Source organism: Lewinella sp. W8 (assembly GCF_004375085.3).
Lineage (GTDB): Bacteria > Bacteroidota > Bacteroidia > Chitinophagales > Saprospiraceae > Neolewinella.
In genome coordinates, this window is sequence record NZ_SNAQ03000003.1 from 288,356 (window position 1) to 346,026 (window position 57,671).

The 57,671-nt window shown below is 55.6% G+C and carries 33 protein-coding genes (1 of these 33 cut by a window edge); 7 read left to right on the forward strand and 26 right to left on the reverse strand.

The window, feature by feature from the left end:
- The 5 genes from E1J53_RS05480 to E1J53_RS05500 form a co-directional block, all read right to left on the reverse strand.
- Positions 1-48: the 5' portion of a heavy metal-binding domain-containing protein gene (locus tag E1J53_RS05480; RefSeq protein WP_134271940.1), read on the reverse strand. The gene continues 222 nt to the left of window position 1, outside the view; 48 of the gene's 270 nt are visible here — the first part of the coding sequence; the start codon lies at positions 46-48; its stop codon lies off the left edge, out of view.
- Positions 49-192: 144 nt separating this feature from the next.
- Positions 193-2,007 carry an efflux RND transporter periplasmic adaptor subunit gene (locus E1J53_RS05485; RefSeq protein ID WP_134271941.1) on the reverse strand — a complete coding sequence of 605 codons (1,815 nt, stop codon included), beginning with the start codon at positions 2,005-2,007 and terminating at the stop codon, positions 193-195.
- Between the two features lie 2 nt (positions 2,008-2,009).
- Positions 2,010-3,326 (reverse strand): TolC family protein, encoded by a 1,317-nt coding sequence (locus E1J53_RS05490; RefSeq protein ID WP_134271942.1) that lies wholly within the window; start codon positions 3,324-3,326, stop codon positions 2,010-2,012.
- Entirely contained in the window at positions 3,323-7,057 is a 3,735-nt protein-coding gene (locus tag E1J53_RS05495; RefSeq protein WP_134272042.1) for an efflux RND transporter permease subunit, read from the reverse strand. Before E1J53_RS05495 ends, E1J53_RS05490 begins: the two co-directional genes overlap by 4 nt.
- Before the next feature lie 75 nt (positions 7,058-7,132).
- A complete protein-coding gene (locus tag E1J53_RS05500; RefSeq protein WP_134271943.1) occupies positions 7,133-7,561 on the reverse strand; it encodes a hypothetical protein in 429 nt (142 codons plus the stop codon).
- Positions 7,562-7,854: 293 nt separating this feature from the next.
- Here E1J53_RS05500 and E1J53_RS05505 point away from each other — a divergent pair, with 293 nt between their 5' ends.
- Positions 7,855-8,133, forward strand: coding sequence for a cytochrome-c peroxidase (locus tag E1J53_RS05505; RefSeq protein WP_216650010.1), 279 nt, complete (start codon positions 7,855-7,857; stop codon positions 8,131-8,133).
- Between the two features lie 63 nt (positions 8,134-8,196).
- Complete coding sequence (locus tag E1J53_RS05510; protein ID WP_134271944.1) at positions 8,197-9,219, forward strand: zincin-like metallopeptidase domain-containing protein; 1,023 nt, start codon at positions 8,197-8,199, stop codon at positions 9,217-9,219.
- Between the two features lie 146 nt (positions 9,220-9,365).
- Here E1J53_RS05510 and E1J53_RS24235 read toward each other — a convergent pair whose 3' ends face one another.
- The 6 genes from E1J53_RS24235 to E1J53_RS05540 form a co-directional block, all read right to left on the reverse strand.
- Positions 9,366-10,244: a hypothetical protein gene (locus tag E1J53_RS24235; RefSeq protein WP_253930596.1), complete on the reverse strand. Its 879-nt coding sequence runs from the start codon at positions 10,242-10,244 to the stop codon at positions 9,366-9,368.
- Between the two features lie 100 nt (positions 10,245-10,344).
- On the reverse strand, positions 10,345-13,644 hold the full coding sequence (locus E1J53_RS05520) for a hypothetical protein (protein ID WP_134271946.1): 3,300 nt from the start codon (positions 13,642-13,644) through the stop codon (positions 10,345-10,347).
- 18 nt (positions 13,645-13,662) lie between these two features.
- Positions 13,663-16,884: a hypothetical protein gene (locus E1J53_RS05525; protein ID WP_134271947.1), complete on the reverse strand. Its 3,222-nt coding sequence runs from the start codon at positions 16,882-16,884 to the stop codon at positions 13,663-13,665.
- A gap of 3 nt (positions 16,885-16,887) precedes the next feature.
- On the reverse strand, positions 16,888-24,702 hold the full coding sequence (locus E1J53_RS05530) for a hypothetical protein (RefSeq protein ID WP_134271948.1): 7,815 nt from the start codon (positions 24,700-24,702) through the stop codon (positions 16,888-16,890).
- A gap of 198 nt (positions 24,703-24,900) precedes the next feature.
- Positions 24,901-26,073: a mannonate dehydratase gene (uxuA, locus tag E1J53_RS05535; protein ID WP_134271949.1), complete on the reverse strand. Its 1,173-nt coding sequence runs from the start codon at positions 26,071-26,073 to the stop codon at positions 24,901-24,903.
- Positions 26,074-26,085: 12 nt separating this feature from the next.
- Positions 26,086-26,910, reverse strand: coding sequence for an SDR family oxidoreductase (locus tag E1J53_RS05540; RefSeq protein WP_134271950.1), 825 nt, complete (start codon positions 26,908-26,910; stop codon positions 26,086-26,088).
- Between the two features lie 275 nt (positions 26,911-27,185).
- On the opposite strand from E1J53_RS05540, the gene E1J53_RS05545 reads away from it, so the two are divergent.
- A complete protein-coding gene (locus E1J53_RS05545) occupies positions 27,186-29,306 on the forward strand; it encodes an alpha-glucuronidase family glycosyl hydrolase (RefSeq protein WP_134271951.1) in 2,121 nt (706 codons plus the stop codon).
- A 115-nt stretch (positions 29,307-29,421) separates the two neighbouring features.
- On the opposite strand, the gene E1J53_RS05550 is transcribed toward E1J53_RS05545, so the two are convergent.
- The 13 genes from E1J53_RS05550 to E1J53_RS05610 all read right to left on the reverse strand — a co-directional run bounded on the left by E1J53_RS05550 (position 29,422) and on the right by E1J53_RS05610 (position 48,684).
- Positions 29,422-30,450: a glycoside hydrolase family 43 protein gene (locus E1J53_RS05550; protein WP_134271952.1), complete on the reverse strand. Its 1,029-nt coding sequence runs from the start codon at positions 30,448-30,450 to the stop codon at positions 29,422-29,424.
- Between the two features lie 40 nt (positions 30,451-30,490).
- Positions 30,491-31,963: an MFS transporter gene (locus E1J53_RS05555; protein ID WP_134271953.1), complete on the reverse strand. Its 1,473-nt coding sequence runs from the start codon at positions 31,961-31,963 to the stop codon at positions 30,491-30,493.
- Positions 31,964-31,993: 30 nt separating this feature from the next.
- The gene (locus tag E1J53_RS05560) at positions 31,994-33,136 is read right to left on the reverse strand and encodes an endo-1,4-beta-xylanase (RefSeq protein WP_134271954.1); all 1,143 of its coding nucleotides are present in this window, start codon (positions 33,134-33,136) and stop codon (positions 31,994-31,996) included.
- A 92-nt stretch (positions 33,137-33,228) separates the two neighbouring features.
- Entirely contained in the window at positions 33,229-34,698 is a 1,470-nt protein-coding gene (locus E1J53_RS05565) for an alpha/beta hydrolase family protein (protein ID WP_368671732.1), read from the reverse strand.
- Between the two features lie 137 nt (positions 34,699-34,835).
- Entirely contained in the window at positions 34,836-37,502 is a 2,667-nt protein-coding gene (locus tag E1J53_RS05570; protein ID WP_134271955.1) for a sialate O-acetylesterase, read from the reverse strand.
- Positions 37,503-37,632: 130 nt separating this feature from the next.
- Positions 37,633-39,318, reverse strand: coding sequence for a glycoside hydrolase family 43 protein (locus tag E1J53_RS05575; RefSeq protein ID WP_134271956.1), 1,686 nt, complete (start codon positions 39,316-39,318; stop codon positions 37,633-37,635).
- A gap of 182 nt (positions 39,319-39,500) precedes the next feature.
- Complete coding sequence (locus E1J53_RS05580) at positions 39,501-41,048, reverse strand: glycoside hydrolase 43 family protein (RefSeq protein WP_134271957.1); 1,548 nt, start codon at positions 41,046-41,048, stop codon at positions 39,501-39,503.
- Between the two features lie 4 nt (positions 41,049-41,052).
- Entirely contained in the window at positions 41,053-42,255 is a 1,203-nt protein-coding gene (locus E1J53_RS05585; RefSeq protein ID WP_134271958.1) for an aldose epimerase family protein, read from the reverse strand.
- A gap of 44 nt (positions 42,256-42,299) precedes the next feature.
- Positions 42,300-44,054 (reverse strand): sodium:solute symporter, encoded by a 1,755-nt coding sequence (locus tag E1J53_RS05590; RefSeq protein ID WP_134271959.1) that lies wholly within the window; start codon positions 44,052-44,054, stop codon positions 42,300-42,302.
- A 32-nt stretch (positions 44,055-44,086) separates the two neighbouring features.
- Positions 44,087-45,547 (reverse strand): L-arabinose isomerase, encoded by a 1,461-nt coding sequence (gene araA / locus E1J53_RS05595; RefSeq protein ID WP_134271960.1) that lies wholly within the window; start codon positions 45,545-45,547, stop codon positions 44,087-44,089.
- A gap of 27 nt (positions 45,548-45,574) precedes the next feature.
- Entirely contained in the window at positions 45,575-46,273 is a 699-nt protein-coding gene (locus E1J53_RS05600) for an L-ribulose-5-phosphate 4-epimerase (protein WP_134271961.1), read from the reverse strand.
- Between the two features lie 92 nt (positions 46,274-46,365).
- Positions 46,366-47,985, reverse strand: coding sequence for a ribulokinase (locus E1J53_RS05605; RefSeq protein ID WP_134271962.1), 1,620 nt, complete (start codon positions 47,983-47,985; stop codon positions 46,366-46,368).
- Positions 47,986-47,991: 6 nt separating this feature from the next.
- On the reverse strand, positions 47,992-48,684 hold the full coding sequence (locus E1J53_RS05610) for an NUDIX domain-containing protein (protein ID WP_134271963.1): 693 nt from the start codon (positions 48,682-48,684) through the stop codon (positions 47,992-47,994).
- Between the two features lie 149 nt (positions 48,685-48,833).
- On the opposite strand from E1J53_RS05610, the gene E1J53_RS05615 reads away from it, so the two are divergent.
- Entirely contained in the window at positions 48,834-50,390 is a 1,557-nt protein-coding gene (locus E1J53_RS05615) for an alpha-N-arabinofuranosidase (protein ID WP_134271964.1), read from the forward strand.
- A 103-nt stretch (positions 50,391-50,493) separates the two neighbouring features.
- Positions 50,494-52,392, forward strand: a complete 1,899-nt coding sequence (locus E1J53_RS05620) for a glycoside hydrolase family 127 protein (protein ID WP_216650012.1) — start codon at positions 50,494-50,496, stop codon at positions 52,390-52,392.
- A gap of 17 nt (positions 52,393-52,409) precedes the next feature.
- Here E1J53_RS05620 and E1J53_RS05625 read toward each other — a convergent pair whose 3' ends face one another.
- Both E1J53_RS05625 and E1J53_RS05630 read right to left on the reverse strand, forming a co-directional pair.
- Positions 52,410-53,141 carry a LytTR family DNA-binding domain-containing protein gene (locus E1J53_RS05625; RefSeq protein ID WP_134271966.1) on the reverse strand — a complete coding sequence of 244 codons (732 nt, stop codon included), beginning with the start codon at positions 53,139-53,141 and terminating at the stop codon, positions 52,410-52,412.
- On the reverse strand, positions 53,138-54,244 hold the full coding sequence (locus E1J53_RS05630; RefSeq protein WP_134271967.1) for a sensor histidine kinase: 1,107 nt from the start codon (positions 54,242-54,244) through the stop codon (positions 53,138-53,140). Before E1J53_RS05630 ends, E1J53_RS05625 begins: the two co-directional genes overlap by 4 nt.
- Positions 54,245-54,457: 213 nt before the next feature.
- On the opposite strand from E1J53_RS05630, the gene E1J53_RS05635 reads away from it, so the two are divergent.
- Both E1J53_RS05635 and E1J53_RS05640 read left to right on the forward strand, forming a co-directional pair.
- Positions 54,458-57,061: a TonB-dependent receptor gene (locus tag E1J53_RS05635; RefSeq protein WP_173021376.1), complete on the forward strand. Its 2,604-nt coding sequence runs from the start codon at positions 54,458-54,460 to the stop codon at positions 57,059-57,061.
- A gap of 64 nt (positions 57,062-57,125) precedes the next feature.
- Positions 57,126-57,644 carry a PepSY domain-containing protein gene (locus E1J53_RS05640; RefSeq protein ID WP_134271969.1) on the forward strand — a complete coding sequence of 173 codons (519 nt, stop codon included), beginning with the start codon at positions 57,126-57,128 and terminating at the stop codon, positions 57,642-57,644.
- The last annotated feature ends 27 nt before the right edge of the window (positions 57,645-57,671 follow it).

Here is a 57,671-nt window from a genome sequence, read left to right on the forward strand (position 1 = left end):
GAAAGACAGGACCAGCATCAGGGCGGTCATTGATTTGAAAAATCGCATGGTTGAGTAGATTTTGGAGCAGTACTCCGGGTAAATGGTTGGTTGTGATCGTCTTTTCCTCAACGGGCACTGTGCGCTGCTCATCCGATACATCTTTTGGCCTGGTGTAGCCGGACAAAAGTTCATCGGATGCGTCAGCGCACTTTATAGTTCCTCGGTCACGCTCCCGCACTTCAGCATCTTGTCGCCGAAATAAGGGTTGCGAATCTGTTCTTCATTACTAAGCCAGTTGGCGCCGGCATTATCAAAAGCCATCGGGCAGTGTTGGACGTAATATTTGCCGTCTACGCCGAAAGCCGTCAAAGCATTAATCAGTGCTTGGGAGAGAAAGCCAAACTGCGCTCGCTGGGCTTCCACCTCATCCTTTTTCAGCAGCGTATTAGCGTGGGCTTCCATCGCTTCCATTTGCTTCATCCAGTAAACGTGTGCATCGCCTTTTACCTGCATCATGTCGACCTTGGCCAACATTTCTCTCAATGATGCCAGCAGCGTTTCGTCCGCCAGTTCGGTAGCGACCATCCGGTCTTTCAGCGGAAGGTAGGCTTCAACAACTTTACCCAACTGCGCTCGAAAAGCTTCCGGTGTATCCTCCCGGTAATCAGGAACCTCCTCCGCTACCGGCGCGTCAGATTCCTGTCCTTGGATGAGCACATCCCGGTTCATCATACTAGCCTTATTGTTGAGCTGTGCCGAGGCGTCGATCTGAAAGGCCCCATTGACGACCACCCGGTCGCCAGCAGCCAGGCCCGAAGTAATTCGGTACCCCTCCCCTACTCGCTCACCAACGATAATTTCCCGAAACTCATAGGTAGGTACTTCCATGTCAGGCAACTCCACATAAGCGACGGAGCGCTCGCCCGTCCAAAGCACGGAGGAACGAGGAACAATCAGTTCATCGCCACCTGCCACGTCTCCCCTCTCCCGAGGAGAGGGGCCGGGGGAGAGGGAAACCGTCCCCTCGATAAACATCTCCGGCTTCAACCGTCCCAGGCGGTTGTTCACCTCCGCTCGCACAGCGGCTGTCCGCGTCTTCGGATCGATAACCGGATCTATGAAGGTCACCCGTCCATCATAAATTTCTCCTGGCTGAGAGGCAACGGAAAAGGAAACCTTATCCCCTACCCTAATCTGTGCTAAATCCTGCTCATAAGCATCAAACAGCGCCCAAAGATTACTCAGGTTTGTGTAAGTATATAGCGCCCCACCAGCCTTGACGTACTCGCCAACCTCGGCCTTTGTTTCCAATATAGTCCCACTTCGGTCTGCATAGATTGGGAAAATATTGATGACTTTACTGGTTTTTTCGAGCTCGCCAATCTGCTCATCGGTCACCTCTAGGTTGCGCAGCTTAGCACGAGCAGCAGCCATCAACTCCGGATTAACGTCAACATATTTCTTAGCTTGCAACAACTCCTCTTGAGCAACTACCAAATCAGGAGAATACACCATAGCAATCCGTTGACCGGCTCGAACTTGCTCTCCCGCAAAAGAAACGAACAGTCGCTCGACCCGCCCACCAAACTCCGAAACCTCGACGGCGGCAGTTCGCGCGTCCGGTGCAAGACGTCCAGTAAGCTTAATCCCTGCTCCCCCAACACCTTTTGCACCTGCGTCCGCGCCCTCATCCACCAGCGCATCACCAACAATAACTGTCCGCACCCGTGCCATCGCCACTGCTGCCTCCGTCATTGTTAGCACCGCCGGATCGGCTGAATTCCCAGATTCCAACGGGATAAGATCCATGCCGCAAAGCGGACAAGCGCCTGGGCCATCTTGCCGAATCTGCGGGTGCATTGAGCACGTCCAGATCTCAGCTTCGTCAACGCCTTCGTCCATTGTTGCGTGGTCATGATCAGCGTGTTCATCCATTGCTTCGGCCTCGCCACCAAACAGGAAATAGCCGGCTAACAGCCCCAGGACTACTGCCACTACCAGGTAAATTATCGTTCTAATATTCATCTTTATTGATTTATGAGGTAGCGATCAATTACCGCTCGTTGTGTAAGAATGATCGTTTGTGCCAGCACTGTTTTCGTGCGGTACCCGATCAGTTGGTTTTCCAATCGCAGTAGTTCATCAAAAGCCCGTTTGCCGTTAGTGAACTCACTCCTGGCAATCGATATAGTAGCATCAATCACCTGCGATTGTTCCCGTAGGAAGTACAGCTCATTGGCTGCGTTATCAATGGTGTTCAGAGCACGCCTGATCTCCGCGCGAAATTCGTTTTCTGTGGATTCCCTCCGGGCGTCCAGCGCAAGAATCCGGACTTCCTCTTCCTGGCGTTTGGCGGAGAATTTGCGTTTACTTAAAGGGATGGTCACCATAGCTCGGGGCAGAATCACATCACGGCCGTTACGCAGAGGGTCCAGATCGTCCCGGCGACCGGTCGCGATATAATCAACGCCGACGCCAAAGTCGGGCCGCTGGTCCAGATCCGTTAGTTCAATAGCGGCTCGATTAGCCTTCTGCTGCAATCCATAAATACGCAATCCAGGGTGGTTGCTCAGGTCAGGATCGTCGGCCGCAAGATCTGGGGCAAAATCCAAGGTCTCCGCTACTCGTTCCGCAATAGCTACCCGGGCATCGACCTGAGTCTCTGCTGGGCGGTCCAGTAGCTCGTTGATCGTCACCATTTCCTGTTGGCCCAGGTAAATGAGCTCTTCTAATTGCCGCTCAATTTGTTGACGTTGCAACTGTATACGGTAGACGTCCACCGAGCTTCCCTTCCCATTCTCAATTCGACTCAAGGCCAAACGGTCAAGACTGGTGTATAACGCGAGACTTTCACGGAGTACGACTGCGCGGGCTTCTAAACCTGCCAGACTGTAATAGGCCCGCTCCAACTTGTAGATCAGCATCAGCTGACGGGCAGCTACCTTTTCTAATAGTGGTCGGGCACGGGCATCCGCCGTAGCGGCCATCGCCGCTAGCTTCCCTGGCCAGGGCAACATTTGCGTTGCGCCGATCCGAAATTGCTGCGGTCCGGTCCGGGTTTCCACCGGCAGGACAAAAACACCAGCACCAATTTCCAAGTCAGGTAATTGATTCTGCTGAGCACCAATCTTCATCGCTGCTTCGTAATCAAGTAATAAGGCCCTTAGCTCAGGGTTCTCCTGGCGTAATTCTGTCTTCAGGCTGTCCAGACTTTGAGCACTGACGCGGGGACAGAAGAAGAGTAGAAGCAGCAGGGTAAGAGGCACCTTTGCTTTGAGCATTCTCATCGGATGCATACTTATTGCTGACGCAGCCACAAGTAGGTTAATCATTAACTTCCTCATGAGTTACTGAATTTCTGATTCCATTTCAATTTGATTTCTTCGCGCATACACCACAATACCGGCACCGTAAACATCGTCACCACCTGTAGCGCCATACCCCCAAAACTGGGTATAGCCATCGGCAGCATGATATCTGCTCCCCGGCCCGTAGCAGTGAGTACAGGCAGTAATGCCAGCAGCGTTGTAGCTGTTGTCATCATTGCCGGTCTCACCCGCCTTAGCCCACCTTCAATAACCGCTTCTCTGATCTCAGAAACTGTTTCAGGAGTATTCCTCACAAAGCTGTCCCGCAGAAAGGTGGCCACCAACACCCCATCATCCGTCGCAATGCCGAATAAAGCCAGGAAGCCGACCCAAACGGCCACGCTCAGGTTAATCGTGCGCATCTGAAACAGGTCCCGCAGGTTCTCGCCGAAGAAACTAAAATTCATAAAGTCAGGGTCAGCGTAGCCGCCAAGTAACAGGAAGCCTCCAGAGAAGGCCACGAATACGCCGCTGAATACCATCAGGGCTGTTGTTATCGACTTAAACTGAAAATATAGAATCAAGAAGATCAGCCCAAGGGCGATTGGCACCACCAGGCTCAGTCGTTCATTAGCCCGGACCTGTTGTTCGTAGTTGCCGGCGAAACGGTAACTCACACCGGCCGGAATATCCAACTCTCCCGACTCCGTAAGCCCATCCAGGTAAGCCGTTGCGTTTTCGACTACCTCTACTTCGGAAAAACCATCTAGCCGATCGAAGAGCACATAACCCACTAAGAAACCGTCTTCAGACTTAATCGACTGCGGTCCTTGCTCGTAGCGGATATCGATCAATTCCCCTAGTTTGATCTGACCGCTGCGCGTCGGAACAAGAATGTTTTTAATAGCTTCCGGATCATCCCGTAACTCTCGCGGATAGCGCAGACGGACCGCGTAGCGTTCCCGGCCTTCCACCGTAGTGGTCATCTTCATCCCTCCAACCGTAGCCATGATCTGTTGTTGAACGTCCGTTACATTCAGCCCGTAGCGAGCAATTATTTCCCGCTTCACATCCAGTAGTAAATATGGCTTGCCAACAATGCGATCAGCAAAGACTGCGGCGTCTTTCACCCCATCGATATTTTTCAGCTCCCGTTCTAGTTCCAAGCCAAAAGCCTCGATGGTCGCCAGATCGGGTCCACGTACCTTAATTCCCATCGGTGCCCGCATACCGGTTTGCAACATCACCAACCGAGTTTCAATCGGCTGAAGCTTGGGCGCAGAGGTTACGCCTGGCAACTGAGCTGCACTAACGATATGACCCCAAATATCGTCAGGAGATTTAATGTGATCGCGCCATTGACGAAAGTACAGACCGTTTTCATCAGGAATCAGGTCTTCTACCGAGGCTTCTGTTGCTTGGTTAGCTGGCAGAGTGGTTCCGTTCTTCAACACAAACTCTCCTTTCTCATTTACCTTATATCGTAGCCGGTGCCCATCCTCATCCGTTGCGTATTCCGTCTTGTACAATATCATATTTTCGTACATCGAAAGCGGCGCGGGGTCCAGTGGGCTATTCACACGGCCCGCTTTACCGACAATCATCTCTACCTCGGGGATAGTTGTTATTGCCATATCTAGATTACGAACGTTTCGGAGGTTTTCCTCAATGCCGGCGTGCGGCATACTAGTTGGCATGAGCAAGAAAGCCCCCTCCCCAAGCGCGGGCATGAATTCTTCTCCAATACTACGGTACGACTGAAAACCAGTAAAGATCAATAGTCCGATTACAACCAGAAACAGGACCTTAATCTTCAGCAAAAAGCCCAGTAATTTCGTGTAGAAATGAATCACCAGCCAGAAAAAGCCCAGTAAACTACCAGCTACTACTACAACAAAAAGGAAGTTCGTAACCTGACTCTTATTAACTCCAAGTGGAAGCCAGTAACCAGCAAGTAGCCAAGCAAGTACCAGCGCGATGGAGACATTGATCAGCGTTTGCAATCCTTGCTCTTTCCAAAGGTTCTTCACACCTGCAGATTCACCTTCTTTTGTCAAAGCAGACATAGCAATTCCAAGCACGCCTGCCAGAATCGTAACTAATCCTAGCCACCAAGCTACGACAAACCAGGCAGCAATACCCATCCCGATCAGGATACTATTACCAATGATTTTTACCCGGTTACTATCCCGATCCCAGCCCAAAACTACATGGGCTAATGCGGGTATAAATGCTAGTGCAACAACGATCGCAGCAATCAGAGCAAAGGTCTTCGTAAACGCCAGCGGACGGAACAGCTTGCCTTCTGCCGCCTCCATTGTAAAAACCGGTAGAAAGCTAATAATCGTTGTCGCCACCGCCGTCAGCACCGCCGATCCCACCTCTACAGTCGCTTCGTAAATACTCTCCAACCTACTCTCCCCTTCTGGCGGATCATTCAGCCGGTAAACCATACTCTCTGTCAGGACAATCCCCATATCCACCATCGTCCCGATTGCGATGGCGATACCTGAGAGGGCCACAATATTGGCATCCACCCCAAAGTAGCGCATCGCGATGAAACACATCAACACCGCCACCGGAAGCGTACCCGCCACGAGTAAAGAAGACTTCAGATTGAACAACAGTAAGATTACCACGATGGCCGTGATCAGAATCTCTAACGTCAACGCTTCTTCCAGTGTCCCAATGGTTTCCCGAATCAATTGTGAACGATCATAGAAAGGAACAATGGTCACTTGGCTCATCGTACCATCTTCTAATTCCCGTCTCGGCAAACCCGGCGCCAACTCTGCAATCTTAGCCTTTACATTATTGATCACCTCCAATGGGTTAGCCCCATAGCGCGCCACCACTACCCCACCAACTGCCTCTGCTCCCGATTTGTCCAGGACACCTCGCCGGGCAGCCGGTCCAATCGTTACCCGCGCCACATCCCGGAGGTAAACAGGAACATTGTTTTGCTCGCTGACGACGGCGAGCTCAAGGTCATCAAGATTTTGAAGGTACCCCAACCCGCGGACAAAATACTCAGCCAAATTTATCTCTAACGTCGCCGCCCCCACATCAAGGTTGGAACCCTTAACGGCTGCCATCACTTGACCGAGTGTAATACCGTACACCCGCATTTTCTCAGGGTCCACATCTACTTGGTACTCTTTCACGAAGCCGCCAATGCTGGCTACTTCACTGACGCCGCCAGCCGCACTAAGACCGTAACGGACATAAAAGTCTTGTATACTCCTTAGTTCATCCAGGTCCCAGCCTCCAACGGGAGTACCGTCCGGTGCGCGGCCTTCCAACGTATACCAATAGACCTGCCCCAATGCCGTAGCATCAGGGCCGAGCGTAGGTGTGGCGTCCTCCGGCAACAACCCAGCTGGTAGGGAGTTCAACTTCTCAAGTATCCGGCTGCGTGACCAGTAGAATTCTACATCCTCCTCAAAAATCAGATAGATGCTTGAAAAGCCAAACATGGAATTGGAGCGGACCGATTTGACACCGGGAATACCCAATAACGACGACGTCAGCGGATAAGTAATTTGATCCTCCACGTCCTGCGGCGACTGTCCCATCCATTGGGTAAAGACAATCTGCTGGTTCTCCCCGATATCGGGGATGGCATCTACGGCCACAGGGTCTCGGGGTAGGCCAGAAATATTAAATTCAAAAGGTGCAGTGGCCAGACCCCAGCCCACGAAGAGCAGTAGCAACAGCCAAACCACCAGCTTATTCTCCAGGAAAAAGCGCACAAAAACGTTAATCATAAAACGATACTTGACAAAAATCACAGAAGCCCCGGTCAGCGGTGGCTGGCGGGAGAATAAAATTGTCAAGTAGAATTAAATGCGGAATACCTGGAACTCACGCACCGAGTCCAGTATCAAGGGAGGTGGGCGATAGTTCTCAAAGTTCGTGTTTTTGCGCGGCCGCGGATGCGGAGGTAGATAGTTAAAGAGCTGTGGGGGGAAGTCCGGTAGTACTGCTACGATGGCAGGCAGCGCCTCCACTACAGTTTGTTCCTGATCGTCGATCTGCACCAACTCGTGCTCGTCGTCACAGCACCCTTTCTTCTTACTGTCGTTCTCCTCTTCCACTGGCGCGGGGTGGAAAGGGCAATGCGCTTTCTTCTGCTCTTTATGGCACTTCTCCGCCTCGCCAAAGATGGCCACGGACTTCAACTCCCCCATACATAAATGACGGCTTACCGTCACACCAGCGGAGCCGAAGAGGACAAGAGAAGCCAATAATATGTGGAGAAGTTTGTGCAAACGTTTGTGATTTACATGTTCAAAGATACGGGCATTTGGCGGACATAGTTGGGTCGAGCATAATATAGACACTCCCTGCACAATTTCGTAAGCATTAAGGCTTTTAGTTGTCGTAATTTTGTAGTCGCGAAAATTAGAATTTTTATAGGTTAAATCATAATCCTGGTTGTATAGCAATCTATAAGATATCCCTCCCCGATTTAAGTTGTGTTCCTATTCTGATTAGGTTACCGGTAACGCGAAAGCCCATGCTCAAGGGCAAGCCATTTTAAAGCAACAATCATAATCTACTAATGTACACACCTTTTTATCAGAAGCTACTCCCATCACTCCTGTTTTTAGTCGCCATGACCGGATGCCTGCGTGATGAAGCAATCTCCAGTGTTGATACGGAACTGGAACGTACGTTAATCCGTCTAAGTGATATTGGCACGCTGAATGATTATATATTACCTGACGGTAGCAACCTGGCGGGCATCCCCGCCGGCATTGGCAACCCACTTACACTCGAAAAAGTAGAACTAGGCAAATTACTTTTTTTCGAAACTGCGCTTGGTCGCGACGCCCTTTAAGTTTGGGTATAGTTAGGGGTGAAGCCGAAAGGAGTTCTTTCGCCGTTCCTGAAAATCATTGTCATGCCACAACATCTAAAACGATCCTCCGATAGCCGTGTCCAGAAGTCCAACCTTCTGGTTGACGCCAGGTACAAACTCAACATGTGGGAAACCCGCATCTTCATCAAGATGATCATGATGATCGATCACACCGACGAAGACAATAAGGAGTACCATATATACCCACGTGACATTATTAACGATTTTCAGCTGTTTACCGATAAGTCGGCCTACCGGTACATCCGTGAAGCCGCCGACTCGCTGCGTAACCGCTCCATCACCTTTCCGGAGACGACCGAGAACGGAGATGTCTACGAGGTCAACACCAGCATCCTGACGGTTACCAAGAAGAAGATCAAAGGTAAACCGGACGCTTTTATTAAGGTTAAGTTCGCTGCGGAACTAAAGCCTTACTATAAGGACGCTGACGGGAAGACCTTAAAACCACAACAAGCGGAGGCCTTTAGCAAGGCGGGAAAGGTTGTTCAGGTAATACCGATGCCTCGTACTTTTCACCTGTTCAACGTGGCGGACATCGATGGTATCGATTTCGAGTTTCCGGAGATCAAAGAGAACCCTAATAGTCCCATTCAGCAGTGCGACGATTTCGTGGCCACTTTCCACCAAGCTCCCGAGGTGCTCCATGATAACCTCGATGAAGCCTTCTACAGCGTCACCTACGACCGCATTAACATGCCACCACTACCGCGTTTTCACGCGCCGGAAGCCTACTATAAAACGCTCTTCCACGAGATGACCCATGCTACCGGTAGCGCCGGACGGCTGAAACGTCCCGGCATCACCCTTCCCCAGGAGCAGCGGCGTCCCGGCTCTGCTCCTTACGCCCTGGAGGAACTTACCGCCGAACTAGGGGCTGCCTATCTTTGCCAGATCGCTGGTATCAGCAGTCAGCCACTGGAAGAAAACGCGGCGGCTTATCTCGAGGGCTATCTCACGCATCTGCGGAAGGATAAGAAGTTCTTGTTTCAGGCGGCTTCGGCGGTGCAGAAGGCGGTAGATTTCTTGCTCAAGGAAAAAGACTAGCGAAATATTTTAGTAAATTTGTTTCATCTTAAAGGCACAATAAACAATTCTAATTGGGTCGGATCCGACCCAATTAGAATTCAAGAATCAAGATCATCATGAAGCGTATACCCATAGGTGAGAGCCATATCCGCATCGACGAAGAGTCAGGATTCTTGTGCATCACGGACATGGCCGGTGTTATTGGTAATCCTCACGATAATATCAAAAACTGGATGCGATTGGGTAGCACTATCGAATTCTTCCAGGTGGAGCGTGGTTGTCGCCGAATAATTATGGATACTGCAGTCCCCACGAAAGGTACATTCTTGCAAATTCAGGTAATCACCGGTCTTGTTGTTTCTGAGCTCAAACCCGTTATGGAAATTGGCCATGATATACAGGCTTTCTTCTCCATTCAGTAATTGACAATCTGATAATAAAAAACGGCCGAAAAAATCGTTGATGTCGATGTCTAATCCCTGTTCTGTTGTCGATTGAACAATGGAGAAAGGCGACTTAAAGTGGTTGCCATGGAGCCTAAGTGTCCCTTTGAATAGGCAATTGTCAAACATGTCCACATTTTCATTGAAACGACAGTTCGTGACGAGAATCTGCTTTTTAAACTCGCAGCTCACTAAACAAACTTCATCGAAGAAACGAACGGCTTCCATCTCTACCTCATCCACAAATACGCAGTCGAACATTAGGAGCAACTTGCGAAAAACGTAGCGTTCAAACAGGCAGGCATAATCTGGGTGTCCGGGTTGATCCTCCAACTCAAGACCAGTAATAATGAAATTCTGCAGCATGATCTCCTCGCGGCGCGGATCATCATTTAGGTAGCTCAACAGCGTAACAAAGCTCTCAAAGCAGGCATGATTTCTCTTCCAGTCAATGTCCTTACTGTGAAACAAACAAAGGCCTTCTTCATCGTGTGGTAAAACGAAATCATCGTCGTTTCCGGAAGGATCGAGGGCCGCAATGTAGGCAGGCCAAGAGCAGGTTTTCTCATCTCCCTTGACGCTATATACCTGTTTGCACAAAATGAACTAAGCTTTAGCTGCAACAAGATAGGGTAACCTCGTCTTTCTAATGTTCTTCGTACCTCCGCTAGCGCACCGAAAGCTACGGTAAGACTGCCAACTACACATCATGAAACACCGTCGTACTCCCCGACCCCTGCGACAACAACCAACTCACCAGCGTTGCAATGCCCGCCGAGTAGGTCTGCCCCTCGGGGTTCCAGATGTTCTCGTCCATGGTGGGTTCAGTGTAGGCAATGTGGGGATCTTTTCCGTCCCAGAGCCGCTCAATGAGGCCATAGCCGTCGGCCCGGAGCATCTCCCGGATGAGGGTGAAGGCCGCCCGGCCGTCCCGGAGCCGGGCCTGATTGCTGCCCGCCAGGGTGGTCTTGTTGGAGCGTTCCAGCTGGAGGCGCTGCTGCAGCAGCGCCACGCGGTGATCCCGGATGGCGGTCACCTTCCCCCCTACCCGATCAAAACCCGTGAGCGCCACGTCGGTGCCGCCGTCAAAGGTCAGCCCCCGCCGGCGCATGGTCGTGGAACCGGTCAGCATCCACTGGTCGTCGATGATGACCGTCTGCGTGTTCAGTCCGCTCGGCCGACCGGGAAAGCCCATCGGATGAAAGACCACCGTACGGTCGTCCCGCAGCAAGGGAGTAGTCGTGCTGCTCCCCGAGGTTGTCGCTACGAATAATTTAAACCGCTCCGCGATTTCCTTTTTCCGCAACGGATGGTAGCGCCGGTCGTATTCCGGCACTTTGGGCACGCAGATCATCAGCTTCAGCGCCGGGACCTCGTTCATCCGGTCCTGAATCATCTTGAGTACATCCCGGGAATACTCATTGCCCGCGGTGCCGTAGCGCACCGGTCCCAGGGCGGGCGTTTCCAGGTAGATGAAGTTACGGGCGGATTGGATACCCTCTTCCAGCGCCCACAGGCTATCCCGCCGACCGTAACAGGCCGTGGACAGTTCCCGCAGGACCTCGCTGTACAGGCGTTCCCGTTGACTCTCCGACAGTGCATTACCGTCTTTCTGTTGTTCCAACCAGTTCACCACTTCGGTTCGCAACCGCGTTACCCCGGTGCCCAGTACCCCCGGCAGAGACCCTACGTTGAGGCTGTTTACCCAGGCTTTTAACTGATCGACGAGAGCGTCAAAGGAGGTGGGAATGCTGTTGATGTTACCGTCCACCAGACTCTTCAGCAGGGCCAGTTCGGGGGTTTCGGCGTTGGGACTGATGGTCTGTAACACAACCGAAGCAAAGGGCCCGGCGTCGGCGGTCTGGTCGGTGCCGATGGCCAGGGCCGTAGGTTCAGCGGGCTCGCCCCAGTTGGTGTCGTCGACCAGGATGGGCAGTCGGGTGTAGAAACTCTCCGTACGCCGCAGCGCGTGGCGGGCCAGGGTGTAGGCCAGGCGCCCGTGTTGGGTGTAGAGCCCGGTACTCTGCGTTTCCCGGCTCCCCGGACTGCCGGGGGCACCCCGGCGGGGTTCGGCCGTGTGCAGGCTTCGGTCCACGCGACTGCCGCTAATCAGCCCCCGCCAGTTCGTTCCCCGGCGGCTTCCGGCGAGTATCTCCCGACGGAGCATCAACGGCAAGCGCGGAGCATCCCGACCGATGGGATTGGTCTCCCCCATGGCCTGCAGCGCCGCATTGAGCAAATCCTCCGCCGAAGGAGAAGCGGGAAGGTTGACGGTCGGACCCGGCAGTCCCACCAGTCCGGCGTGTCCAATTCCCCGGCGCGCGACGTCCCGGAGCCCGTTGTCTACCGGCGTAGTGGTGTCGGCCACGGCGGTGGTGGAGATGGGAAGTTGTACGTTGCCGTAAATCCGACGGGTCCCGTTGCGCAGGACCACCACCAGGTCTACGTTAAGTTGCGGTTCCACGGCGGCCACGAAATTGCCGGGCGTGACTTCCAGACCCAGCGGATCCTCCAGGCGCAGCACCAGCAGTCCGTTGTAGGTTCGTCCGCTCAGGGCGGCGACTTCCGTTCCTACGGTGCCACCGGCACCGTCGCCCCGCTCTTCAGTAAAGTCGGTGCCCAACCTCCGGTGATACGCCCGTACGGCGGCCCCCACGGGCAATCCCGTCAGCGTCAGCAGCACGTTCACGTCCACCGGTTGCCCTTCGTCGATGAAGGCGGCGGTGGAATGTTCGATCAGCTCCGCCCGCAAGTTGGGGGGCAGGCTATCTTCCATGGTGGCCGTCAGGCCACCGGGCAGCGCGGGAAAATCGGGCCATTGGGTCGTCGCCAAATCCGGCGGTAGCGTGAAATCTTCTTCGATGGTCTCCCCCACCAGCAGGGCGTCGTCGGGACTTCCCTCCACGATCGCACTCAATCCCCCCATCACGTCATTACCGGAGGAAAGCAGCTGTATGTGGTCGTGTAGGCGGATGATCGGCTTGGGCTCAATTTTACTGCCGTTGAAGGCCGCATCCGGCGTACCGGTGAGGTAGGTGGTCAGGTCCAGCACCTCTAGCGTGAAGAAGTCGTGCTTCAGGGTAACGCCCCCGGGGAGGGCGGGCAGCCGCACCCGGTTGCTCAGCCGTCCGTAAGCGGCCGCACCGACCATCAGGAGCCGTGCCTGAGCGTCCGGGAAATCGCCACTGTTACCCGTGCCCGCCTTGCGGTTGATCTCCCGTAGAATGGTGGTATCCGTGCCGCTGAAGGCCGCGGCCGGAAAGATGCCCTGGGCGGTGAATGCGCCCGTACTCTCCAGGTTTTCCATCAGGTTCGTACCGTCGTATGGGGTCCCGTTCCGACGCACAAGCCGTACCAGAAAGCTACCGTTTGTCTCCAGGTCATTGATGGCCGTAAGCTGGTCGGGCGCACTATCGTCGGCCAGCAATACCTCGTGTTCTCCGGCCAAAGCCAGGAGGGCCGAAGCCACGCTGAGCGGGTCGATGGGATGGCCCTGCTCGTCGTAGATGGTCAGGTTGCCCGACATGCCGATGTCCTCCCCTACGTCAATTTGCCCGCCCAGTTGGGAGCCCGGAAAGCTCCCCTCGATGAAAAAGTAGTTGGGTACCGAACGCAGGCTTTCTCCCCGCTCGCGGCGGGGATTGTGGGTGGTGTTATCCTCCAGGAGGTTTGCGTACAGCCGACGGAGCCTTAGGTAGGCCCCCGGGTCCAGTTGGAGCACCAGGCCCTCCTGGGTCACCGCCGTGCCACCGGGTTGCATCAGGCTGACGGGCAGATTGTAGGGGGTACCACCGCCAACCTTGTGTACCAGCCCCCCAAAGGGTGCCAGCCAGTTAGCGCTGCTTTGCAGTTGCATGTTCTGGCGACTGTAAGTGATTTGTCCGCTGATGTCCGCCTGTGCCACGTCAACCCACCGCCGGCTGAAGCGTGGGAACGTCAGGCCGAAGGGTTGCAGCTGAAAATTATCGAGTCCTTGCCGGATGAGGGTTTCGCCTAGCATAATGAAGCACTTGGGATTTTAGGAAAAGTCGATCAAAAGGCTGGTACTACGCCCCAGAGGGTCGGTAAGCCGGACGGCGAGTTGCTCATAGTCTTCGTGTACGCGAAGGAAAATGCTGTCCCGCTCCGGAAAAACGCCAACTTCTATGTCATCGGCGGGGTCGAAGGGGGCCGGGTGTCTGCCGCTGAATCGGCGGTCCATAACGGGTAGCTCACTCAGTTTTGCCGAGAAGATGGTCCGCATCTTGGGTGGTGCATTGGGCGAGGTCGCAGGTGCCAACAGTTCTAGTTGGGCAAACTTACCCTGAACCGTCTGGAAGGGAGCATCCGTTTCCAGCGTAGCGGTGTGGCAGTCCCAGCGCTTTAAGCTTCGCTGCCGACTGAGTTGCAGGGCCGGTGGGTTCATGGGGGGGAAGTAGGCTTCCACCGTGGGGGATCCCGTAGAGATCGATTGCCACAAGCCTTCAGGGCGGTCTTCCGGGCCCACCGCAACGGCCTGGTAGTAATAGGGCTCCCAGCTCGGGGAAGCTACGGGGTCGAGTAGCTTTTTCCCCGGAGAGGTGCTGCCGTCAAGGTTGGTCAGCTGGTAAGACTGCCACTCCGGGGCGGTTTCCGGGTAAACCGGTAGCCCCTTCATCTGCACCACATTGGAGGCGATCCGCTTTCGCACCCGGTAAAGCTTGAAGCCCGCGGGCTCCGGCCCGGCACCATCAAGCACCACCACTTCCATTCCGGGTACGCCCTTTTGTTGGGGCCTTACCCGGAGTACGGGTGGTCCCGGAACCTTCTGCTGGGGAACGGCGAAGAAGACGACGTTTGAGCGTTCGGACTCCACGTTGGCGGACGTCATGGCACTAACCCGATAGAGGAAAAGGACTTCACTCGCGCCCGGTAAATTAACCTGAACGGAGGTGGTGCGCAGGGGGTCGCGGTTGAGCCGTACGAAGGCCCTCAGGCTATCGCGATCGTTGTTGGGGTCGTTGAGCGCATCCCGTAATTCGGTGGCTCGTTCCACCAGGGAGTCGTTCGGGTCCTGGGGTAGCCCCAGGGTAGTACGTATGGCCGTTTCCGAGGCCTCCCACACCACGTAGCCCACCGCGCGAGTTACTGCGGGCCAACTCAGGGTGCCCCGGGCCACCTTTGTGGCGTCCGGTAGGCTTGTCCAGTTGATCGTGGCGGGCAGATTTAATTTTACTGGAGGGCGGGGGTCATCCATGCGGTCGCTGACCGGAGCGGTCCAACCGGACCACACGGCCGTTCCGGCCCGCACGGCATCCTGCGCTCGCGCCCTCGCCACGTAGGCTATGCGCGAAAGATTATTGGCCGGCGGCGGTGCGGGATTGTCCAACGGACCCGGAAAACTGGCCACCACATTATCCACGGTCACCCGGTAACGCCGGATGTTGGGATCCGGAGAGGAGCCGCTCGGCGCGAGCTCGACCACCGACTGATTGCTACCGCTTACCTGTGGCACTCCGCTACCGGAGAAGGTAATGCGGACGACCGGATCGTTGCCGTTGGCCGCCGTGAGGGCCAACCGGTCCGTAAAATTCGGCAGGGCCGTCTCCCGGTCGGCCGGATAAAACCCACCGGCAATTTCGATGGCTTCCGGACTGCGTTCGGTCCAGTCCCAGCTCACGTCAAGGAGCAGCCGGGTGGCCACCTGACTGGAGTTACCGTTGGGCAGGGCCGGATCGTGTTCCAGCTTTACGGAAATCATCCCCGGTGGCTGGGTGGACAGGCCCTCGGCCAGATAATTGGTTTTTCCGTAACCGGACCACCGACCAAAAATGTCTCTTGCCGCCAGGTAATAGCTGCGATTTTCACTTCCGGCCAACGGTATCGGTGCGTTGGGCAGGACGTAGGCAATGCGTTGCTCCACGGCATTTTCTGCGGTGGGTACGTTCAGGATTGCGGGTTGATAACTGGAGTTCCCCAGCCCTCGGTTCGTGTTGAGGACCTTCATCTGCCCTCCGGACGCCTGAAAGAGCCCGTAACTCACGGGGAATGCCGGTGCCCGGCAACTTATCTCGACTGCCTCCGTGCTGTTACCGTCCCGGGTAAGCGGGCGATTCTGGTGGAGGCGTTGGGATCGTACCTGCAGCGGGGTGGCCGGCCGGTCCACGTGTTCGGCCAGGGCGGCGTATTCCTGTTTGATCGTAAACTGCTCGGGTAAGCCCGGGAAATTCGGTTTGATGGTGAAGGTATTGGTCACCATGTAGAAATAGTCCAGCCGTTCCTGGTTGACGCCGGAGTAGTCATAGGTACCGTACCCCAGGGCAATGCCGACGTAGTGGTCCATGAGTGCGGCCAGGAGCGTCGTGCTCACCACGGGGATGAGGGCCGTTCCGGGGTCAATGTTTCCCGGATATCCTTCCTGCCGTAGCCCGTCCACCACCATCTGACTGAGGTAGGCCGGTTGCCGTTGCTGCGGGTCGGGGGAAGCATCATCACATTGTTCCAGGCATTTGCGAATGTGGGGAAGAATTCCTCCCTGGAATTGCTCCAGGTCAAAGAGGAAGTCCGCAGCCGGTGGCGGAAGCCAGTCCGTCGCGCTAACCCCGGGGTCGGTGGAAGGTGGCAGGGGCTCCTGGAGGTACCCCGCCAGTCCGAGCAGGGCCTCGTGAAACTGCCGCGGCGCCATGGGCGCTGCAACCATGCCCTGGGGAGAAGTGTCGTAGGCCGACGGATCAATACTTCCGGGATCCAGGGGTAGGCCCACCCTTTGCATCAGCTCCCAGTTGGGGGAGTTGATCAGCGCCGTTTGGTAGTAGACCCTGATTTCCCGCACCACTCCCCTACCCGTAAAGCTATAGGCGGAGGTGAAGGGATGGTTGAAAAAGTAGGTGCCCGAAAGCGTAAGCAATTTGGTGGCTCCCGGAATCGGGATGCCCTGGGGCCCCAGCGGCGTGACGCTCAGGGTCTGGCCACTGGACAGATCAACGCTGATCAATCCGTGGTAAACGTACCCTCCGGGATTGTTGACGGTGAGTTGTCCGTCAACCTGCCGTCGGTTAGTGATGACCTTTTGGTAGTTGAACTTGTTGCGGTGCCTCCAGAGCAAAAAGGGCTGGCGGGGAAGGCCGAAATTGGCTTCGTGGGTCCAGCGCATCATATTGATGCCCTTGGGGATGTTCCGCCCCCGGGCGATCCGGGTAGCCCGGTCGCTGGTAGGCTTGGGGTCAAAAGGCTCCAGGGGGCGACTAAACAACCGAAATGAAGGATGTGCGATTCTTGCCATGATTTATTCCTCCCAGGGAGCTTTTGCGTTAAGGGTAATGGTGATCAGGGGTTCCTGCTTATTGGTCAGCCCGTAGAAACCGTTACCGGGCTGCTGGATGTTGAGCGTCAGATCACTTGATCCGCTACTGGGTAAGCTGGTCGGGTCAAGCAATACCAGGCAACGGGTGCCACTGGTCGACCGTACGAAGTAGTCTACGTGGTTCGAGCCGCTGGCTTCCAGTAATTCCAGGGATGCTTCCCTTCCGGTTTCCCAAATCTGGAAAGCGGGGTCGATTACGTTTCCGGCGCCGTCCTGCACCGACTTCTTCTCCGGTTTTACCCGGTCTTTCCACATGGGTTCTGCCGCATCAATAAGGATGGCCCGCGGTCGGAACCCGGCACCAGCGACTTCCCACAACTGCCAGATGCCGGTTTTGTTGGCCCCGGCCTGCGGGGTCATTCCGGCGGCCGTCAGTACGGATTCCAGCATGGCATCGTCAATGAAGGCCACGTCTGGTCGGGAGGACTGACTGCCCGCAGCCGGTAGTCCCGCAAGCGGTTGCGTCAGGGCCATGGAGTGGACGGGAAGCGTATTGATGGACTGGGCGAAATCCGCCAAATCCGCAAACTGACTGGTTTTGAAGGCACGCCGGAAGGGAGGAACAACGGACGCTCCATCCGCTGGCGGTGGAGTGGGCAGTACCTCGATGTCGAAGGTGTAAGGCGTGCTTGGTTGCAGCTGGAACGGAGCTTCGTAGAGTCCGTGTTCGTTGATCATCACCGAGCCACTGGCGCAGGGCAAAATACCCGCCGCAATCAGGTTTTCTACTGCTTCGCGGTACGGAGTGAGTACTTCGGCAGCCTGCCCCGCCAGCGCGGTGATGGCATCCGGACTTCCGTTTACGGCCCCCCCGTCTGCCTTACGAATTACGCCCCGCAACTGCTTGCCGTAGGCCTGGTACATTTCCAGCGTACCCCGGTCATTGAAGATCACCTTCAGCGGATCGTTGAAGAAGTGGTATTCTTCGTCCATTTCGGGGGTGGTGCCCAAAACGTAGGGTTTCAGTTCCGGTGGCGGCACGTTATCGGTACGGAAAGAGAACTCTTGGGTGATGGTCTCTTCGTGGTCGTGGGGAATACCTTTGGCACTAACCGATTCTACCTTCGCCTTGTACTTGGCAATCAGGTGATAAACGCGGTTGGGTTTAAGTAAGGGACGGTCCGATTCCCCGTGGCCGAGGTAACCTTCCAGCGTATCCAACTGGGTTTGCTGCACGGCTTCAATGTGGGCGACCTGTTCGGCTTCGCTGAGGTGTAAACGTTCCACCGCCGCCAGATACATCGGCGGTACGTTAGGCGAAACCTTCGTGGTTACAAACCTTACCCGAACGCATTTCTCGGGGTTTTTCGGCTTGAAGGTGAAAACATGTTTTTCGTAAGCCTTGAAAAAATCCGAATGCAGGAAACGGGTGATTTCGATGACCTTGTTTCTCCAGGGCAGTACGGGGTCGAGCCAGTCGGAGGGGAAATCCGATGCGCTACTGACGGGACTACCCAGAAAAGTTCGTAGCGGAGCTTCGTGCAGGACTTTGCCCTCTTCATCCAGTTCTTGCACCATGATGTGATTCTGGAATTTGATGAAAACGGCGATGTAGAAGTGGAGGTATTCTACGGCTCCCGTTTCCAGGTCGAGCAGGCACTCCAGGGGATTTTGCAGCAGGTATTCCTGAAGGATTTTGGCTAGCTCCTGGTTTTGCTCCAGCAGGGCGTCGCCGGTGCGGTCGTGCTGGCGTAGGGGGTAAGGGAATTGCAATGCCCGGTAGCAATGTGGCATTTTCTCCAGTCCCTTGTTACAGTTCCGGTAGTAACACAATTGGGTGATCACGCCCTTTACCTTTCGGAAGGAAACCACGAGGGTATAGATGCCTTCGGCCTCGATGGTCAGCACGGCGGTTCCCATCCCGGAGGTCAAAAGCTCGCCTTCTTTCCCGGTGATGCGTTCACCCTTGGCGTTCAGGGCCGCCAAATCATAGGTTCCTTCCCCACGGAAAACTACCCGGAGGTCGATGCGGCACACCGACTCTTTAAACTGGATGCTGAGTTTGCCGAATTCAACGCCCCTGGTGTTACCGAAATCAATGATGCGGGCATCCTTAATGGACACGCCTTCGTGTTCGATGGTATCGCGTGAGCCGGGTAAGAAAATGTCGGGGTTAAGTCTGCCCGGGAATCGAATCGTGGGCCCGGGGTTGACCATAACCATTCCCGGGTCGAGGGTTGGTGTCGACCTGATCTCGCGAAGAATGGCGGGGTCAATTACGGGACCTCTGGGATCGATGGAAATTCTGTTCGGTGGTGGCTGGGTGGGCAGTTCCGGTTTAAGGATTGCTTCCAGGCGCTCCCGCGGCGTAAGTGTAGTTTCGTCAACGGGACGGAAAACGTTTTCCCGAAGTCGTCGCAGGCTGCGATCGCGCTTCACGACCAGCTCATCCTGCCAGTCCAGTAGTGGATGACGATCCGATTTTTCGGTGAAGTCAATACAGGTTTTTTCGGGCTTCTGGCCGTCCACCACCATCCGGTGGGAATAATCAATTTCTTCGGTGTATCGTCCTGGAGGAACGGGAATCCCCACAACCCTGGCGTCGGCTTTGCTGGCCAGGCCGTAGGCCTCCAGGGTGTTTTGCCAGGCGTCGGAGCCTCCCTGGGGCTCCCGGATGATCAGTTGGTCGTCGGGTTCACCCTCCCGCAGACTGTCGTCGGGATCTGGCTTGACGCAGCCCGTCAGGGTCCACCCGGAAGGTGAGGGCCCCAGCGGCTGGCCGCAGAAATGGAAGAATACGCTGGCCGGAGGTGCTGGTTTTTTACAAAGATTCTCCCACTGGACCTCAATTCGGCGGTTAAGTTCACTGCTTCTTTCGAGTGCGCGCGCGGCGGTCGTGGGTACCCGGGAGAATAGGGCCAGATCCACCGATTTATGGGCTTCGTTATTGAGTCCGCTACCGCTGTCTTCCTTGCGCCAGGTTGCCGGCACGGGATCCGGGTCATTGTAGGCGGAGCCATTTTGCTCGATCAGCGAAAGTTCGAGGAGCTCATATCTGATTTTGGTTTCTTCACTCAGCCGGACCCACCCCCCCGGCCGGAGGTCCGGGCTGGTCCCCAGCGGCTCGGTAAAGGTGGTAGTACCGGAAGTAACCGGAGAAGCGTAGAACTGAATGACGGGCACCGTGTCGATGGGTACCACGGGCAGGTCGGTCGTAACCCGGCCCTCGGCGGCGTTGCCGAGGCTGGCGTCAATCGGCCGGTCACCACCCTGCCCGGAAAGCAGTACCGGGGCGTAACTCTGCAGATACACGCCATTGATCAGGGGAGGCGCTTGCACCTTCCTGACGCCACGTTCAATGGTGATGTCGATGCAGGCGCTGACGCTGAAGAAGAAGAAGTCCACCTTACCGCACACCTCACCGTGGATGTAGATATAGAACGGATCATTGTTCAGTCGGGTAATCTCTACGTCCAGGGTTCCACTGGCGCCGATACTGATGATGAATAGACGAAGTTCTCCCCGGAAAAACATGCTGCCCACCAGAATGAAGGGAGAAAAAGAAAGTCCGACGTGGAAACCGGCTCCAATTTCGAGGTACAATCGTGCGGGGCGGGACCCAAAAAGTAGGGAGGCTTCCATACCCAGGGCGATGGCCACTCCCTGAAGCGTTTTATTCAAAATTGGCGCGCTACTTGGCACGTAGGGCAGCTGTCCGGGGAAGGTCAGCTCATGGCCCTGAATCATGAAGTAAGCACTACCCCGCACCATATTCAGGATGTTGGCGGAAACCGGAACGGCGTAGGTGCCGAGCCAGAAGTGCCAGTGGCTGGGGTCATCGAGTTTAAATAGGATCTCGATGGGGATTTTAAGTTGTAGCACTTCCTCAATCTCAAAGTCGATCAGGACGCCAATGGTGATCTTCTGCTGCTCAAAATCCAGATCGATCACGGCAATAATGCCGGTGGTTAGCTGAGCGGCATCACTGTCGACCCCTTCGGGCTTTACGCTGATGAATTTCATCTTCACCATGATGAGAATGCGCGGCCCGGGTAATTCGAGCACGAACATTCCCTGGAAATTGGCCGTAAAGCCAGTGTCCATGGTGCCAAGAATAACGCCGACCCCGAAGGACCAACGGTCAAAGCTAGGCCCCCAGAGCGCCTGCCCGCCAGCATTGCGGAGTTGCGTCGGATCTCCGTCGGCCTTGACGAGCCAGCGCAGGGCCGGCCCAATCGGGTCGGCGGCCTGGGCGGGGTCCTCCAGTCGGCGGTAATGCATGGCGAAGAGCCCCATGATTCCGTAGAGACCCAGTCCCGAAGCCCCCAAGACAATGGGAGAGGGGAATTCAACGCGTAGGCCGACAAAAACGCCAACCCCTTCCCTGCCGGTGTTATTGTCCCGCAGGCTGGTAACGCCGACGCTTCCGGCGATGCGCAGTTTAACGGGCACGATGGTCAGATCTAATCCCCCCTCAATGCCCTTGGCCGTGATGGTGGACCCATCGGGTTGGGTGACCGGGCCATCGACGATGTTCACAAAACCATTACCCACCAGGGTGCCGGGAATATTGACCTTTACCCCACTGGGCATGATCTGGACGTTTCCGTCGCCGTCCAGTGGGATTTTTATCTTGAACTTGTCCACCGTAATCACCCCGAGATCGGCCTTGATCGACAGATCGATTTCCAGCGTCAGGGGGTTAAATCGCGCCAGACGCGCAGCCGTCACACCGAAAAGGTTTCCGAGGGGTGCGGGTAAGCTGAAGAGGCTGGGGTCGGTGAGGTTAAGGTCGTATCCCTTACTGGGGTCAAAGATTGGGGTGTAGTCCAGCCCCCCCGTAGTGGAATGGTGGTGGAGCTGGAAACCAATGGCTTTGTAGCGAACCTTGAGGGGCGGAGCCGTCGCGTTGGCTACGTTGCGGTCTGCGCCGATGCCGATGCTGGGGACCACCAGGTCAAATTCGACCCCGTAGTCAAACATGATTGCGACCTGAATGGAATTGGGGCCGGGAGCACCGGGCTCGCTGAATTTCACCATTAATTCGCCGCCATAAAGGACAACCCTTCGGGTCCGGACGATGCCTAACGCGCCGATGGCAACCGGCACGGCCAGGCTCGCTCCCAGACCAAGCCAGGCACCTGCGTCCTCGCTATTATCTGCCGTGTTTACGGCGGCGGCGTTGATGATTGGCGCAAAGATCATCAGCGCTCCAAAAATGTTTTTGAAGGCATCCGACTGTGGTCCCGTACCGTTTTGCAGGTGCACCAGGCCGTCGGTGTCTCCGGGGTCCGACCCGAGGGCCAGCCCTACGCCGTATTCGCTGGTGGCCGTATTATAGGTGTAGAGCACCTTGAAGTCCACTACCCCATCCTCGTTGTTCTGGTTACCGTTGCCGTTGCGTAAAGCCAGCGCTCCAGCACTATTGCCCGACGCCGTCCGGAGTTGTTGCTCCATCGCCGTTTCGAAGTCCACCTTACCGTTCAGTTCGAGCAATACCATGGTGTTGCGCTCGAAGCGCACCCGAAAGCCCAGGCGGCGGATCACCGTCGGCATTTCGTTGGGCGGGGGATTGCCGGTTCTTTCGGGAGTCGGTGGCGGAACGACGGTTGGGGGTGTCGGTGGAGTGCCCCGGCCGATGGTCGCCTGAATATTGATCGCCGTAGTAGCGGTGAAGGATCCGGTGATCCGGAAGGCCTGGAAGGTGCGTGTTGGCCCATTGGCGCTACCGCTGCCGGCGTAATTTTGGTTGCTATTGGCCTGTACGGTGTGGGTGGGGGTACTGATGCCCATCAGACTGGCCAGCTTGGTGAGCAGGGCGGCGCCAACCGCCGCCCGGTTTTCACTTAGTTTCTGGTCGTGGCTAAGGTTGGTTCGGTAACTGGCGAAACCATCTACCTGTGTAGTACCCGTCAGGTTCCCCAGGTGCGGCAGCCAGGCGTTAAATCGGGCTAGCTGGCTGACGAACTGCGGATCTCCACTGGCTGGACTGGCGGGTAAATTCAATCTCGGGCGCAGGGGGTCGGAGTTATCCAGGGTCAGCGCGTTAACGTCCGCCCGGTAGTTGGCCAGTTCGGCGGCGGTGTAGGGCTTATCGATGGTGAAGGTGACTTCCAGACTGGCGGCGGGGGGCGAGGTCGCAGGTGCCACGAAGGCCACGTTGTAGCTGGCGCCCTGGGGTAAGGAGAAGCTTAAATCCCGATCCTGGTTGGTAATCTGCTTGGTCAGATCCGGTAGTCCACCACCCCGGGAGATGGTCAGGTCGCCGGCGCGGTTGCCGGCCACCGTGAGCCGTTCAACCAAGCCGCTCCGGGCGGGAACGTGATCCAGCCGGTGCTGGGCGGTAAAGCCGCTGACGGGCGTGAGTACGGCGGCGATGTAATCCGGCGACGGGTTGCGATCCTGTGGGGTGCCGGTCCCTCCCCGGCTGCTGTCGTTTTCCAGCCGCTGCACGTTGACGTTCAGCCATTCGGCGTACTTGCGGGGAGTGGGTGATAGGCTGTCCTCCACGTAAACCAGGTAGCGCTGGTCGGTGCCAATGGTGTCAAAAACGGCCCGTCGCTGGGCCGATTGCCACACGTCCGAAGACCCCCGGAATACCCGAATGGTGTAGGGCGGATGGCCGCCACTGATGTCCACCGTAAGCACCGAGTTCTGGGTGACGGTGGCGCGCCCCGGCGGGGCACTCGGACTGGTGACGGAAGGCGGGCTGGCGGGGGCGGAAATGATGCCGTGCGTAAAGTCTTTTTCCTCGTTACCGGTAAAAATTTTGGTTTCTACCCGTAGGGACGTCACTTCCTGGTTCAGGAAAACGTCGAGGGCTCCTTCAAGGCTTACCTCCCCGGCAAAGGAAATAAGGGCATCGTTGACGCGTAGGTTGAAGCCAACCCCCTGATCATTGCTGTAGTAGACGAGCATTTGCCCGAAGTACAGACCGGTAAAGTCCTCTGAGGTCCCGAAGTGTTGCAGGATGGCCGGTGGGGTACTTTCGGTGCTGAGATCCAGCATGATTTGATCAACGCTGAAGGCAAACTGCCCGCTGGCGTGGAGGGCAATTTGGGGGTCCATGCTGATGAAGTTGCCCACCTTCAGGTCATGGGCACTGTCGATTCCCGCTCCGCCCCAGGAGTTTATGGCGAATTGTACGTCTTCTCCCAGATTAGCTCCCTGACGGTATTCAAGGACAGCTCGGGGTAATACAATATTGACTCTCTTGTTGACGTAGGTGGGGCTGGTCTCCGCAATCACCCGGTGGCTTGCGGGGTCGAGTTTTCCGGGCTTCCAGTCTTGTCCGAGGCTGAAGTTCAGCACGTCCACCAAAAGTTCCAGTTTAAAGGCGAATCCCGGATAATCCGTTACCGTTTCGTCGAAGGCACCAGCCGGATTGGGGTGGGCAATATCGCGATCCGTATCGGGTTCGGAAGCCGGACGGAGATCCTGTAACAGCTCCACGACATTGTCCAGATCGGAGTTAGCGGTTGGAGGGTTACCCGCAGGATTGATTACGTCATTAATCTGATTGGTGGCGTCGCGGGAGACCGTCATCCGGAAGGGAAAGCGGTTGCCGTTCCAGCTAAAGGATGTCCCACCGGGTTGCTCTTGTTCAAAAGCCCCGCCTTCCCCATCGCCGTTGAGGACCAGGGTGCCCACGTAGATGATCAGCGCATCGTCATAGGTGGTCTCGAATTCGTCAACGGCCAATAGACTCAGAACCCGATCAATGTAGTCGGGAAAGCTGAACCCCAACTGAAATTGCGGGCCCAAAAGATCGTAGAGGTCAAGCTTGCGGATTGGCATGAGTCAAGGGTGTATACGTGTCCGTTCTTTGCCACCGGCAAAGAGCAATTTTAATACGAGAGCCAATCCTAAGTATCGCTTCTTTATGACACCAGAAATGAAAGTGTCACGGCGAATTCCATTTAAATTTAGGCTTTTAACCTACTCGAAGCAAGAGCAACGTGAAATTGGGATCAATAAATGCTTTGCGTTAGGGAATTATACGCTAATTCCGTGCTGCAATCCCGTGAGTTCCGCCAGCCCCTTCATTCTGCCGATAATCGGGTAGCCCGGATTGATTTTCGACACTTCTTTGTCAAGGTCATCCAGCATCCGGTGGCCGTGGTCCGGCCGCATGGGGATGGGCGAAGTACGGGTCTGGTTTTCCCGGAGCAATACCCGGACCACTTCCCGCATGGGAACGTCCCCTTCCAGATGATCCGCTTCATAAAAACTGCCATCGGCGTTTCTTTTGGTGCTTCTCAGGTGGATGAAGTGAATGCGATCCCGGAAGGCTTCGGCTATCCCGACCAGATCATTATCCGGGCGGACGCCCAGACTACCGGTGCAGAAACACAGACCATTGGCCGGCGAGGGGACCTCTTCGATCAATCTTGCAAAGTCGGCCTGCGTGCTCATAATCCGCGGGAGCCCCAGAAGCTGGAAGGGGGGATCGTCGGGATGAATGACGAGCTTAATGCCCAGGGATTCGGCCACCGGACAGACCCGCCGCAGGAAGTTGATCAGGTTTTCCCGGAGGCGCTCTTCGTCAATATCGCGGTAGGTAGCCAGGGCTGCCCGAAATTCCTCCATCGTAAAGCTCTCTTCGCTTCCGGGAAGGCCCTTGATGATGTTCGCGGTAATTCTTTCGACGGCGTCCGTATCCAGTTGCGGGTAGAGCTTTTCGGCGGCGGCCAGGGTCGCCGCATCGTAAGCGGCATCCGCTTCGGGCCGCTGCAGGATGTACAAATCAAAAACCGCAAGCTCAATCAGGCTAAACTGAATAGCCGATTTCCCGTCGGGTAGGTAATAGTCTAGATCCGTTCGGGTCCAGTCCATCACCGGCATGAAGTTGTACGTAACGATGGACAATCCACAGGCCGCCAGGTTCCTCAGGGATTCCACGTAGTTGGTCAGGTGGCGCTCCATGGCGTCCCCCCGGGTTTTGATGGCTTCGGAAACCGGCAGGCTTTCCACCACCGTCCATTGCATGCCCGCATTTTCTATCTCCTCCTGCCGTTTCCTGATCTCGGCTGTTGACCATACCTCCCCCACCCCGATGTGGTGTAAGGCCGTTACGACGCCGCGGGCCCCGGCCTGACGTAAATAGGATAAAGGAGTGGGATCCTTGGGGCCAAAGTGCCGCATGGTGGGCTGTAGAAGCTGCTTCATGATCTCCATAATTTATACGCCTGAAAATGCGGAAAATCCTCCGTCAACCGGCACTACCACGCCCGTGACGAAGCTGCTGGCGTCCGCACAAAGGAATACCAGGGTGGTGATCAGTTCGTGGGCCTCTCCGAACCGGCCCATCGGGGTGTTGGCGATGATGGTGTCTCCCCGGTCGGTCAGGCTTCCGTCCTCCTTCAGCAGTAGCGTCCGGTTTTGTTCCCCAATGAAAAAGCCCGGCGCAATGGCGTTTACCCGCACCTTTCCCCCAAACTTTTTGGCGAATTCCACCGCCAGCCATTTGGTGAATATATCAATGCCGGCCTTGGCCGTGCTGTAACCCACTACCCGGGTAATGGCCCGGTCGGAGGCCATGCTCGAGATGTTTACGATGCTCCCACTCTCCCCCTGCATCAACAATTCCCCGAAAATCATACTCGGAAGCACCGTTCCGTCCAGATTTAGGCGACTGACCTTGGCGAAATCTTCCATGTCAAGATCAAAGAACGATTGCTCGGGAGCAATCGTAGCCCCCTTCTGGTTTCCTCCCGCGGCGTTGACAAGAATGTCCAGACCTCCCCACTCGCGTTCCAGATTTTTCCGGGCCTCAGTGAGGCTTTTTTTATCGAGTACGTTGCCCGGCAACAGGAGAAGATGGTCGTTATCTACTTGCTGACTCTCCCTTATTTTTTCTGCCGCCGCATTTAAGTTATCGGGGTTTCGGCTCAGCAGAGCAACCCGGCATCCCGCCGCGAGCAGTCCGGAAGCCATGGCGGTGCCTAACGCTCCAGTACCGCCCGTAAGCAAAGCCGTTTTACCGGACAGGTCAAATAAATTCATATTACGATTTTGATCAGAGGGAGGACGCTATCCTGACGGAGCTGCCCCTGCTCAACCATGAACTATTTAGAATAAAATGTACGGTCTTTGGCGATTTGGTCTTGGTCCGTTAAGTGCATGTGGCAGCATTTCTCGTCATCAAGACCGATTAGGAGGCCAACCATGAGAATTCAGTATTATTAAACTCCACCTTCGGTATTTAATGTTAGCTACCTTATTCTCACAATACTGTCTTCCCCAGACAAAATTTATTGTCACCAAAACTTACAGTTAGTATGCGTAATTTACTGTTTTTCATCATTTTAAGCGCATCCTTTGGGGTGAAAGCAGAAGATGGTTATCGCCTGTGGCTACGGCATGATTTGATTGAGGATACTGACCTCCGAACGAAATACGTGAAATCGGCCGCTTTTGTGCACTGCGAAGAGGTGTCCCTCGTAGCCGAAACTGCGACCCGGGAACTGCGTAAGGGACTCGGGGGGCTCCTGGGAATTACGTTGTTCGATGAACCGGGAAAGCAGGGTGATCAGGGAGTGTACCTGGGCATTCGGGGGAAGTCTTCCCGGATTGAGGACTTCCTGAAGGACAACAATGTCCCCGACCTCGGCAGTGAGGGGTACCACCTTGCGGCGGATGAGGGCGATTTGCTCATCATTGCCGACGACGACAAAGGCTTGCTCTACGGGGCCTTTGACCTACTGCAAATGATGAGTCGGGGAGAAAGTCTCGCGACCCTCAACCGCACGGAGCGCCCCGCCTACGAACACCGCATCCTCAACCACTGGGACAATCTGGACCGAACGGTAGAACGGGGATACGCCGGATTCTCCATCTGGAATTGGCACCAGCTCCCGGACTTCATTGACCAGCGCTACGTCGATTACGCCCGCGCCAACGCTTCCGTGGGCATCAACGGGACGGTAGTGACCAACGTGAACGCTAACTCCCTGGTCTTCCGGGACGATTATCTGGACAAGGCCGCGGCGCTGGCGGACGTTTTTCGCCCCTACGGCATTAAGCTTTACCTCACCGCCCGCTTCAGCTCCCCCATGGAATTGGGGGGACTGGAAACTGCCGACCCCCTGGACCCAGAAGTAATGGCCTGGTGGAAGGATAAAGTAGAAGAAATTTATGCCCGTATCCCGGATTTTGGCGGCTTTCTCGTCAAGGCGAATTCGGAGGGTCAACCCGGTCCGCGGGAATACGGACGGAGCCACGCCGAAGGCGCCAACATGCTGGCCGATGCCCTGGAACCCCACGGGGGAATCGTGATGTGGCGGGCCTTCGTGTATACCGACAAGGAAGGAGGCGATCGCTTTCGGGAAGCGTACGATGAATTCCGGCCGCTGGACGGAAAATTCCGCAAAAACGTTATGCTGCAGATCAAAAATGGCCCGATTGATTTTCAGCCGCGGGAGCCCGTTTCTCCCCTGTTTGCCGCCATGCCCCGCACCCCTCTACTGCTGGAATTACAGATCACCAAGGAATACCTCGGGCAGGGAACGCATACCGTCGGCCTGGCCAGTATGTATGAGGAAATACTGACCACCGATATGCATCCGGAGCAAGCGGGTGGTAAGGTGCATGAGCTGGTCAGTGGGATTGCCGGGGTAAGTAATATCGGAACGGCCAGAAACTGGACCGGCAATCTGTTCGGACAGGCCGACTGGTACGCATTTGGTCGCTTGAGCTGGTCTCCGGAAACCAGCGCCCGGACCATATTTCGGGATTGGTCCGCCCTGACCTTCGGCACGAAACCCACGGTAGTGGACCGGGTAACCCAAATGCTCACCATCTCCTACCCCGCCTGCGTGAATTACATGACGCCCATGGGACTGCACCACATCATGGCAACCGGACACCACTACGGCCCGGGGCCCTGGGTGAACGACCTCGGGCGTGACGACTGGAATCCCTACTACTACCACTGGGCTACAAAGGACAGCGTTGGCTTTGACCGTACGGCAACGGGCAGCGGGGCACTTAGCCAGTATCCTCCAGCCTTTGCGAAGCAATATGAGGATCCCGACAACTGTCCGCCCGAGTTTTTGCTCTGGTTTCACCGGGTTCCCTGGTCAATGACCCTGGCCAACGGAAATGATTTGTGGCGGGAAATCGGACTGCGGTACCAGCGCGGGGTGGACCAGGTTGACGAAATGCAGAAAATGTGGAACAGCCTGAAGGCAGACATTGACCCCGAGCGCTTCGTGTATGCCGCCCAGCACCTGAACATCCAACGTAAAGAAGCAGCGTGGTGGCGGGATGCCTGCCTGTCCTATTTCCACTCCGTTAATGCGCGGCCATTACCCCACGAAGTACCCGTTCCGGCGAGGAGTTTGCAAAGCTACGTAGACGAGTTTTACCCCTACTCCCCGGGCATCCGGCCGCGGTGGTGATGCTCGTGACCAGGTCTGGTATTATCTCGTTGGAGTAAAGTATTTTTTGGGCGCGGAGCGCAGGTGCAATGCTCATACCTAAGAGCACTGCACCTGCGCTCCGCGCCCAACTATTCTAATTCTCCTCAGCCCCCTCGATTTGGTAAGGTTGTAAGGGATTAATTGCGCCACGGTCATCGTAGGTTATTTCGCTCATTTTAATGGAACGCAGATGGGTGATCCCGCCGGACAGGATGGAATCGTGGTAAAACAGATACCATTTTCCCCGCCATTCGCAAATGGAATGATGCGTCGTCCAGCCTACGACGGGTTCCAGTATCCGTCCCCGGTAGGTAAAGGGCCCGTAGGGTGAATCCCCCGTTGCGTAGCACAGAAAATGAGTATCTCCGGTAGAGTAGCTGAAGTAGTACGTGCCGTTATACTTATGCAGCCAGGCTGCTTCGAAGAAACGACGATCGTTGTCTCCGGCGAGTAATAGTTGTCCGTTTTCGTCCAGTATCTCTACTGCTCGTGGTGCTTCGGCCAATTCGAGCAGGTTATCCTTGAGCCGGGCAACCCGCGGCAGTAAGGCCGGTTGATCGTCGGCCGGTAGCTCGTGGGCTTCATCGTACTGGTTGTTACGGTACTTCTGGAGTTGTCCGCCCCAGATTCCCCCAAAATAGAGGTAGTAGGCACCATCATCGTCCGCAAAAACTGCGGGGTCGATCGAATAGGTCCCAGCAATGGGATTTTCTTCCGGGGTGAAGGGACCTTCCGGCGCATCACCCACCGCAACGCCGATGCGGAAAATGCCGTCGTGATCCTTTGCGGGGAAATAGAAGTAATACTTGCCCCCCTTTTCGGTAGCGTCGGGGGCCCACATTTGACGGGCGGCCCAGGGAACATCCTTTACGTGCAGCGCCACACCGTGGTCCGTCGCTTCTCCTCCCGGGGCATCTAGTGAAATTACGTGGTAGTCTTCCATCGCAAAATGGTCGCCGTTGTCGTTAAAGGCGATGCCAGCCTCAATGTCGTGGCTGGGATAGATGTATAATTTCCCGTTGAACACGTGTGCGGATGGGTCGGCGGTATAAATATGACTTACCAGAGGGGCGGCAATGGCTCGCTTGGCTAGTTTCTGGTAGTCAGCTTCTGGGGTTGGCATGCGGTAGATATTTTAGGAATGATGGATTGATGCTGCGAAATCAGTTCGTGCGGCGAGCTAAAAGATCCTGCTCCAGTTGGATTTCCATCTTCTTGTCGATTTCATAGAAATAAAGGGAAGCACAACCGATCAGGAAGGGAATGGAAGCGAATACGCTCACCATCAACTTAATGCCCGTTACCGTTGCCGGTGCCTGTTGGGCGAGTTCAGCATTGTAGTTGTAGGCGGACAGCAGGGTCGCCACGAGGGCCCCTCCGATGGAAAGACCCACCTTCAGACCAAAGATCATGGCCGAGAAGACGATGGCGGTGGCCCGACGGTTATTTTTCCACTCCGAATAGTCGGCCACGTCCGCGATCATCGCCCACAGGAGGGGAACGGTCACGCCGTAGGAAAGCCCGTGAGCGACCTGAGCCAGGAAAACGAGCTTAACGGCATCCGGCGGGAAGAACACGTAGACCAGGAGAAAGCAGGTGGAGACAAAAAGTCCGATGCCAAATACGTTCCGCTTCCCGAAGCGGTCGGCCAGCGACTTACTGAAGAAAATTCCGATGATCTGACAAATGATGCTGGTGGCGTTGAAGAAGCTGAAGGCAGAAGTCGCTGGGTCCTCAGGCCACTGAAATTCGGCTAAATTCATGCTGGCCAGGATGCTGTTCAGGTTGTCAATGAGTCCGTTGAAGCCCGTGTTCTCCAGGAAAAGCGCCAGGGCATTTTCGTCCATGTATTCCGAGAAGTAATACACGTAGGAGCCGCCCTTCAGGGCCAGGGTCACAAACACCAGAGTGGTCAAAATGACCATCACGATCCAGGGGCGATTCTTGGACAAGTCACGCAGATCATCCAGGACACTGGACTCTTGCTCTGGCTTGGGAATGATGCGCTCCCGGGTGGTCAGAAAGGTGATGATGAACATGACAATTCCCGCGCAGGCGAGGAAAAACATGGTCCGTTCGAAGCCAATGGCCTTGTCGCCATCTCCCAAAATGAGGACCAGCGGCAAGGCCAGCACCTGGATGATGAACTGGGCCACCATTACGGCGACGAACCGGTAACTGGACAGGCTGTTCCGTTCGGCCATGTCTCCGGTCAAAACGCCGCTTAGGGCAGAGTATGGGAGGTTATTGGCCGAATACACCAACACCAGCAGGAAGTAGGTGATTCCCGCATACAATACCTTGCCACTGGGGCTGAAGTCGGGCGTAATGAACGTCGCCATGACAATTACCCCAAAGGGAATGGCGGTCCACAAAATCCAGGGGCGAAACTTGCCCCAGCGGGTCCGGGTCCGGTCGGCAATGACGCCCATGACGGGCGTGAAAATGGCGCCTCCGACAATCCCCGCCCAGAATATGATCAGGGCGGCCGCTCCGGCAGAAATTCCGTAAACGTCGGTGTAATAGAAGGCGATGAAGGTTACCAGGGTCTGGAAGACCAGGTTCGCCGCTAGATCGCCTAAGGCGTAGCCTACCTTTTCGGTAACGCTAAGTTTGTGTGCTTGACTTGTTGTCATATAATTGGTGAGTGTTCAGATGAATGTATCCTAATCCCGGTTCGCCGCTAACTGCATCAGGCGCTCGTGGGCCTTTTTGGGTTTGAACTGCCGGTCAAACAGCAGCGGGTAATTGGTTCTGCCCCGGATAGGCCAGCCGTTCAGCCAGCTTTGATTATCGTGAATTCCCCAGAAAGTAACCCGGGTGATGTGCTCATGCTTTTCCAGGAAAAGCCGAAACAGCTCCTCGTAGCGATCGGCCAGGCGTATCTGGACGGAGTCGGGAAGTCCGCCGGGATAGGGGTTCATCATTTCGCTCTCCTCGAAGTTCTGCTCCACGGCCGCCCCTTCCAGGTCCCAGGGGTTGGGCAATACGGTCAGGTCGAGCTCCGTGATCATCACTTTGACCCCGGTGGCAGCGTAGGCGTCGATGCTGTTGCGCACCTGACTGATCGGTGGGCCATTCAAATTGTAGTGGGCCTGCATACCAATACCGTCGATACGCACGCCGTTGTCCTGTAAAAGCTTGGCAATACGGATGGCCCCCTCTCTTTTCTCTGGGTTGTTCAGGTTGTAGTCGTTGTAGTATAGTTCCGCATCCGGATCCACCTCCTGCGCTAACCGGAAGACGTCTACAATGTACTGCTCTCCCAACACTTTATAAAAAACCGATTCGCGATAACTACCATCCTCATTGAGGGCTTCGTTCAGTACATCCCAGCCATCGATTTTGCCCTTGTAGCGTCCGGCTACGGCCCGGATATGTTCTTCCAGGTACGTCCGTAACTGATCCGGGTCGGTGGTCTCCTTTACGTAGTCGGGAAGTTGACTGTGCCAGACCAGTGTATGCCCGACAATCCACATGTCTTGTTGCTCACCTAGTTCCACGTAGGCATCGGCCATGTCCCACTCAAAGCGGTTGGCCTCCGGTTGGATATTCTCCCATTTCATGACGTTTTCCGGAGTAATGGAAGTGAACTCCCGTTCCAGGATCGCCAACCCGGCGGAGTCGGTACCGTCCAACTGGACCCGATTTACGGCGGCACCAATATAGAAGTTAGGGGCGTATACGGCACCTAGCGAGGGCGCGGACTCGGTGTTTGATGCTGTCTCAGATACATCGGCGGTGGATGGTCCACAGCCCAGGTAGATTAGCGAGCAAAGTAGCAGGAATCCATAGTTGATTAAGCGCATAAATTGACGATTTTGTGGGTGATGATAATTTACTTCCCGATAGGGGGGGCTTGATTAGTTGTTCTGCTGGATGATTCTTGCCGCTGATGGAGCTATTGCATAAAGCGTTCGGCCCAGGGGATGAAATACTGGACGTTTGGCTGGTCGGTATGGCCGCCATCGTGCTGCCTCCAGGCAAGTTCTCCTTCAAGCAAACCAGTATTGACGGCGGGCATCTTTTCGCTCCAATAATCGTTTGATACTCCCAGGTCTTTTGCCCCAAGCAACTTGTAGGCCACTCCGGCAGCAATGGTTGCCATATAGCTGCCCTTCTGATCCAGCCATTCGGCGTCACCCTTTTCCGGAATACCGTAGCTGACAAAGACGGGCCTCGGGGCGCAAAGTGCGAGCATCATGTGGGCATCCACGGGTAGATCGCAGCCGGTCATTTTTCCGTAGGGAGAGCGATCAGCGCCGTACTTAAGGTAATTTCCGGCCATCCAGTGACTCCCCCACCCCGTGAGGTTTTCTACCGTCTCGCCGAATATTCTGCGGTGTAAGGTAACGCCACCCTTCCCCGATGATCCGATCAGTGCGGTGGCGAAGCGTGGCTCAAAGGCCATGGCCACCAGCGCGGCTTTTCCGTAGCGGGAAACACCCTCAATGCCTACGCGTTGGGCGTTTACCAGCGTATCCGTTTCGAGGTAATCCAACCCCCGTGCGGCGCCCCAGGCCCAGGCGCGTAAGGCGCCCCAATCGTCGGGTGACCGGGGTTGTCCCTTGTTGACGAGTCCGATGATACCCCGGGTGAGCCCCGCGCTGTTGTCCGCCTGAATGCTGGAGGGGCTGATGGTAGCGTAGCCCCAACCGGCGGCCAGCAATTGCTCCGTAGCGGGAGAGTCTCCATTGGGTGGTGGAGCAAACCAGTTGGGAGGAGGAAGACGGGTGATGGGTTGGTATGCCGGATAACGATCAAAAATTTCCTTTACCGAAGGTTTTGCTTCGATCATCATTTCCTTAAAGGCCGTATTCAGCGCTTCCAGATCTTCTTTATTTGGCTGGGCGGGAGCGGGGAAGGCCGGGCGACCAAACATCATGAGTACCGGAACGGGACCTTCAACGTTGGTGGGTACCACCAGCATCATCTCGATCTCGACTTCGATGGCCGGATAATCGCGGTTGTTCACGCGACCAATCAGTTGTTTGGCGACTACTGGTGTTCTACCGACAAACTCCCGGTCTTCCACTTTGACGGTCCAGTTCACCGCAGGAACCCGGTCGGGGACTTTACCATATACCTCCTCGCTCAACATTCTTGCCAATTCCGGGCGTCGCTCCTGCCACCATTGTTCGGGGTTGGTAACGCGGTCTCCGCTTAGGGTCTTCAGGATGGGGGGAAGTTTGGGGCAGGGGTTGGCGAGACTTTCGTCATAGTTGGTGGCGTTAGGCGAGGCCGGATCAGCACTCTTGCCTGGCCTTAAGGCCGTGATGCCCATGCGCTGCAACATATCCGCGCGGGCTTCTTCATCGGTAAAGGTGACCGGCTCCGACTGTCCGGAAAGTGCAACGGGAAGGATGAGCAGGTAGCAGCCGAGGAGAACGAGCAGACCTGGCCACCTTACTGGATACTTTGCACCTGCACCGGCTGAGCCGAGTATTCCGCTTCGCTTCACGCGCGCGCCCAAATTATTTATTGAATTATCCTGGATATTGTTCTTGATCACGGCCGACGTGATTTAAGGTGTTTAGCCGCAGTAATCATGGTGGTCACCCACAGTTGATCCTGGTGTGCGGCGAGATAGTCAATCAGCTGCTGGTGAGCCTGCGTGGAGACATTAAGGTTGTGCTCTCCGCCAACCCCGTGAAAGAGGAATACGATCAGCGCATTATTTTCTTCGGCGTTCTTTACCATGCTAATCAGTTCGTCTCCCGTCTGTCCATTGATGCCGTAGGCGTAGAAGTTGTGGAGATCGTAATCATGGGCCGCGTTGAGCTCGGCTTGCACCCCACGGGCAGCCAGGAAGCTTTCCGCGATGGCTTCCGTGAAGTCCCCTTCCCCCGTTGCGGTATCTCCGCAGGGGTAAGCGAAAGTTCGTTCCCGTTTCCCGTCCAGGCTTTCCAGAAAAACGTTGGTCATTGCTACCTCATCGAGCAGACGGCTGGTCGAATAACGGCTTAGGTCTCTTTCCAGACTAACCCAGTCACGACCGGGCTTGGATCCGTCACAGGGGTGATACAGGGTGTGATTACCCAGCTCATGTCCCGCGGCGGCCGCACGTCGCCAGTCCTCCAAACGGTTTTTGCTGCCGGGGAAGGCGGCTGAGAGGTAAAAGGTAGCCTTTATTCCGTGGCGGTCCAGAGCGGGGATTACTTCGTCGAGGTGGACGTTTAAAGCATCATCGTAGGTTAAAACAACCGTGGCCTTTTTCCCGCGCCAAAGCGGAGGGCGATCCGGACCGACGGTCAGTTCAAAGGGGGAAGCAGGCAGTCCTTCCTGATTATACAGATTAACCTGCGGGTTGTCGGACCAGGCATACCGGACGTAACGGGGATGCTTAATGTCCGGATGTTTGAGCACCACCCTATCCTCCTGAATCCTTGCTTGCGCCCAATGAAAAACGCCATCGTAGCCCGCGAGGGCAAATTCACGCAGCGCTTCTCCGTCTTTACTCACCAGACCTTTACCGACGTCTGTGAAGGTGATCATGACGGAATCACCGGTCCGGACTGCTTTCCGGGGCATTGGCCCCGTAGCGACCAACTCCGACTCGCCGTAGACCCGTTGGCGGGCGAGCCGGGCCAGACGAAGGCCCACGTCTTTTTTGTTATCGGGGTGAATGTCGTTCCACTCCCCGAGGTCAATGGCTACGGCCATTCCGGTGTGGGGAACGCGAAGGCTTTTGCGTTGTGCCTCCCGCAGTGCGGCCCAGTTGCTCTCTTCCGGGAGGTAGGAATAATCCTGAAATCCGGGTAGTTGTACGAACAGGAAAGGCAGCTGGTCGTCGCCCCATTTTGTCCGGAAGTCCTGGATCTGCGCGGCCTGCAGCCGGGCGTAGGTTTTCGGACGGCCGGCGTTGGATTCTCCCTGGTACCAGAGCACTCCCTTAATGCCGTAATTGGTGGCCGGGGCAATCATGCCGTTGTAGAAGGAAGCAGGTTGACCGCGCAGGGAAATTCTTGGTGGCGGGGCCGTTTTTCGGGGCGGGCGTACCTGCCCTACCCGATAACTCCAGGTTCCCTTCAGGTCCACCGTATCCGTTTTCGAAAAAATCTGGTAGGGGCGATCGGGCACGAAGCCTCCCTTTCCGCCGAAGTTAGTCACTCGGACGGCCAGGAGGTTTTGCCCTGCCCGGAGTAGTCCGGCGGGTACCGGGTAACGCCGTTGGGGATACTGATACCCCGTGCCCCCAATGCGTTTACCGTTGATGAATAACTCGTCAGCATCAACGATTCGCCCCAAAAACACTTCTGCTTCCTTTCCGGCCATGTCCAGTGGAAGGTAGAGGTATTTTCGGTACCACACTGTACCATTCAGGTCCTTCAGTCCCTGGTCTTCCCAGAAGCCCGGAACGTTAATGGGGCGCCAGTTCTCGTTCTCCACTAGTTCCTCGGCGTACCAGGCGGGAGCAGCCGCAGTTCCCCGATCGGGGGGAAGGGGCATGCTACCTTCGGGGTCCGGCTGGGAGTTGACCCGTTTCACGTAGGCAGTATCCCGGTTGCGGTTGACGGTCGCGACCATGTCGGGGAATTCCCGTAAGCCCGCTTCACTGATCCATGCTTCAATCGGGGAGCCGCCCACGCTGGCGTTGATCAGGCCAATCGGGACGCCGTAGCGCTGATGCAGGTCAAGGGCAAAGAAGTAGCCAACGGCGGTGAATTCCCTGACGCTTTCGGGGGTAGCGCTTTGCCAGCTACCGCCCGGAAAATCCTTTACCGGGCCGGTAAAGACGGCATTGGTCGGCACCGCAAAGTGCCGGATGTCCGGATAGTTCGCGCTGGCAATGTCCTTTGCGTAAAGAATGCGGTGCAGCTTCATCTGGTGCACCATATTGCTTTGCCCCGAACAAAGCCACACATCCCCAAAGACAATGTTTTTCAGGGTGATTTGATTAGTCCCCTTCAGGGTTATGTCGTGAGGGCCACCAGCGGGAGTCGGCTTCAACCTTAACGCCCATTTTCCGGAGTCATCCGTGGTAGTTTCGTAGGTTTTCCCAACGAATTGCATCACGATTTTTTCTCCGGGACTCGCCCACCCCCAAACGGAGATTTCGGTATCCCGTTGTAATACCATATTGTCACCGATCAACCTCGGTAATACGATCTCAGCCTCAAGGGAGACCTGGAGCATCATACAAAGGATAAGCAACTTGTGGGCAAGAAATTTCATGAAGGTAGTGAGCGGATTTACGTCATCGATTGGGTGACAAGTGGGATTAAGTCGTAAATGATACGTTCAGCGTTGGTGGGTTGCCCGGGGAAGATTCGCCAGAAAATGGCCCGGCCGAAGGTGACGCCAGCTATTTCCGAAAGATTTGATCATCGCCCGTATAACTGAACCAGTCAAAGGCCGCGACCTGATCGGAATTCTTTCCGGAAGAGGTGGCGTACATGCCGATGGTTACTCCGACGAAGCCCCCCGCTTCCTGAGTGCTGAGGTACTTGCCCGCAACATCTGCCACCAACGTTATGTACTCTTCCGCACCTTCTTCCGCGTAGCTAAAGTTGTACTTGTCGTTTTCGAAACTAACCCGCAAGCGTAATGGCCCCTCAGCAATGGATGCCTCGGCGAGTACTTCGTTAACCTCCTCGCTAGCTTTAAGGAGCTGTACCGTCTCCTGGTCACCAACGATCGTCTTGACGAAGGTATAATGATGCTCGCTACTCTGGAAGACGACCAGCCCCGCCCGTTCGCCTTCCGCTTCCGGCGTAAAGGATACCAGGGTAGCAGCTTCTCCCGCAAGATGGTGCTGCCGGAAACCGACGTAACTGGGATTGGAGCGCTCGTTGACGGTGGTTGGGCGAAGCCGCAATTTTAGTTGACTGTCCTCCAGCTGGTACCATCTTTCGGTGGGAGTACGTAAAAGAAGGTACCGTAGGTTAAGACTGTCCTCCGAGAATTCATCCCGGAAGGTGAAGTTGCCGGCAAAGCGGGGTAAAGTCGTATCCGCCGGGGCGCCGGATGGCATGGGATAGCTATACTGTACTTCCTCAAAGTCGGGATTGATCACCGGCCAGCCGTCGTCCGTCCAGCGTACCGGGGCGAGGAAGGTCTCCCGCCCCGTATTAAAGTAGTTGCCTTCGTAGGGCCGGACGGCCAGGAAAACGGCCCACCAGTCGCCATTGTCCAATTGAACCATATCGGCGTGTCCGGCCGTGGTTACGGGGTTTGGCCGGTTGGGATCAAGATGACGTTGGGTAAGGATTGGGTTATTCTCCCAGGGCTCGTAGGGGCCCCAGAGTTCTTTGCTGCGGAAGATTACCTCAGAATGCTGAGGACCGGTTCCCCCTTCCGCACACATCAGGTAATAGAAATCGTTGATGTGGTAAATATGGGGAGCCTCAATCCAGACCGGTTCTTTACTGATGTCCGTACCGCCGTTCACCAATATTTTGTTCTCCCCCAATACTTCCATGGTTTCCCGGTCGAACTCCACCATTCGGATGGTACGGTGTCCGCTGTAGAGCGATTTATTATCGGGCGGAATGCTGTTATATACCAGGTAGGATTTGTCTCCCTCAAAGAAAGTGGAAGGGTCAATACCATCAACTTCCGGTAAAAAATATGAATCGGACCACGGGCCGGCTGGGTCAGTAGCGGTGACGATATAATTCCCTCCGGCATCCGCCAGGGTACAAACCACGTAGAACACCCCGTCATGAAAGCTGATGCCCGGAGCAAAGTTGCCCCGGGAAATCCCGAGGCCTTCCAGTTGCATCTGGCTCGCGCGATTCATGGCGTTTCCGACTTGTTTCCAGCTCACCAGATCGTCACTTTCAAAAATTGGCAGGCCGGGGAAATAGGCGAAGGTGGAAGTGGTCAGATAAAATTTACCGTTTGCCTCACACAGAGCGGGGTCCGGGTAAAAGCCCGTTAACACCGGGTTTTGGAAGGTCGGAACTTCTGTCTTTACCTCGGAATCCGATGGGGCGGTATCCCCACACGAAACGAAAAGCAAAAAAAGCAGGAGCGATAGATAACGCATGATTTACTTAATTGATGGTTAGAACTAGCGCCAGGTAGTAAGCGTATTGGCATTTGCCCTTTGGTTATTGATTTGGGGCGTTGGTGATTTCTGAGTAAGCAAGAAGCAATTAGCTTCGTGACCATGGTGTGAACAATAGAGCAAGTCCCCTTTATGGTACTCAATTAGTGAATGGGCTGAAGTCATCCATCGGAGATTTTGAAGTAGTCAAAGTCAACGTAACCTCCTGATTCCTTCGTAGCGTAATTGAATAATCCAAAACGGTACCCCATAAAATGCGGTAACGTATAGGGCATGGGCATGGACGTACCAATGGGCCTCCATGATTTACCCTTCACTTTGTAATAAAAGGTAGCGGTATCCGCTTGATCGCGGAAATCACAGTTGATCCTGAGTTGAACCGTATTCTGGGCAAGGGGAATGCGTACTCGCTCTACGGCCTTACCGTTTTCGGTACTCACCATGACCAAGTACTTTTTGCCACTGATGACTTTGACCCCAACCAAACCATAGTTCTTCTGTAGCAAACTTAGGCCGGCAAAATCTCCGTTTCGCATGTGCGACACGTCAATCTTGGTCGTCCCGGTACACACCGGACCAATTGTCCGTTGGGTGAGGGTATTTCTGGTCGACACAAAACTGGTGTCCAGGCGCTCGGTGGTCAACCGCAGGAATCCTTTTCTGGCGCGCACCGACCAGTAATCAGGAACCGGATTATGGTTCCACTGCCAGACAAGCGGGAGATCAGAGCTTTCTTTCTTCCGATTGAAATTGTCGGAAGCAACGATTCCCGGCATCAAGCCCTTCTGGGGCGGTAAATCGAGCATTTCGGGAACCTTGTTGTCTACTCCCAATACGGGCCATCCATCCTCCCAACGGACCGGGACCAGATAGGGTACGCGCCCTACCCCACCGTTATCGCGAAACAGGTATGCATACCAGCGTTCGTCCGGTGTCTGAATCAGTCCTCCCTGCGCTACTCCCAAATCCTGCAATCCCACTTTCCCCTCCCAGGGGCCGGTGAGCTTATCGGACCGGTGAATGATTACGGTGCGCATACCTTCCCGTGGCCAACAGATATTGAAGAGGTAATACTGTCCGTTGACTTTAAACAGCTGAGATCCCTCTGCCCGTAACATGATATTGTCACCGGCCGGAGCACTGGCGTTTTCAATCAATACCCGTTCTTCGCTTCCGGGCTTTACTCCGCTCAGGTCCTCCTTCATTTCCACGATTTTGAGATCCCCCACCCCGTAGATCATGTAGACCCTGCCATCATCGTCAAAGAACATGGTATGATCGTGGTACGCCGGGGTGAAGCTCCGGGCTCGCCAGGGTCCTTTTTCAATATCCTCGGTGGAATACACGTGGGTTTTCCCCGTGGTGCTGGAGAAAGTGGAGGCGTAATAAGTGCCCTCGTGATACTTTAAACAACTGGCCCAGGAACCCCGGCCGTAGGCACTCTGCCCGTCGATCAGGTTGATGGCATCGTTTTCGGCTAGTCGGTCATAGGCATAGCCGACGATTTCCCAGTTGATCAGGTCCTGCGACTTCATGATGGGCAGACCCGGACTCAAATGCATGGTCGTGCTGCTCATGTAATATGTATCCCCAACGCGAATCATGGACATGTCGGGGACATCGGCGTAAATGACCGGATTAACTGCCTGGGCCTTCAGGGGCGGAAAGCAGAGAAAAAAGGCGAGAATAATGCAGGTCAGGTATCTCATGGGGCTAGCGTACGGAGAAGCGGTATACCGTGGTGGACCGATAGGTTTCTCCCGGACGCAGTTCCGTGGACGGGAAATCCGGCTGGTTGGGAGAATCGGGCCAATGCTGAGTCTCGAGGCATAGGGCGGAGCGCTTTTCGTAGGACTTTCCGTCTTTCCCCGTCAAACTACCGTCCAGGAAATTGCCGGAATAGAATTGTAGTCCGGGCTCGGTGGTAAGTACTTCCATGAAGCGCCCGGAACTGGGGGCATAGAGGGTGGCGACTCTCTCCAGCGCGTAATCGGTCTTACGGTCCAGCACGAAATTGTGGTCGTAGCCCAATCCAAGCTCCAGTTGCTCGTTCTCCTCCCCAATGCGGGCACCGATGGCGTGGGGCTCCCGAAAGTCAAAGGGTGTTCCCGCCACGTTCTTCAATTCTCCGGTGGGGATGAGGCCCTCGTCAACGGGGGTGAAGCGCTCGGCCTCAATCATGAGTTCGTGCTCGAGAATGGTCGGTTGATTGCCGAGATTGAAGTAGGCGTGATTGGTCAGGTTTACGACGGTTGGTGCGTCCGTTGTGGCCTCGTATTCGATCCGAAGCTCGTTTTCATCGGTGAGTAGGTACCGGACGGTATGGTCCAGATTTCCGGGGTAGCCTTCTTCTCCGTCTGGGCTGACCCGCCGGAGGGATACCCCCCGAACGCCCGCTTCGGGATTGATCGTTTTGGCTTCGTACAACTGGCGGTGAAAGCCCTTTGGCCCACCGTGCAGGGCGTTATCGCCATCGTTACGGTCCAGCTCATACGTAGTACCGTCGAGGGTGAAGACTCCACCGCCAATCCGGTTTCCGTAGCGCCCGATGAGGGCACCAAAGTAGGGGTGTTCCCCGAGGTACCCCTTTACGTCCGCAAAGCCCAGGACGACATCACCCATTGCCCCGCGATTATCCGGTACGCGAATGGCGGTAATGATGCCTCCGTAATTGGTAACGTCCACCTCCATACCGTTGACGTTACGGAGGGTGAAGAGCGTGGCTGAGCCGTCTGGCGTCTCCCCGTAGGAGCGTACCTGAACCGTATCTGCCGTCGAGGATTCCTCAGCGGTGGCGGGAGCCTCTTCTGAGCCGGAAGTGCCACAGCTGGTAAAGCTGAACAGGAGCACAAATAAGAACAGCACGGCACCAGGTGCCAGCCAGTCGTTCAGGGGAGCAAATCGGGAGTCTTTCATGACGTTTACGTTAAAGGTGATGTGAATAAAGTGGTTGTACTCCCCTACCCGCTGAAGTAGCCGTAGGCGATGAGAATCAGCACGACGACCAGTACGGACCAGATGACGTCTGACCGGGTATAACTGGATTTGACGTCGGCCTGATCCTCCGCGGAAACCATTCCGAAGGCGAGCCCGCGTACCTTTTCCGGTGGTGGTGGTGCGGTGGCCAGGCTCACGCCCACCATGGCAGCAGCACTCACCAGGAAGATCAGTAGGCTATAGTACTGGAAAAATGTATTGTTGATGATCCAGAGAAAGGAGCCTTCGGGGTAGGCAAATCCCTCGCCAAGGGCTACGGGCGTATCGACCACCAGGCGGAACAGCCCCATCACGAAGCCAATCCCAAGCGCGGCCAGGGCTCCCTTGGCGTTCATCCGTTTGAAGAAAATACCGAAAAAGAAGACCACAAAGATCGGCGGGGCCAGGTATCCCTGGACACTCTGGAGGTAATCATACAGCCCCCGGCTGCCCTGAATAACCGGAATCCACAACAGGCCAATGATCACCATTGCAACGGTGGCGAAACGGCCAATTTTGACGAGATCTTGCTCACTGGTCTTGGGCCGGAATTTATGGTAGAAATCCATGGTAAAGAGTGTAGACGAGGCATTGAATACGCCGGCCAGGGAGCTCATCAGTGCCGCCAGGAGCCCTGCTACCACCAGTCCCCGGATGCCGGAAGGTAAAACCGTGGCCACCAATAAGGGAAAGGCCTGCTGGGCGTTTGCCGTGATCAGGTTACCTTGCTCGTCGAGCATTTCCGTGGCCATGGTGTCCATTTTCCCACTGCTGGCCAGCGCAAAGGCGATAATGCCGGGAATGATGAAGATGAATACCGGGAGCAGCTTCAGCAGGGCCGCAGCGATGGTGCCGCGCCGGGCCTCGGTCAGGTTTGCCGCACCAAGGGTTCGTTGTACAATGTACTGGTCCGTACACCAGTACCATAGGCCGATGATCGGCGCGCAAAACAGCATTCCCAACCAGGGGTAGTTATCGTTAAAGTACCAGGCCATGGTCGTTTCCGTGCGCACGGGAGACCAGGTGCCGGCAACTCCATCCGGAACCAGTGGTTTCCATAGGTTAAACATTTCTGACCCGGCAATGCGGCGCAGCTCACTCCAGCCCCCGAGTGCATCAAGCCCGTAGTAGGTAACCAGGGTCGCACCGAAAATGAGAATAATCGTCTGGATACTTTCGGTATACGCCACCGCCTTTAGTCCGCCAAGTACGGTATAAGCGCCCGTGAGTAGAATGACGAGAATGGAGCCAATCCAGAAACTGTCCAGTCCCATAAAACTGATCTCCGGCATTAAAACACCGAAAACGATTCCCCCGGCAAAGATGCCGACGGCAATTTTGGTGAGCACGTAGGCCACCAGGGAAATGAGGGAAAGGATGACCCGGGCCGTTCCGGAAAAGCGTCGTTCCAAAAATTCCGGCATGGTAAATACCCTGGAGCGCATGTAAAATGGTGCCAGCACCCAACCAAGTACCAACAGACACCAGGCGTGCAGCTCGTAGTGGGCCAGCGCCACGCCGTCCGTCGCTCCGGAACCCGCCAGCCCCACCAGGTGCTCCGAACCGATATTGGAGGCGAAAATGGAAGCCCCGACGACGAACCACCCGAGGTTACGACCAGCCAGGAAATATTCGTCGGAACTATCGTTCTTCTGCCGGATTACCCACCAGGCAATGCCCAGAATGAGGGTGAAATACAGAAAAATGATGATCCAGTCAATGGTTGATAATACGGTCATGACAATAACTTTATGATGAATTATCGGGTTGCTTAACGGACCTGATTAAAGTGGTTTTGAAATTCACGGAGCCGCGAATGCTCGTCGATGACCACGCATTCGATCCCCGTAAAGGTGGCGTAATCGATCAACTGTTCGGTACTGATATTCTGGCTGAAGCAAGTATGGTGAGCCCCCCCCGCGTAGATCCACGCGGCTACTCCGGTTTCCATATCCGGATGGGGCTCCCAGAGAACTCGCGCAACGGGAAGCTTGGGTAATTTGGCACGGGGACTGCGGCCCGTGACCGTATTAACCACGAGGCGGAACCGGTCTCCCATATCCACCAGCGAAGCGTTGAGGGCCGGGCCTTCCCGGCCGTCAAAGACCAGCCGACAGGGATCGGCTTTGCCACCAATCCCGAGGGGGTGGCATTCAATCCGTGGACGGCCCCCCGCAATCGACGGACAAATTTCCAGCATATGTGCCCCCAGGACGGCTTCCGCTCCGGGTTCAAAATGGTAGGTATAATCTTCCATGAAGCTGTTGCCGCCATCCAGGCCTTCACCCATGACCTTCATGGTGCGCACCAGCGCGGCCGTTTTCCAGTCGCCTTCCGCTCCGAACCCGTATCCCTGACTCATCAATCGCTGGGTGGCCAGTCCGGGGAGTTGCTCTAGCCCATGAAGATCTTCAAAGGTATCGGTGAAGGCCGTATAGCCGCCCTCCTCCAGAAAGTTTTTAAGCCCGAGTTCGAGGCGAGCGCTGTACTCCAGATGCGTCCGCCGGTCTCCTCCCGACCGGACGTTAGCCGCTAGATCATAGGTGTCTTCGTACTCTTCCAGCAGTTCCGCTACCTGGGCTGTTTTAACGGCCCGGACCCGCTCGACGAGGTCCCCCATGCCGTAGCCATCCACCTGGTAGCCGAAGGTCACGTGGGCACTTACCTTATCGCCCTCCGTCACGGCAACATTGCGCATATTGTCTCCGAAGCGTGCCACCTTCATCCGCCGTTCGCTGGAAATGCCGCGGGCAACGCGGATCCAGTTTTCCAACTGACGCTGCACCTGCGCTTGCGCCCAATGGCCCACAATTACCCGCCGACGTACCCCCATTTTGGCGCACATATGGCCGAACTCCCGACCGCCGTGCGCCGTCTGGTGGAGGTTCATGTAGTCCATGTCGATGTCCGGGTAGGGAATGTCCCGGTGCACCTGGGTGTGCAACTGGCAGAGGGGCTTGGTGAGGATGCTTAGGCCGCGAATCCAGATTTTGGCGGGAGAAAAAGTGTGCATCCAGGCAATTACTCCTGCGCATTCCTCGTCGGCTTCGGCCCGCCTGATGGTTTGATACACGAGCTCCGCGTCCGTCAGCGTGGGCTGCCAGACGATTTCGGCTGAATTGGTCAGGTTATCGTTTAGGGAGGCAACAATTTTTTTGCTGTTCTCTGCTACCTGTACCAGGGTTTCGGGGCCGTAGAGATGCTGGCTGCCAGTAAGAAAGTATATTTTCATGATGATTTTTCGTCAGTTCTGGGAGAATTATTGTTGGCCGTAGTAGGCGTCCTTTCCGTGCTTTCGCTGCCAGTGCTTTTGCACCAGACTTTCTTTCAGACGGGGGGCGTCTGGATTGATTTGCCGCGACAGATAGGCCATGCGGGCCACCTCCTCGAGGACAGCGGCGTGGTAGACGGCTTTCTCCACCGATTTGCCCCAGGTGAAGGGAGCGTGATTACCAACCAGGATCATTTCCACCTCGGAGGGGTCAAGACCCAATTCCCGGAAGTGCTCGATGATCTGCCAGCCGGTTTCGTGCTCGTAGTTCCCGCTGATTCTGGCGTCAGCCATGGGCGGTGCGCAGGGAACGTCCACCGTCAGGTGGTCGGCGTGGGTAGTGCCCATGATCGGGATGGGAAGCTGGGCCTGGGCCCAGGCGGTGCCGTAGGTGGAATGGGTGTGGACAATCCCGCCGATATTGCTCCACTCTTTGTACAGGAGCGCGTGGGTTTTGGTATCGCTACTTGGTCGCAGATTTCCCTCCACTACCCTACCCTCGTAGTCGACGATGATCATCATCTCGGGGGTCAGCTCCCGGTACGGCACCCCGCTGGGCTTAATCGCAAATACCCCGGCTTTCCGGTCCACCGCGCTGGCGTTTCCGAAGGTAAAAAGCACCAGGCCTAATTCCGGTAGTTGCATATTGGCCGCGTAGGCCGCTTGTCGGATCGCTGCGTGGGTCATAGTTGAAGGTTCGGCATGAAGGAGGTCATTATTTTTTGGGCGCTTACGCGCGGGTGCCGGGTAATTACCGGGGAGCATTGCTGGTCGGAAAGTTAGTCTCCACTCGCAGCCAGTTGCTCAGCGGCGGCGCCCAGTTGCCGGTAGCGGGTATATTTTTCTTCGTAATACTTCACCCGGTCCGGTTCGGGGTGGTAGGTGGCGTCAAAGCCACTGCCCATGGCGGAGACTGCGGCCGGAACGTCCGGGTGCACCCCCGCCGCCACGGCGGCAAACATCGCTGCTCCGAGAGCACAGGTTTGCTCACTGCGGGCCACCTGGATGGGGCGATTCAGTACGTTGGCCAGCGTCTGCATAACGAAGGGGTTCTTTTTGGCCACCCCACCCAGGCCAATGATGCCCTCCACGGGAATCTCCTCCGACTCAAAGCGGCTCACGATGTGGCGGGCTCCGAAGCAAATAGCTTCGACTAGGGCGCGAAACACCCGGGGAGCGTCGGACCCCAGGTTAAGTCCCGCGATGGCACCCCGCAGTCGCTGGTTGGCGTCCGGCGTCCGGCGACCATTAAACCAGTCAACGGCAATTTCCTCCCCGCCCGGTGGCAGGTCCGCGGCGGCACGACTCAACTCGGCGATGAGGGCACCTTTACTGGCTTCCGGCCTCCCCCAGCTGAGCAGGTCGGTGAACCAGGCCAGGACGTCGCCGAAGGCACTCTGTCCGGCCTCTAACCCCAGCATTTGGGGAATGACTGATCCATCCACTTGGCCACAAATACCCCGGACCAGCTTTTTGGCTGCCGGATGATCGTCCGGGATAACCAGAATGTCACAGGTTGAGGTTCCCATTACGCGGGAGAGGTAAAAGGGCTTAATCTCTCCACCCACGGCTCCCATGTGGGCGTCGAAGGCGCCCACACTCACGGGGATGCCCGCGGGCAGTCCTAGCCGTCCGGCCCAGTCATCGCTAAGGAGACCGGCCACGACGTCGGAAGTATGGGTATCTACGTAAAGGCGGTCCCTCAATCCGGCCAGCAGCGGGTCCAGCTCAGTGAGGAATTCCTCCGGCGGCAGTCCTCCCCACTCGGGGTGCCAGAGGGCCTTGTGCCCGGCAGCACACCGGCTGCGGAGCATCTGTTTTATGTCCTTACCACCGGTCAATAGAAAGGGAATCCAGTCGCAGTGCTCCACCCAGGAGTGGGCGGCTGCCCGCAGACCTTCGTCGGTCCGCAGCACGTGAAGGATCTTGGCCCAGAACCACTCGGAACTGTAGATGCCGCCCTCGTATTTGGTGTAATCGGTTTCCCAGTTACGGCAAAGATTATTGATCTCTTCGGCTTCCTGGATGGCGGTATGGTCCTTCCAAAGCACGAACATGGCGTTGGGGTTGTCCCGGAATTCTTCCCGTAGCGCCAGGGGAGTTCCGCTGGCGTCTACCGCTACGGGGGTAGAGCCCGTGGTGTCCACGGCAATCCCGACCACCTCGTCCGCCGTTCCTGCGGGGGCATCGGCCAGGGCAGCCTTCACGGCGGCCACCAGGCCATCAACGTAATCCTGAGGGTGTTGCCGAAACTGGCTCAGGGAAGCCTGGCAGTATTTGCCTGCCTTCCAGCGTGGGTAATAACTTACCCCGGTCCCTACTTCCTGCCCGCTACTGACGTCCACCAGTAGTGCCCGGACGGAGTCCGTACCGAAATCTAGGCCAAGCGTGTATTTCATGATCGCTTAAGGTTTCAATAAAAAAGGAATCCCGTTGCGTCGGGCGTCGGCGTATTGGTCCGGAAGGAACTGGTAGTACCAGGCGCCACGCCGGGATTCGGAAAAGTCTTTTTCGTCGGTTTGTTCCAGATAGTCCATTTTGCGTAGTCGGCGACGGAAATTCCCGGCGTCAATCGGCTGATCGAAAATGGCCTCATACAATCGTTGGAGCTGGGTCAGGGTAAACTTTTCTGGGAGCAACTCAAAGCCAACCGGTTCGTGGGTGGCCCGGTACCGGAGTGCCGCCAGGGCAGCATCGACCATCTCCTGGTGGTCAAAAATCAGGGGGGGAAGTTCCGTGAGGGGTGTCCAGCGCGCCGCGTATCGTTCGGAGAGTTGGGCCGTCGCCCGTTTCTGGTTTACCAGGGCATAGTATCCGACGGATATAGTGCGTTCCACACTATCGCGTCCTACCTTACCGAAGGTATGGAATTGCTCCAGGTATACATCCTGCAGACCGGTCAGGTCCTTTACCACCCGCTGGGCACCGGCGTCGAGGTTTTCTGCCCGCCGCAAAAAACCACCCATCAGGGACCATTCCCCCCGGTGGGGTTCAAAGTCGCGCCGAATCAACAGTAGATTCAACTGATCCTCCTGAAAGCCGAAAATGATACAATCAACGGCAAGGAGGAGACGGTCCTGGGCGGGATAGTTTTGCATAAGTGCGATAAAAGTAATTTATAATTGTCATTTTGACAAATAACTTTATATTTGTTACGGTAACCCGCAAATGTTTCGTTTCCGTAACCTAAGTTTTGGAACCGGGACAAGGTAGAACATCATTATTGCTTTGGCCTTAAAATCGTATCATGCAACTACGCTTCTCAAAAATTCTTACGCTCCTCTCCCTCCTCTTTACCACCGCCGTAGTGAGCGGACAGGCGGTAGAAATCAAGGTGGCCCCCGAGGAGGACGCTCCCGTCATCAGTCGCCATATCTACGGGCATTTTGCCGAACACCTCGGGCGGTGCATCTACGGTGGCTTTTACGTTGGGGAGGACAGCGAAATCCCCAACACCAACGGGGTGCGTAATGATATCGTGGAGGCCCTGCGGGCACTAAAAATTCCTAACCTCCGCTGGCCCGGAGGGTGTTTTGCGGATACCTACCACTGGAAAGATGGGATCGGTCCGAAAGAAGACCGACCGTCGATTCTTAACGTCTGGTGGGGTAACGTAAAGGAAGACAACAGCTTCGGCACCCATGACTTCCTGAATATGTGTGAACTGCTCGACACCGAGCCCTATCTCTCGGCAAATGTCGGTAGCGGAACGCCCCAGGAATTAGCCGACTGGATCAAGTACACGACTCACCCCGCCGGGACCAGCCCCATGCCCGACCTGCGGGCCGAAAACGGACGGGAAGAACCCTGGAAAGTAAAATACTGGGGAGTAGGTAACGAAGCCTGGGGCTGTGGCGGAAACATGCGCCCGGAATATTACGCTGACGTGTACCGGCGGTTCGCCACTTTCATGACCAACTGGAACAATGATGATGGTATTTACCGGATCGCCTCGGGCGCCAGTGGTAACGACTACAAGTGGACGGAGGTATTGATGAAGAATATTCCCAAAAGCCTCATCGAAGCCATCGCCTTGCACCACTACTCGGTGATCGACTGGAGTGCTAAGGGATCCGCCAAGGATTTTACCGATGATCAGTACTTCCTTACCATGAAGGAGGCGCTCAAAATGGAGGAACTCATCACCCGCCACGTGGCGATCATGGACAAGTACGACCCGGATAAGAAGGTTGACTTGCTGGTGGACGAATGGGGTGGCTGGTACGACGTGGAGCCAGGGACTAATCCGGGCTTCCTTTACCAACAGAACACCATGCGCGACGCCATCCTGGCCAGCGCTTCGCTGAATATTTTCAACAATCATGCGGACCGGGTAAAGATGGCCAACATTGCTCAGGCCGTCAACGTGCTGCAGGCGGTTATCCTCACCGAAGAGGAAAAGTTGGTACTTACGCCTACCTACCACGTTTTCAGGATGTTCAACGTGCATCAGGACGCCAAGCTGATTCCCCTTTCCTTTATCTCTCCTTTATGGGTGCATAAAGGAGAAGCTCTGCCCGCCATCTCGGCTTCAGCCTCGGAGGATGCGGCGGGAAAGGTGCACTTTTCACTGGTCAACATCGATGATGAGCGTACTCACCAACTTGAGTTGGACGTCGCCGGGATGAACCTGAAAACCGTAAGCGGAGAAATCCTGACGGCCGACAAAATTCAGCAGTACAACACCTTTGAGGCTCCGGATCGCGTGCAGCCCAAAGCGTACACCGGGGCAAGTCTGCGGAACGGTAAGCTGCGATTAAGTCTTCCGCCCGCTTCGGTGTTGGTGTTGGAGGCCACTAAATAAATATCCAGGAATCATGAAGCAGATTTTTTCAAGACTTCACCCAGTCGTTGGAATCTTGTTAATAAGCATCACTTTTTCCTGTACATCCGGTGAGCCTGCCGAAATGGACTCCGGACCAGTCAGTCAGTATGCGAGCTACCCTATCGAGCCGGTTGACATCCGAAACGTCCGGATGGAGGATGACTTCTGGTTGCCCATCATCGAAAGAGTACAGGAGAAAACCATCGAGTACGCCATCGCCAAGTGTGAAGAGGAGGGGCGAATGGAAAACTTTCTGATTGCCGGTGGTCAAATGGAGGGAGAAGTTCGGGGGGAAATGCCCTTTGATGATACCGATCTGTACAAGATCATCGAAGGGGCCTCCAATTCCCTCATCAGCGCTCCGAATGACGAACTTGAATCCCTCGTTGACAGTCTGATTTCCATCATTGCCGTAGGGCAGGAGGCCAACGGCTACCTGACGACCTGGCGTACGATTGATCCGGCCAAACCACCGGCTCCCTGGGTGGAAGTCAGGGAGGGTAGAGTCTGGGAGTCACTGGCCGCAAGTCATGAGTTGTACAATGCCGGTCATCTCTACGAAGCAGCGTATACCCACCATCTGGCTACCGGTAAACGAAACTTTCTGGACATCGCCCTGAAAAACGCCGACCTGATGGTGGCTACTTTCGGAAATGGCGAGGGTAAAATCAGCGCCGTCCCCGGCCACCAGATCATTGAAACCGGCCTTCTCAAACTTTACGAGTTGACCCAGCGGGAGGAATACCTGCAATTGGCCCGGTACTTTTTGGACCATCGCGGAAAGCCCAAACACCACGACTTATTTGGCCCCTATTCTCAGGATCATCTTCCGGTGGTCAATCAGCGGGAAGTTACCGGCCATGCGGTCCGGGCGGTGTATATGTACGCCGCGATGACGGACATTGGTGTCCTCATGCAGGACGAAGCCTACCAACGGGCCGTTCGTGCGCTGTGGGAAAACATGGTGCACAAAAAGCTGTACATCACCGGAGGAATCGGTGCCCGACATGAAGGAGAGTCCTTTGGGGAGAATTACGAGCTGCCCAACCTGACGGCCTACAGCGAAACGTGTGCGGCGATTGGAAGCGTGTACTGGAATCATCGACTCCATCGGCAAAACGGCGACGTCGATTACCTGGACGTGCTGGAACGAACGCTTTACAACGGGCTCATTTCCGGCTTATCCCTGGACGGAACAAAATTCTTTTATCCCAACGCACTCGAATCCGACGGAAAATATACCTTCAATCGGGGAGCTTGTACCCGGCAAGGTTGGTTTGACTGCTCCTGCTGTCCGACCAATCTCATCCGCTTCATACCCGCCATTCCCGGTCTGTTGTACGCCAAGCGTGCGGACTCGGTGTACGTAAACCTGTATGCGGCCAGTACCAGTGACCTGACGGTCTCCGGCCAAAGCATCACGCTTACCCAGCGAACGGGCTACCCTTATGATGGCCGGGTTGATTTAACCGTGAGCGTAGAGCAACAGCAATCGTTTTCCCTCAAATTAAGGATTCCCTCCTGGGCGCGAAACCAGCCGGTGCCGGGACCGCTCTATTCCTACGTGGACTCCCTGGCCCCTACCCCATCCCTACTGCTGAATGGTCGTCCCCTGGACGCGCCGGTTGAGGGAGGCTACTGGATCGTGAGTCGGCAATGGGCGGATGGAGATCAACTTACGCTGGACTTCCCGATGCCCGTCAGGATGGTAACCGCCGACGCCCGTGTTGAGGAAAACCGGGGGAAATTCAGCCTGGAGCGTGGACCGTTGGTGTACGCCATCGAGGAGATGGACAATGCCCAAATTGACCGGGTAACGATTGAGCCCAATACGGCATTAACTTCCCGGCACCGGACGGATATCCTGGAAGGCGTACAGGTCATTGAAGGCGATCAAATTACCGCGATTCCCTACTACCTCTGGTCCAATCGGGGGATCGGTAAAATGAAGGTTTGGATTCCCGGGACCGCATCCAAATGACCAACATTAACCTTAGGTTACTTTAGTTCCCGGCCCTCGACGAAGGCCTTTACCCCACCCCGGTACGTATCGCTGACGGGGATGAGCTGGCCGGCCACCAAAATATCGTCGCGTTGGACCTCCTCAATCCAGTCCACGCCAACGATGTAAGAGTGGTGAACCCGGAGGAAATCAGTATCCGAAAGGACTTCCACCAGGTGCTTCAGACTTTGCAGTGTGGTTACTTTCCGATCCGGCGTGTGAATGCGGACGTAATCCTTCATGCCCTCGATGTACTGAATGTCGGCAAAGTTTATGCGGACCGATTTGGTGCCGTCCTTTACAAATAAGTATTCGACGGGAGTTTCGGCGGGGGCCGCAGGTGCCATGGTTGTCGGACCGGCAGTGTTTCCGCTTAAGCGCGTTTCAATCTTTTCCACGGACTGCAGGAAGCGCTCGTAGGTAATCGGTTTGAGCAGGTAATCGGCAACGTCGAGGGCATAGCCTTCGATGGCGTATTCGGAGTAGGCCGTGGTCAAAACCACCAGTGGCCGTCGGGGCATGATCTTCAGCAGGCCGATGCCCGTGATTTCCGGCATCTGGATGTCGAGAAACAACAGGTCGGGCTGGTTTTCTTTCAGGTAGGTGAGGGCTTCGAGGGGATGGCTGATGGTGGCCATGAGTTCAAGCCCGGGAGTAGTCTCTACGTAGTGGGTGAGCAATTTGCGAGCCAGTGGCTCGTCTTCAACGATGACGCAACGGATGGTCATGTGAGCTCAAGTTGGAGGTGAACGGCGTATTCGTCGTCGGTTTCCCGGACGGTAAGCTGATGGCGATCGGGGTAACTCAATTCCAGGCGCCGACGGACGTTGACGAGGCCAATACCCGACTTTTCGGTTACTGTCTTCTCGGATTCCCCCACCCTGCTGTTTTTGACGGTATAACTCAGCTGACTACCGGAGAGCCGCAACGCCACGGTGATCCATCCCTTTCCGTTACCGATGCCGTGCTTGAAGGCATTTTCCAGGAAGGTAATCAGAATGAGGGGGACGATGCGGACGTTACTGTTCCTGGCTCCTCCCGGGTTCACGGCACCTGCGCTTGCGCCCCCTTCAGATACCTTAGCCGATTGCATGTCCACTTCAAAGGCAATCGGCACCTCGTCTTCCAGCCGCATCCTTTCCAACTCAATGTAGCTTTCCATGTATTCGATCTCCCGCGACAGACTGACCGTGGGGTGGTTGCTGTCGTGCAGCATATAGCGCATCATACCGGATAGCTTGGCAATCACTTCCGGTGTTTTTTGTGACTGCTTGACCGCCAGGTAGTAGAGGTTATTGAGCGTATTGAAGAGGAAGTGGGGGTTCACCTGGGCCCGCAAGAATCGCAGTTCTGAGGTCAGTTGCTGATTCTCATTCTCCTTGCGTTCCGCTTCGTGGCGGAAGTAGTCTTCCACGAAGCGCAGCAGGCCCACAAAAATGACGATAAACAGGGACGTCAGAATAACGCTTACGGCGAAGCGTGGGGAGTACAACCAGGAACTCAGTCGGGAATTGGTCTCGGCGTAGGGGGACAACAGCCAGCGTTTGCCCAACAAGATCAGGTAGCTTAGCACGCTGAAGACGGGTAAGAACCGCAGCAGGTAGCGACCCAGCGCCTGGTCGCGCAGAAGTTGGGGAAGGAAAAAGAAGTAGTTCAGATAGCTGAGGGCCAGCAGAGAGACGATGTGGAAACTAACGTCCGGTACAATCCGACTCCAGTCCGGCTCGTCCCTCCGGCCAAAACTGATCTGATAAAAGAAAAAGGAAGCGTACACCAGCCAGAAGGCTACGTGCAGCAATGGTTTCCGATTCCTGGTGAAGAAGGAGGACATAGAATGCAAAAATAGTGGATGTGCCCCCTAAAATCGGTCAATTCGACCATCCCCCCCGATTGCTCTACGATTCGGCACTTAGCGGGTACGGTTCCCGCGAAGCCCCCCCAAAAGCATAAAACCCGGATTGTCGATCATTCTACCCCAACGGTAGAAGTATTCCATACTATATGGAGGAGGGCCCGTGCTTTGTGTCATCAAAATTTTCTAACCATGACCATACGGTTCCTACTCACCACCCTGTTTATTTTCCCGCTGATCTTCCTTCAGGCCCAACCTTCTGCCCCGGAAAATTTAGCCATTCCGGATGTAAAGGGCACCATTACCGGTGTCGTCGTTGACGCCAACGACGGTACTCCCGTCGGATACGCTACCGTTAGCCTCTATGCCGGTGAAGACATCGTAAACGGTACGATCACCGAGGATGATGGGAAATTTGAAATTTCCGGCGTGGACAACGGCACCTACCGGATCGACATCTCCTTCATCGGCTACGAAACGATCACGCTGACCGAAGTAGAAGTGAAGGGAAAAAAGACGGATCTGGGCACCATCCAGCTGGGAACGGCAGCCGCATTGCTGGAAGAGGTTACCGTAACCGGACAGCGCGCGCTGATCGAAGAAAAGGTTGACCGTCTGGTCTACAACGCGGAGCAGGATCAGCTGAGCCGCGGCGGCGATGCCGCCGACGTACTGCGCCGGGTGCCCCTGCTGCAGGTGGACCTGGAGGGCAACGTTTCGCTGCGGGGAAGTTCCAACATCCAGGTCCTGATCAACAACAAGCCTTCCACCATTGTGGCCGGTAGCGTGGCCGATGCCATGAAGATGATTCCGGCCGACCAGATCAAGTCGGTGGAGGTGATCACCAGTCCGTCGGCGAAGTATGACGCCGAAGGTGCGGGAGGCATCATCAACATCATCACCAAAAAGAACAGTCTGCAGGGTTACTTCCTCAACGTGGATACGGGAGCTGGCATCCGGGGTTCTAACCTCGGTCTGCAGGGCAGCTACCGCAGCGGTAAATTCGGGATGACCCTGGGCGGTTTTGGCCGGGCCTTCTACAACGAAGCCGAAACCAAGCTGACGCAGGAATTCGTCAACAGCAGTACCGTTCAATTTGGCGACGCCGACGACAACGGCATTTTCGGCCGCTTTAACCTGGGCCTCGATTATGACATCTCGGAAAATCAGTTCCTTTCTGGTGGCGTCCGTTACGGCGTGCGCAACTTCTCCCGTGAGCAACTGCAAACCACTGACGTCCTGATCAACGACGAACTGGCGTCCACCTTCCTGCGCAACATCGACGCCGACCGTGCCTCGGGCACCTACGATTTTAACCTTGATTACCTGAAGCGGTTTGCGCCCGGTCACGAGTTTAGTATCTCTACGCTGTACAGCACGACCAGCGAAAACTCGGACTTCATTTCGGCTGACCTCGACGACAACAACGCCATCGAGCGCCAGCTCGAAAACATCAACGACAACAACAACCGGGAGTTTACCGTCCAGGCGGACTACATCCTCCCGCTGGGCGAAACCCAGATCATTGAGGTGGGGGCCAAGGGAATCATGCGGATGGTAAACAGTGACTTCAGCTACCTGAGTGCGGAAGGAAACGGTGACTTTGTGCTCGACCCCACCCGACCTGCGGGTATCCTGGACTACGACCAGAACATTGCGGCGGCCTACGCTGCCTACACCCTGCAGCTTCCCGGAGAAGTGACGGTAAAGGCTGGCCTGCGCTTTGAGCAGACGATGCTGGAAGCCAGTCAGAACGGCGAGGCGATCAATCTAGAGAACTACAATAACCTCGTGCCCAGCGTGAATATGTCCAAGCGACTCAGCGACCGGACCACGGTCAAACTAGGCTACAGCCAGCGTCTGCAGCGTCCCTGGTTACGGCAGCTGAACCCCAACGTAAACCTACAGAATAGCCAGAGTATTGAGGTAGGTAACCCACTGTTGCTGCCCGAGCTGACGGACAACCTGGAGCTGGGACTCAGCACCTCCCTGGGTAAGACGTACCTGAACGTTTCCTTCTTCGGCCGCAACTCCAACAACGCCATCAACCAGGTCCGCTACCCGGTCGATAGCCTGGACGGTACCCTGCTGACCACCTACGCCAACATCGGTAAGGAGCAGGCCATTGGTACCAATATTTTCCTGAACGTATACCTCACCAAGAACTGGACCATCAACGGTGGCATCGATCTTGACTACGCCTTCCTGGAGGGGCAGGTCATCAACTCCGAAGGGGTGTCCGTGGCGGCCAGCAACTCCGGTCTGAACTACGGTGGTCGATTGATGAGCACCCTCAAACTAAACAACGGCTGGTCTGGCCAGGCCTTCACCTTCATGCGGGGGCGCCGTCAGCAGTTGCAGGGCTTCCGGGGTGGATTCGGGATGTACGCCCTGGGGATCAACAAGGAATTCAACGATGGAAAGGGCTCCATCGGGCTGGCGGCCGAAAACTTCCTGGCCCGCGGCTGGACCTTGCGTTCCGAGCTACAGACGGCTTCCTTTTCCCAGATTCGCGAAGACGTACTGCTGAACCGCAACATCAAGATTACCTTCGGTTATAAATTTGGTGACCTGGACGCCAGTAGAACCCGGAAAAAAACGCGTGGCGTCAGCAACGATGACCTCATGGGAGGTGGCGATGAAAACGGCGGTGGCCAGGGCGCGGCTCCCGCTCCTCAGCAGTCACGTCGTCAAATCCGGAGATCCAACAACGCGGCCAAAAAGGCGGAAGGATCAACGCCAAAGAAGGATAAAGAAACGGACGAAGAAAAAGAGAAATCAGAGGAAAAGAATTAGGGAGATATTCTCAATCTTGTGACCTCATTGTATTCGTAACCACCCATCAAAACAACGCATTTTAATGGCTAAATCAACCGCAAAGGGCGCACTTCAAGTCCGCATTATTCACCGATACCTGGGTTTTTTCCTGGCCGGAATCATGGCCATCTATGCCCTGAGTGGCATCGTCCTGATCTTTCGCAGCACCGACTTTCTAAAGGTCGAAGAGAAAGTGTCGCAACAACTGGCGACCAACCTGAATGCGGAAGCACTGGGACAACAACTTCGCATCCGTGGATTGCGCGTAGAGCGGACCGTGGGTGAGATGCTCTACTTCAAAGACGGTAGCTATAACCAGGCTACCGGCGAGGCTGAATACGTCAAAAAGGAACTGCCCCTCGTGCTGGACAAGCTCACGCATCTGCACAAAGCAACGACCAACGACCCCTTGTTTTTCCTGAATATCTTCTTTGGCCTCTCGCTGCTCTTCTTCGTCATTTCGGCGTTCTGGATGTACTTGCCGGGAGGACCAATTCTGCGAAAAGGCCTGTGGTTTACCCTGGGAGGGGTCGTACTGGTCTTAATCATGTTGTTCGTTTAGCATAAATCTAATAGCTTCATTTACCAG

What these genes read in the sequence shown, in the direction of transcription:
- E1J53_RS05485 (WP_134271941.1), bottom strand. Translation starts at nt 2,007, where the DNA reads ATGAATATTAGAACGATAATTTACCTGGTAGTGGCAGTAGTCCTGGGG.
- E1J53_RS05490 (WP_134271942.1), bottom strand. Translation starts at nt 3,326, where the DNA reads ATGAGGAAGTTAATGATTAACCTACTTGTGGCTGCGTCAGCAATAAGT.
- E1J53_RS05495 (WP_134272042.1), bottom strand. Translation starts at nt 7,057, where the DNA reads ATGATTAACGTTTTTGTGCGCTTTTTCCTGGAGAATAAGCTGGTGGTT.
- E1J53_RS05505 (WP_216650010.1), top strand. Translation starts at nt 7,855, where the DNA reads ATGTACACACCTTTTTATCAGAAGCTACTCCCATCACTCCTGTTTTTA.
- E1J53_RS05510 (WP_134271944.1), top strand. Translation starts at nt 8,197, where the DNA reads ATGCCACAACATCTAAAACGATCCTCCGATAGCCGTGTCCAGAAGTCC.
- E1J53_RS05520 (WP_134271946.1), bottom strand. Translation starts at nt 13,644, where the DNA reads ATGCTAGGCGAAACCCTCATCCGGCAAGGACTCGATAATTTTCAGCTG.
- E1J53_RS05525 (WP_134271947.1), bottom strand. Translation starts at nt 16,884, where the DNA reads ATGGCAAGAATCGCACATCCTTCATTTCGGTTGTTTAGTCGCCCCCTG.
- E1J53_RS05530 (WP_134271948.1), bottom strand. Translation starts at nt 24,702, where the DNA reads ATGCCAATCCGCAAGCTTGACCTCTACGATCTTTTGGGCCCGCAATTT.
- uxuA (WP_134271949.1), bottom strand. Translation starts at nt 26,073, where the DNA reads ATGAAGCAGCTTCTACAGCCCACCATGCGGCACTTTGGCCCCAAGGAT.
- E1J53_RS05540 (WP_134271950.1), bottom strand. Translation starts at nt 26,910, where the DNA reads ATGAATTTATTTGACCTGTCCGGTAAAACGGCTTTGCTTACGGGCGGT.
- E1J53_RS05545 (WP_134271951.1), top strand. Translation starts at nt 27,186, where the DNA reads ATGCGTAATTTACTGTTTTTCATCATTTTAAGCGCATCCTTTGGGGTG.
- E1J53_RS05550 (WP_134271952.1), bottom strand. Translation starts at nt 30,450, where the DNA reads ATGCCAACCCCAGAAGCTGACTACCAGAAACTAGCCAAGCGAGCCATT.
- E1J53_RS05555 (WP_134271953.1), bottom strand. Translation starts at nt 31,963, where the DNA reads ATGACAACAAGTCAAGCACACAAACTTAGCGTTACCGAAAAGGTAGGC.
- E1J53_RS05560 (WP_134271954.1), bottom strand. Translation starts at nt 33,136, where the DNA reads ATGCGCTTAATCAACTATGGATTCCTGCTACTTTGCTCGCTAATCTAC.
- E1J53_RS05570 (WP_134271955.1), bottom strand. Translation starts at nt 37,502, where the DNA reads ATGAAATTTCTTGCCCACAAGTTGCTTATCCTTTGTATGATGCTCCAG.
- E1J53_RS05575 (WP_134271956.1), bottom strand. Translation starts at nt 39,318, where the DNA reads ATGCGTTATCTATCGCTCCTGCTTTTTTTGCTTTTCGTTTCGTGTGGG.
- E1J53_RS05580 (WP_134271957.1), bottom strand. Translation starts at nt 41,048, where the DNA reads ATGAGATACCTGACCTGCATTATTCTCGCCTTTTTTCTCTGCTTTCCG.
- E1J53_RS05585 (WP_134271958.1), bottom strand. Translation starts at nt 42,255, where the DNA reads ATGAAAGACTCCCGATTTGCTCCCCTGAACGACTGGCTGGCACCTGGT.
- E1J53_RS05590 (WP_134271959.1), bottom strand. Translation starts at nt 44,054, where the DNA reads ATGACCGTATTATCAACCATTGACTGGATCATCATTTTTCTGTATTTC.
- araA (WP_134271960.1), bottom strand. Translation starts at nt 45,547, where the DNA reads ATGAAAATATACTTTCTTACTGGCAGCCAGCATCTCTACGGCCCCGAA.
- E1J53_RS05600 (WP_134271961.1), bottom strand. Translation starts at nt 46,273, where the DNA reads ATGACCCACGCAGCGATCCGACAAGCGGCCTACGCGGCCAATATGCAA.
- E1J53_RS05605 (WP_134271962.1), bottom strand. Translation starts at nt 47,985, where the DNA reads ATGAAATACACGCTTGGCCTAGATTTCGGTACGGACTCCGTCCGGGCA.
- E1J53_RS05610 (WP_134271963.1), bottom strand. Translation starts at nt 48,684, where the DNA reads ATGCAAAACTATCCCGCCCAGGACCGTCTCCTCCTTGCCGTTGATTGT.
- E1J53_RS05615 (WP_134271964.1), top strand. Translation starts at nt 48,834, where the DNA reads ATGCAACTACGCTTCTCAAAAATTCTTACGCTCCTCTCCCTCCTCTTT.
- E1J53_RS05620 (WP_216650012.1), top strand. Translation starts at nt 50,494, where the DNA reads ATGGACTCCGGACCAGTCAGTCAGTATGCGAGCTACCCTATCGAGCCG.
- E1J53_RS05625 (WP_134271966.1), bottom strand. Translation starts at nt 53,141, where the DNA reads ATGACCATCCGTTGCGTCATCGTTGAAGACGAGCCACTGGCTCGCAAA.
- E1J53_RS05630 (WP_134271967.1), bottom strand. Translation starts at nt 54,244, where the DNA reads ATGTCCTCCTTCTTCACCAGGAATCGGAAACCATTGCTGCACGTAGCC.
- E1J53_RS05635 (WP_173021376.1), top strand. Translation starts at nt 54,458, where the DNA reads ATGACCATACGGTTCCTACTCACCACCCTGTTTATTTTCCCGCTGATC.
- E1J53_RS05640 (WP_134271969.1), top strand. Translation starts at nt 57,126, where the DNA reads ATGGCTAAATCAACCGCAAAGGGCGCACTTCAAGTCCGCATTATTCAC.